Below are 57,671 nucleotides of genomic sequence, written 5' to 3'. Positions count from 1 at the left end.
GTGACGGCAGCAGGTCTCTTGTAGGCGGTGAAGTCGTAGATATGAATCGCTCGGGCCAGAAGGGATTGCGAATTGAAGTCGATTCATTCAGCGTGTTCACAATGGTTCAAGTACAAGGCTGGCAAGAGGTAGAGGTTGCAGCTGTTCCAAAGTATATGCATGGCTATGAAGACGGAACCTTCCGACCGAATAACCCTGTCACGCGTGCGGAAGTCGCAGCCATGCTCTCGCGCATTGCCGGCAGTGATACAGATGCTGGAAGCAGTCCATCTGAAGACAGAGTATTCTTCGACGATGTTCCACGAAGTCACTGGGCGCATTCATCCGTGCTGCAGACGATTCAATTGCAATGGATGAAGGGATATCCCGATGGAGGCTTCAAGCCGGACAGGGCGATAACGCGCGCAGAAATGGCAACCGTGCTGCTGCAGCTGATTGAAAGCGCGGAGCAAGAGAGCAGAGCAGCCATCAATGGAGTTGCTGTAGCCGGTGTACTTGAGTCAAGCGCGAATAGCTCTTCCGCGGCATTCTCTGATATGGATGGTCACTGGTCGGAGGAGACGGTTGCGAAGCTGCAGGCTCTTGGTGTCATAAGCGGCTATATGGACGGCACATTCCGTCCCGATCAGTCCTTGACAAGAGCCGAAGCCGTCAAGATGATGAATGAGCTGCTGGGTATTGAACCTGATGCAGATGGGGCACCGATATGGAATGATGTACCTTCCAATCATTGGGCTTATGGGGCCATACAAGCGGTGTCTGTAAAAGAATGATGTTCAAATAATATTTAACAAACAGGAAAAAAACCGCTTCCGATGCAATGAAGTTGAGCAATCTTCAATGCAGCCGCCGGAAGCGGTTTTTCTTGTTTTACTCCTTAATCGCCCCCAGCACCATACCTTTTACAAAGTACTTTTGCAGGAACGGGTAGACGGCCAGAATCGGCAAGGCTCCGATAAAAATTTGCGCAGCTTTCACTGTTTTGTTCGAGATGTTCTCCAGATCCCGGCTCGCAGTGCCGAGCTGGGAGGTGTCAATCTGGACCAGAATAGTCTGGAGAAAAGTGGATAGCGGGTATTTCTCCGCTCTCGTCATGTAGATGAGGCCGTCGAACCAGGAATTCCAATGGAAGACCATCGTGAAGAGCGACAAGGTGGCAACGGCCGGCATCGAGATCGGCAGGAATATGGTCAGCAGAATTCGGAATTGTCCCGCTCCGTCGATGAGCGCGGCTTCTTCCAGTTCCCGCGGTACGCCGCGAAAGAAGCTCATCATCAGAATGAGTAGCCAGACGTTGACTGTGGAAGGCAGGATGAGCGCCCATAGGGAGTTCATGAGTCCCAGCTTCTGCACGACGATATAGGTGGGTACCAGTCCTCCGTTGAACAGCAGAATAATAATGAAAAACCAGGAGTAGAACGATCTAGTGCGGAATGCGCCTTTCGTCTTCGACAGCGGATAAGCGGCCAGGAAGATAACGATCATGCCGAATAGCGTACCGACGATCGTTCGTTGAAACGCGATGCCGAGCGACTGCAGAAAGTCGGGATTGGCCAATGTCTTCCGATAAGCGTCCAAAGTGATGTCTATCGGCAGCAGTGTGACGAGATTAGCGTTGGCCGGCGCTCTTCCGCTTAAGGATACGGCCAGCGTGTGCCACAGCGGCAGCATGCACAGGACGGCAATGAACAGAAGCATGAAGTAGTTCAATACGCTGAACAGGCGGTAGGGCTTTGTTTTATAGTACATAGCTTGCCTCCTAGAAAATTCGGTAATTAGCGGCACGGTAAGCGATAGAATAGACGGCTACGACGAGAATGAGACTGACCACGGACTTGAACAGTCCGACAGCTGCAGAGAAGCTCATCTGCTGGTCTAGTATGCCGACCCGATAGACGAATGTATCGATAATATCCCCCTTGCTGTATACCATGGGATTGTACAGGTTGAATATCTGATCAAAGCCGGCGCTTAGTATGTTGCTCAGCTCCAGCGTCGTGCACACCATAATGATCGGCACCAGGGCAGGCAGGGTTACGAAGAGCGTCTGCTGCCAGCGGCTTGCCCCGTCAACCTCAGCCGCCTCATACAGATTGGGATTGATGCTGCCGAGAGCCGCAAGATAGATAATGGTGCCGTAGCCGAATTCCTTCCATATATGACTGACTACAGCCGTGAATCGGAACCAGTCGCCGTCCCCCAGGAAGAAGATGGGTTCAAGCCCGAACCAGCCCTGCAATATGCGGTTAACGAGTCCGGACTGCGGGGACAGCAGATCGACTAGAATGCCGCCTAGAATAACCCAAGACAGGAAGTGAGGCAAGTAGACGAGTGTCTGCACTGTGCGTTTGAAAGCCAGCTTGCGCACTTCATTCAGAAGTAGTGCGAACGTGACGGGCACGACAATAATGAACACTATTTTCAGGGAAGCGATAATGAAGGTATTCCAGATGACTTGCCTGCTGTCATCCCGTTCGAAGATCGCCTGAAAGTGTTCAAGTCCGGCCCATTCGGAGTGCAAGAAGCCCGTCCACGGCTTGAAGTGCTGGAAGGACATGACGACGCCGAACATGGGAAGATAATTGAACAGAATAGCAAGAATGATTGCGGGCAAGAGCATGGCATGGAACGGCCAGGCGATTCGCGGCAACCTTCGTTTGATGCTTGATTTGACATGCGGGTCCATAGGCAATCCATCCTTTTCATCGATTTCCTCTCCATTGTAGCAGGTTGGTTTTTTCCTCTATATAACTCATCGTTAACATGGAATACCGTTTTATTAACCCCGTAATGTCATGTTAAGTTCCTGTGAAGAAGTGAAGTCAATCTTAATAAAAGCGTATTTCGTAGTTAATAATCTGTTATTTCTCTCCGAACAAAACACGGGTAGGATTAATAGTGAAGTTGGATGATACTCAGTCGATTGGAGGAAGGGAAATGACGCGCACTACTCGCAGAAGCTTATTGTTGGCGCTTGCAATGGTTACAGTGGCCGCAACGCTGGTGGGTTGTACAGGCAAGAATGAAAATGGAAAAGGGGACCCGCCGCCATCCAAGACGGCAGGCGCAGATTCGGGCCAACCCGAATCCGGGAATACGAATGAGTTACCTATGAAGGACGGAAAATACGATCCTCCTGTCACGATTACGACAGTAAAACGTCTTGCAGGAGCGGTTGAATTCAAAAACGGCGAGACGGCGGACGACAACGTCCACTACCGCTGGGCCAAAGAGAAACTTGGAATTGAAATAAAAAATCTGTGGTCGGTGAAGGATACGAACGGCGCATATGCGACGAAGCTGAAGCTGGCGCTGTCCTCAAACGAGAAAATGCCGGATGTGCTGTTCGCTAGCGGAGCGGAAGCACAACTGCTGATCGACTCCGGCAAGTTCATGGAAGTAGGCGAACTGTTCGACAAGTATGCCAGCGATACATGGAAGAAAGCGATGAATGAAGACCCCACTGTCTGGTACGAATTCACGAGAGACGGTAAGCGGTACGGCATACCGAATCTGGACTACGATTACAACAACGACCCCGTCCTGTGGGTGCGAGGCGATTGGATGACGAAGCTGAATTTGGAACCACCTACGAATCTCGAGGAATATGAAAAGATGCTGGACGCCTTCACGAACGACGATCCCGACGGTGACGGACAGAACAATACGTACGGCGTGTCCACGGGCTTGAAGAGTTCTTATGGCGATTCCTTCGGATTAGGCTGGGTCTTCGGCGCATATGGCTCCATGCCAAGCTTCTGGCTGAAGCAGGAGGATGGCAGCTTGGCTTATGGCTCCGTGCTTCCGCAGATTAAGGAAGGACTGCAGAAGCTGAAGGATTGGGTACAGAAGGGATATATTCCATTGGAGGCGAGCATCTGGGACGCATCCAAAGCGGGCTCGTTCATGTCGGCAGGCAGCGCGGGCAGCTTCGCTGGGCCATATTGGTCTGAAGCATGGCCGATGGGCGATCTGAACAAGAACAATCCCGATGCGGAGCTGACCACATTCACGCTGCCGGTTGGGCCGGACGGCACGAGCATGCACTACGGCAGACACCCTTACAACGGTGGATTATTCATTAACAAGGACATGAAGAATCCGGAGATTTTCTTCACGTATGCCAATTACATGTTCGACCATGTCGCCGATCCGAAAGCGGGAGGCGAATTCGAGAACGGCTGGGCGAAGGGATATGACTGGGATATCGTGGACGGTGAAGTCACGTACGATCTGAGCAAAATTCCGGGAGGCGGCGTACGCGTATTTTTCTACGGATTGCTGGATCAAGGACCGCGCATTCCTTCCCAGAACGTGCAGGCGCTTGTGAAGATTGCGGAGTCCGGCAAGCCGGAAACGCCGTACGAGAAAATCTGGGGCGGCTTCGTACCGCCGATCGAGCTGCAATCCGCAACGGACGTCTGGAATTCACGCCAATTCTCCGTCAAAAACGCTTTTACCGGCGGAGCTACCGCTACGATGGAGAGCAAGTGGGATTATCTGAAAAAGCTTGAAATGGAGACGTACAGTAAAATTATATTCGGCAATGAGCCCGTTGAAGCGTTCGATGCATTCGTGGAAAAGTGGCAAGCGCAAGGCGGAGAGCAGATTACGAAGGAAGTCAACGAATGGTATAAGAGCGTGACGCAGTAGGAGGTTTATTGGCACATTTCCTGGGGGCGCGCACTGTAGCCATAGTGCAAAATGGCGGGCTATGTTACGATCAATCACGTAAACACAACTCCAATGCAGGGCGCGTGATAACTCTATGAAAGCTATGGACCTGAAGCTGAACAGCTTCTCAAAAGTGCTTATTCTCGTTATTGGCTTGCTGGTGCTGATGATGCTGTTCTTCTCTATCTATAATCGAATTACAGTGGACGTCATCAAGCGCGAGATTGAGGCGGCCAATCTGAACAAGCTCATGTTCCTGAAAAACCAGCTGGAGGAGAAGTTCAATGGCATCTCCATTAATTCCATTATGCTGGCTAATGATCCCGAAATACGGGAACTGGAGTACAAGCAGTTGTCAGGAGACCCCTACGATCGACAGAAGCTGAAGCGAAGCATTCTGGAGCAGATCTCCCTGCAGTCGGGCATTACAGGCTGGTGGACGGACATTACGGTGTATTCCAGATTGACGCACGAAGTCATCTCTACGACCAGTAATACGTTCGACTTCGAGGATGCGGAGCTAATCGGCGGGATCAAGAAGGGGTGGCAATACGATGCAGGCGCATCGGAGGATCAGGGCACCTTCGTCTGGCATGCCGTCGCACCGAGCGATGCCTATGAAGATCTGGCTTCCGCGCGCCTCATTATCAAGACGGCTATGGGGACGGAAGATCTGCGGAGCATGCTGGATCAATATAAGGCCGATGGGCACGGAGATCCGATGCTTTACAGCCCGCAATTCGGTCTAATTAGTAACCATACAATTGATGCGAGCTACGCATCGGACGTACGGGCTTACCTGGACTCCATCGATCTGGAGGAGGGACAGAGCAACTTGTCCTTACAGCTGTCCGATCAGCATTATGTCGCCACCTATCAGCGGTTGTACGGCCTCGATTGGTATCTTGTCGATTCCATTCCGGTCGATCAAATGTTATCTCCCGTGACGAAGGCACGTCATCTATTCTATACGTTCACAGCGGCCTTACTGCTTCTGAGCATAGCTGCCGCCAATATATTATATCGTCAGCTTCAGGTGCCCATCCGTGAATTAATCAAGAACATACAAGGAATCAAGCGGGGCAATTACGCCTCGCGTATCCGGATGGAGGGCTCCGGTGAGTTCGTCTTCCTGTTCCGCCGATTCAATGAGATGGCCGAGGAGATCCAGACCTTGCTGGAGAGGGTGTACGAGGAGCGCATTCGTTCCAGGGAGGCGCTGTTGAAGCAACTGCAGTCGCAGATTAATCCCCACTTCCTGTACAACTGCTTGTTCTTCATCAAAAATCAGGCCCGTCTCGGAGAAGAGGAAGCCGTGGTTGCCATGGCGCTGAATCTTGGCGAATACTTCCGGTATACGACTCGTCTCGGCAAGGGAACGACAAAGCTGCAGGATGAGCTGGATGTCATCGTCAACTATTTAGAAATTCAAAACCTGCGGACCAATCGTTTCTCCTACCGAATGGATATTCCAGAATCCATGAAGGGATTGGAAATTCCACGGCTGATCCTGCAGCCTGTGATCGAGAATTCAGTCATTCACGGCATAGAACCGAGGGATGGGCACGCTCATATTTCCATCGTCGGGGAGCAAGACGCACCTGTCTGCCGAATTATTGTCTCAGATGACGGCGTAGGAATCGGGGAACGTGAGCTCCAGGAGCTGCAGACCCGTCTGGACAGCGCGGATAATCCCGATAACGTATCGTTCGGACTGTGGAATGTCAATCAGCGGATTAAGCTGATGTTCGGAGGGGAATCGGGCCTCAGTGTGGCGCGGAACCCCGACGGAGGCACGGTCGTGACGCTAACATTTCTCGTGAAGGAGGATACCGCATGTTCCGAATTCTAATCGTGGATGATGAACCGTCGGTCGTCAATGCCATCTTCCAGACGATGCCATGGGGCGAGCTGGATATCGAGGAGGCGTTGTGCGCTTATTCTGCCAGGGAAGCGCTGGCGATCGTGGAGCAACAGTATGTGGACATCGTGCTGACGGATATTCGCATGCCGGGGATGGATGGTATCCAGCTCATGCAGGCGATACGGACGTATTCCAGCCGCGTGAAGTTCATCCTGCTTACCGGTCATGCCGAATTCGAATATGCGCAACAAGCGTTGAAGCTGGATGCGGCAGATTATTTGCTGAAGCCGGTTCGCGACGAGACGTTGATGCAGTCGATCCGCCAACTGACGGAGGCGATGCGGAAGGAATGGACGGATATCTCCTCTCAGCAATCCACGAAGCAATATATTCGCCAGCATCTGCCGACGCTTCGTTCCGATCTGCTACGCAACTTGCTGGAAGGCCGCATATCCACCAAGGATGCGGCGGGCAAGCTGCAGCTGCTGGAGTTGCCCTACCATGAGGGGGATAACGCCTACCCTGCGGTGGTGAGAATGGAGCGTCCGGCTTATTCCGGTCATCATCTGTCGTTAATGGAATATTCAGTTATCAATATCGCGGAAGAGGTAATGGGTCCTATCTGCGAGCTATGGAGCTGCAAGGATGTTCATGGCTATCAAGTGATTATCATAAAACCGAGAAACCCCGGGGATGGGGCGAGTCATGCGGATTCCGTCTCCCGGCTGCTGAGCCAATGGCAGCATCTGGTCCATCATTACTTGCATGTGAATATATCCGTCGTATATGGGATATGTCAATCCTTCCCCTATGACTTGCCTGACGTATACGAGCGGGCCGTTCAGACATTGAGAAGAAGAGTTGGATCGGATGCCGGTCTGCTGCTAACGGCAGGAGCAGAAGCAGTATCCGTCGTAAGGGCGGCTTCCGTCTTGCATTCTCCTCCCTCTATTTCTCATCTTTTCTCAGCGGGCTTGTGGGAGGATGCGAGAGAGAAGCTGCGGGGCATCTTTGCGGATGCGGAGTCTGCTCATAATAACGGCGGGCTTCATGCAGATTTTTTGTCCGAAATCTATCATACGCTGCTATCGGCTTGCTATCATTATGCTCATGCGAACGGACAGACGGTCGCTCAGGCGCTGCAGTGCGAGGGAGATATCTCGTTCTATCAATCGGCGGAGCTTGTACAATCGGTGCCTATGCTCAAAAACTGGGCGTTCGAGGTATGTCGTAGGCTTTCGGTTGCGAATAGCGATGAAATCCAGGATGCCAGGGAGTCGCTTATTGAACAAATTCAAGAGTATATTCATGTGCATCTGGCGGAGGATGTGTCGCTCCAGACACTTGCGGATCATGTCGGCATGCATCCCGTCTATCTCTCCAAAATATATAAGATGATTACCGGTGAAGGGCTGAAGGATTATCTGTCTCGCTTGCGCATGGAGCGGGCTGTTCAGTTGCTAGACAACAAGGATTACAGAGTGTATGAGATTGCCGGTCAGATCGGTTATCTGAACACGGCGTATTTCATCAAGGTATTCAAGAAGACATACGGCGTTACGCCGCAGGAATATCGGGACAAGCAAGGAAAAGGTTAATCAGACAATGGAGGAGTGCTGAGAATGGAAGTGACTATTCATGCCGATCAAGGGATCGGTCTCTTCAAGCCGGTTCACGGTGTCAATAACGGTCCCGTTACTTACGGCTCGTTAGTAGATGTGACAGACTATTATGTCGATATGGGAGTGCCGCTCGTTCGGCTCCATGATCCGAACTGGCCTCATCCGCGAGAAGTGGATATGCATATCATCTTCCCGGATTTCGACAAGGATCCCGCCGATCCTGCAAGCTACAACTTCACCCAGACCGACGAATATATGCGCACGGTTGCGGCAACGGGAGCGAAGATACTGTACCGGCTCGGGGAGAGCATCGAGCATACGGAGAAGAAGTACTTCGTCCATCCGCCTTCTGATTATGCGAAGTGGGCCCAGATCTGTATCGGCATTATTCGTCATTACAACTACGGCTGGGCAGACGGCTTCCATTACGGTATTGATTACTGGGAGATCTGGAACGAGCCGGACTATAGTGTGCGCATGTGGTCGGGCACCCATGAGCAGTATTACGAGCTTTATGAGACGGCAGCCAAGGCGATCAAGGCGTTCGATCCCAAGCTGAAGGTGGGCGGACCTGCTGTAGCCGGGCCGGCTAGAGAGTTCGTGCCGGAGTTCCTGGACTACTGCAGGCGTGCGGAAGCGCCGCTGGACTTCTTCTCTTGGCATACGTACACGGCAGATCCGCAGGTGATTGCACGTCACGCTCGGCATGTGCGTGGGCTGCTGGATCAATACGGCTATACCGAGGCGGAAAGCCACTTCAACGAATGGAACTACTTCACCGGAGATTTCGCAACGATCTGGAAGAAAGGGAATGAAAGGCTGCGCAAGGATGTGTTCGACAGGCAGAAGAGCGAGGAAGGGGCTTCCTTCGCTGCGCATGTGCTGTCCCTGCTTCAAGATCTGCCGGTCGACTATGCCAATTATTACGACGCGCAGCCGACGGCATTATTTTGCGGCCTGTTCGACTATTACGGCGTACCGCAGAAGAGCTTCTACGCCTTCCATGCTTTCGATAAGCTGCTAAGACATGACGCCAGGCTGGCGTGTACGATTGGGGAGGCGAGCGACGGGGTATCCTGTCTGGCCGGCAGAGGCGGCAATGGCGATATCGCTGTACTGATCAGCCACTTCCGCGAGGAGGAAGAGGAGTATAAGTTGCGTATCGCAGGAGAGGGCATCGTGCCGGAGGACCGGTTCACGGTCTATCGAATCGATGCCGAGAGAAGCTTCGAGGCGGAGGAGAGCGGAACGGTCGGATCGGGGGAGCTGGTGCTGCGCGCACCGAAGCATTCCATTCTCTATGTGAGCATAGAGAAGCGTTAGTCACTAAGATACAGAGTCGGAATATTACGGCGATTGTCTATGCAACCACCTAATTCAAGAGGAGGTTATTCAGCATGCAATACGACGAATATAGAGGGAAAAAGTGGGGAGTAGTTATCTTGCTCTCCGTTGCAGTCGCGCTACTGATGGCAGTAATGCTTGCGACTGCGGCTGCGGCGACTACTGGAGCGGAGGCGGGCGTTACGAGCGAGGACCCCGGCTTCACTTACGGTCCGGCGGCGCGGGATTGGGTAGAGGCAACCGACTATTATTATTTGGAGAATGAACATGTGAAGATGACGGTGGGCACGGTTCGGCTGAGCACGTTCGACGAGACGGATTACGGTCCGGACGCTTCCGGCAACGATCGATGGGGTTCGTTGACGAAGGGCAGTCTGATGGATGCGGCGCCGAAGCCCGGGATGCGCGATAACTTGGATTATACAGAATTCGTGCTGCGAAGCGAGCCTGCCCGGACTTGGTGGTATCCCGCCGAGAAGCTGGAGCATGATGCGATTGGCATTGCAGGAGACACGATAGCGGCAAGCGGCGATTGGGACGCCAATCCGGACATAAAGTCCTCGATTATCTACTCTCTTGTGGAAGGCACGCCTCTCATTAAGATGCAGCTAACATTGACGAATGAAGGAGGGGCGCCATTCCAGGGGCATCTTGGCTATATTATCGACTCGGACGAACAACTGGAGCAGCAGAGCTATGTGCCCGGCTGGGGGTGGCGAGGAGGGCAAGTCAGCCAGTACATCACATCCGGCTGGAATCGCAATTATCTGTTCAACGGAAGCCAGGACAAGTACACGGGCCATACGGCGCATGCAATCATCTGGCCGGAATACCAGCAACCGTCAGCTCTTATTCCGGAAGGCTATATTACCGGTGCATGGTTCGAAGTGTCGCTTGCGGCGAACGGTTCGCAGGAGCTGATCATCTATCATCTTCCGCACCGGCCCTCCTCGGCTTACGAGCCTTATGTGACGGCGCAATTCTGGGCCGATGCCGTCCGGGACGGCACATCTGCGGACAATATCGGAGAAGTGTCGGGCATGGTCGCCGACGCATCGGGAGAACCCTCCCCTCATGTGGAGCTGGATCTGTACACCATGGGTGGCGAGCTGATGGGATCGGCGACGACGGATGAGGAGGGAGCGTACCACATTTTCGCCCTGAAGGGACAAGAGTACTTGATCCGAGCCGATAACGAGACAGAGCAAGAGGAACGGACGCTCACTGCTCTGATCGCCGGCGACGCTGCGATAGCGGACTTCACGATGGCAGCGCGGAACATGGAAGTGTTAAGTGGCGTCACGAAGGGAGACCCTGGCTTCACCTATGCGGGCACGTCCAGAGACTGGTGGCCCAATAACGAATACTACTATCTGGAGAGCCCGGAGGTGAAGCTTACGATCGGCACCGTCAGAACTGCAGGCATGGACCCTGTCGATTGGAGCAATAACGCCTCCGGCAACAACAAGTGGGGCTCCCTGACGCCCGGCCATATGATGGACGCGGTGCCAAAGCTGACGGGAGCGGAGAATCTGGACTTTACCGAATTCGTCCTCAGCTCCGACCTTGGCGTTACGCCGGAGGACGAAGCTGACGGCAAGCATATGGAATGGTCGTGGTTCCATCCTCTGGATAAGCTGGAGCTGCCCACTATCAGCCGCAGCAGAGATGCCATTACGGCGCAAGGAGACTGGGACCGGGACGCAGGCATGAAGTCTTCTGTGCGCTATTCTATTGTGGAAGGCACGCCGCTCATTAAGATGGAGATTACGCTCGACAATGAGACGGGAGCCGACTTCGAGGGGCACTTCGGCTATATTATCGATCCCGATCAGCCGGGCGAGCAGCACAGCTATCTGCCCGGCGTGAACTGGGTGTACAATCAGGAGAAGCAGGCGATCAGGGACGGGTGGACGGATAACTATCTGTTCAGCGGCATTCATAATGCATTCTCCGGCAACACCGCCCATGCGATCATCTGGCCGGTGGAGCAGCAGCCGGATATTGTCATGCACGAGGGCATATTCAACGGAGTCTGGTTCAATGCTAGGGTAGCAGACGGAGAACGACAGGAATATGTCGTCTATCATCTGCCCCACGTTCCCGGCCCTGCGGAGAAGCCTTACAACGTAGCGGAATTCTGGTCATCATTCATTCGGGAGCATGGCATTCCGGAGTCGGTTGCCAACGTGACCGGCGAAGTCGCCGATACGGAAGGTAATCCCGTATCCGGAGTGCGAATAACAGCCGTCGACGATAGCGGGACGGCCGTGATGGAAGCGATGACGAACGACAAGGGCAAGTATCAACTGTTCCTCAGGGAAGGTCTCTATACGTTGTCGGCGCAGCACGAGGCGTATGGCGGAGATAGCCTGAGCATCGATCTTACAGAGGTTAGAAGGGGACAAGCGGACTTCGTGATGGATCAGTATGCCGATGTAGCGATAGTCGTTCCGGATCATGTGGCGGCCGGAGAGTTGTTCAATATCGATATTGTCATATCGAATCTGACGAATCAGCCGTTGACGAATGTCTTACTTGATCTTCAGTCACCGTACTTCGTCTACCTGCTGGATGACGATTCGGTAGAGCTGCCTGTACTGGCTGCAGGCGGGCAAGTCTCCATTCAAGTGGAAGCATTGGCGCTGGAAGGCGGCAGGGGACTCGTGCAGGCCACCTCCTATTCCGACAGCTTTGCCATGAAGGGCAAAGCAAGCCTGGATGTAGTCGGAGAAGGCTACTTCGGAGGAGACACTCATTCTCATACCGAGCATAGCGACGGCGTGCATTCGGTAGCCGAGAATGCATCCGGCATGTACGATAGAAGACAGCTATCTTGGATATGGAATACTGATCATAATACGGATTCGCAACGGCAGGATGCGTTAGACGCTACCGGCAGCTACGGAGGAAGGTTCCTGAGCCTGAGCGGCACGGAGATTACGACGGATGAAGGTCACGCGCTGGCGCTTGGATATAGCGGCGTGCCGAGAGCGGATGTCGGCGATCCGGCATCGGGTTATTCGTGGCAGGACAGCATGGACGATGTGACTGGGGAGGGTGCTCTATTCTACATGGCACACCCGTTCGAGCAGACCTTCGCATTCACCGAGCCTTACAGCTGGAGCGGGTTCACCGGCGTGGAGGTGTGGAATGGCACCTGGCATGCGCTCGACGGCGGCGTGAACGAACAGGCCTTCCGCTATTGGGACGAGCTTAACATTCACGGCGATGGCAAGTACTACGGTATCTCGGGCTCGGACGGCCATACGAAGAGCAAGGTCGGAGATCCTTATTCGAAGGGGCGCTTAGCGGAGCTTGCGGAAGAAGACGTGCTGAACATGCTGCGGACAGGGGGCTACTTCGGCTCTAACGGACCCGAGATCCGATTCGAAGCCGACGGCATCGATATGGGCGGCACATTGCGGCTGGAGGAAGCGGGTATCGCTAGCTTTCGAATTCAGGCTTACGATCCGAACAGCGATCTGACGCATATTCGTATCGTGAAGCATAATGTGACCGGGAACATCTCGGATTATGACGGCGGAGAGGTTGTATTCGAAGAAAACCTGACCGGCATGGGCAGGAATACATTCGTGGAGACGGTGCGCTTGCCTGTAGCGAATGATGCGTTCTACCGTCTCGAAGTGCGCAGCGAGAAGGCGCAACCCAACAGCTCGGGAATCGGTCCGCTGACCGGTACGGGATTCGCCTATTCCAATCCGATATGGACCGAGATAATCGGTTCAGTCGCAGCTTCCAATGCGAAGGGCATTGAGAGCATCGTCTATAAGAACAAGAACAAGTATCTCATTGAAGAGCGGTTCGGCATCTTCTCCCTGTTCGTGAAGGATAAGGCGTTCGATCCCAAGAAGCTGAAGGTGTCGGTTAGCGAAGGAGCGAGTGTGCAATCCGTCGTATACACCGAGCTGAAGGGCGGAGAGTCTCCGTTAGGCATGGCCGAGATAACCGTCATGGCTGATGATGGCAGCAGCAACGTGTACCGCTGCTTGATTCAATTGATGGGAGGCGGCGCTTGATCGTGTGCTTGCAGGTTACTGCTTAGGTCGATTCGGTACGAGGTGCGCTTGACAGGGCTAAGTGAGCAAAATGAGCGATAAGCCCCTACTTGCTTTGTCGCTAAGTAGTAACGCTTGCAGCTTCACACCCGCTCATAACCGCTCAATAAGCTCAATCACACCCGTTAACGAAAAAAATCCCAAGCGACACTGGGCAACCAGTCACCGCTTGGGATTTTTTCGTCAGGAGAGTTGACCTCCGGGAAGATTCGGTCGTTGCGGCTCGGTAAGCAATGGCATTGACGGCAACGGCTTGACGGAGCAGCTTGACTTAAGCCTGCTGGCCAGCATCATATCTCCGGAGCATGAAGCTTATTTGCGCTGGCTGCGAGAGCTTTATGCAAGCGGAGGAATCGATCCGTCATTCGCGGTATTGCAGCCTACCGAAGTGTGAGAGCGTTTCAAGGAAGGTTGATGATAGGCGGTCTGGAGACCGTAGACATTGTAGTTACAGCTGCGGATCAGCGGGAGCCGACGGATATTATCATACCAATCAGCTCGTATTATAAGTGAAATAGAAAGCTAAGCTAGTGCACAGGAAATCCCGTCTTTACTGGTAAAGACGACAGTTTGTCGAGGAACCTCAGGACGCCCCCGGGCGTCCTTTCTTCGTATAGCCGCTCTATCCACATTCACCCTACTCCGTGCAACGCATTCCGCATCCACCGCTTATGCTGTTTAGACGTTTCGATGAGAACAGAAGTTACTGTTATTTATAATTACTCGGATATGAAGGCCTTATTTATGTTATTTTGGGAGAAAAGGAACTTTCATAACCCCTTCATGGTCTTATTATATAGAGGTGAAATAGGGTGGAGAAGCATTATTTGCAGTTTTTGGCCTCGGGCTACGATCGTGGGGCGGTGCTGGAGGAACTGATGTCGGAGTACGGCAATGACGTGTGGAGCTTCGCGTATTTCCTGACGAAGCGTCGCGATGCGGCGGACGATATTGCACAGGAAGTATTCCTGGCCGTCTATAAAAGGATGTACACATTCCGAGGTGAGTCCAGCTTGAAGGGCTGGATTCTGACGATTACACGCAACAAGGCGCTCAATTACTTGAAGGGATCCTTCATTCGCAAGGTTGTGCTGGGCACTGACTGGCAGAAGAAGAAAGAAATGGAGCCTTCCTCCGCTTCAGCAGAGCAGGTCGCACTAGACCGCGAAACCTCTCGACATGTATGGGAACAAGTGATGAGACTCCCGCTGAAGCATCGGGAGGTGGTCGTGCTTGCGTTCCACTACGAGCTGTCGATGGCCGAGATTGCGGCTTCACTGCAGGTGTCGGAGGGGACGGTGAAGTCCAGACTACACCGCGCCAAGCGGAAGATGGAAGCGCTGCTGAAGCAATCAGAGAAGGAGGGGATTTAAGCGATGAACAGGAATAAGCCGGATTGGACGGAGGAGCTTCGGAAGTCCCCTTTCGGAAGCTCGCATTTCACCGAGGAGATGAGGATGAATATTAGACAGCGCGCCGACGAGGGCATGTCGGAGTCTAGACGCTGTATAGGTGCAATCACTGTGGCGGCAGGCGCTTTGTTTTTTGCTGTGCTGCTGTTTTTCGCGGTGGAGGGAGCTTGGCTCAGAGGGAATGAGGGAATGCCGGCATCTATGCCAGAGGAGCAGCGTCAAGCCTATGACGCATGGAATGAGCTGCTGCTGGAGGTGTTCCCTGATCCTGAATTGAAGGCCGGTACAAGCTACGGATATATATTCAGCTTTAAGGCGCCTTTCGAAGAGCTGAAGGGGAAAGAACTGTCCATCGACGTCGTTCATCTGGAGACGGGACTGAGAGATCGCGCCGTGAAGCCACATCTCATTGATGCTCCAAGCTCCGGGTATGAGGGGCTGGAGCGATACACGGCTTTTATCACTTTGCCGCTGCCGGGATTGTGGCGCTATGACGTAAGTCTGGACGGGAAGAAGTATGCGGCTATGGTGCTTCATGTGGGAGAGCCATCTTGGGAACCGAGCACCGCTTTCGTATCCGGAAGTTACGAGATGACGGGTATAGAGGGAGCTGTGGGATTTATCGATGCTGGATTCATAGCGGGTCAGGCTAATAAATATATGTGGCACTTCTGGGGTGAGGATGCGCTGCTGGACGGAAAGGTTGTTGTGAAAGCGGTCAAGCAGGGGGAGGAGGAGCTCATCGAGGTGTTCCGTGCCGAAAGCCTGGGCGGGGCTAACAACGGGGCTGACAGACATATGCCTAGCTCCATGTCGCTTCCCGAACCAGGGATTTGGCGGCTGCTCCCTTACATTGACGGAAAACTGATCGACACTATTGTTATTGAGGTGAAGGCGAAGTAGAGGAATCTGAAGGAAGTTGGCTGGAGTGCCGAAAAGGTGCGTGCGAGCCGAATTAGTGTAGGTAGCCTAAATTGGAGTGCCGAAAAGGTGCGTGCGAGCTGGACTAGTGTAGGTAGCCTACATTGGAGTGCCGAAAAGGTGCGTGCGAGCCGGACTAGTGTAGGTAGCCTACATTGGAGCGCCGAAAAGGGGGATTGTGCATGCGGTTAAGCGGAAGAAATGTGATAGCGCTATTCCTTCTCGTTGTTGTTGCAGCAACAATAGCTTATCTGTTTTTAACTGGGGAGCAGATGCAAGAGTATGAAATTTTATATGCGTCGAATCAAGAGGTTTTTTTGAAAAAAGTAGGCAACGACGACGATTCCGAAGAATCGTATGCAAGATACACTGTCTCGGAGGACACCATTTTGAAGGATAAAAGGGGGGACGCTTTAGCCTTTCGTGATTTGGAAATCGGACAAGTTGTCATTGTTTATCCCGATGAACAATCTTTTGTTTTGTTATCCGGGCCTCCTGTATTGAGGGCGAAGGAGATTATTGTGCTGCGTTAATCCTGTTGTAAAGGATTGCTAAGGTCACAAAAGCACACCAAAATGTAAAATCTCCCTCATTCATAGCGCTTACATTGTTGTGTACAATGAATACTGTGAAAGACAAAAAGGGGGATTGTGCAGCATGAGAAAATGGTCAGTTGCTTCATTGGTTGTCGTCCTGATGCTTGGCGTTATGCTGACAGGATGCGGAGGAAATAACGGCGGGGACGAAGGCGAAAAGCCGAAAGACGGAGCCGCCGATAGCAAGAAAAGCATTACGCTGAATATTGCCGCTTGGGGTGACCGTTATCGCGGGGTGCTTGAGCAGAGCATCGAGCGCTTCAATGAGAAGCACGAGCATGTTACCGTGAACATTACGTTTACGCCATTCAAGGACTATTGGACGAAAATGCAGACAAGCATTGCCGGCAACAATGGACCAGATATCTTATGGATGAACGGACCGAACTTCATGAATTTCGCGTCGCTCGGTCTGGTGGAGAACTTGCAGCCGTATATTGAAAAGGACAGCTTCGATATGAATGCTTATCCTGAAGGCATCGTGAATCTGTACAGCTACAACGATCAACAGTACGGACTGCCCTATTTCCTTGGACCGATGGGGCTATATTACAATAAAGAAATACTCGACAAGCACAATGTGCCATACCCCGACGAAACATGGACATGGGAAACTGTGGAGGAGTATGGGGAACAGCTAACGGATAAAGAAAACCAAGTATACGGTTATATCGTCGCCAATTCCGGTCAGGCCGGCTACTATCCGCTTATTCACCAAGCCGGTGGCTTCGTCATCAATCCGGAGCGTACGCAATCCGGCATAGCTTCGGCGGAGACGCAGAAGGCATTGACGTGGATGAAGACGTTGATGGACAAAGGAATAAGTCCGGACGCTCAATCACAATTGGAGAACAACATGAGTCAGATGTTCGGCTCGGGCCATTCGGCGATGCTCGTGGACGGATCATTCGCTTACACTACGCTAAGCAAGATGCTTGGCGACAAGCTGGGTGTGGCGGTATTGCCGCATGATGTCAACAAAGGATATATGATTCATGGAACAAGCTGGGTAATCAACAGCCGCTCCGAGCATAAGGACGAGGCATGGGAGCTGCTGAAGATCCTGGCTGGTCAGGAAGGAGCAGAGATCTCTGCCCGCTCCGGTATCAACTATCCTGCTTACAACGATGCGGTTGATATATGGGCCGGCACGATGCCGAAGGATCATGTGGAAGCGTTCAAGCAAGGGCTGGAGGAAGCTGTGCCGTATCCGATTTCTGTGAAATCGTCCGAATGGGAGAAGGTGCTCGATCAAGAAATAACCGATGCGCTGTTAGGCAAAAAGTCGGTCCAAGAAGCAGCCGAGTCCGCTGGACAACGAATGGATGAAATTATTTCCAAGGAAAAAAGGAACTAAGTGCCATATAATGAAAGCCAAAGACATTTTGTCTTTGGCTATCTCCATTATATAAAATCGAAAGGATCTACATGAGAAACTGGCCCTTGTCTGTGAAGCTGTTTGCCGTATTTTGCGCGGTTAGCTTTATCCCGCTATTTTATATGGCTTCCATTTACTATAAATATTCGATCAACATGCTTGAAACTGAAATTGGCAAGGAAGCGATCGAACAATCGAGCCAGGCGAAGAACAGGCTGGATAGCTACGTATCGGAACTGATCAGAACGTCGAATATGATCCGCTATGACAGCAATATCAAGCAATTACTGACCCGGATGCCAGGCGATTATGACCCGGAGACTGTGCAGTCGGTGCTGGAGACGAAGCAGCTATTCTCGTTGCTCGGCAACATTCGCGACGATCTGGAAGGCATTTTCTTTGTCAATGACAACGAATTTGTCGTCTATGGCGCCACCCGCTCAGTGGCGAATACGTCTTATCCGTTCTATGAACAGGACTGGCTACAAAACTTGATGTACTACTATAAACCTGCCTTCTCGCCTATTCATCCGCAGGATTATGTCGACGGTCGCCCAGTGTTAAGCTTTGCGAGCAATGTAAAGGAGCTCGGAGGACTGCGCAATAACGGAATGCTCATACTGGACTTTTCCCCGGATACGCTTTACAGCAAAATCGTTCCGAACGGGGATGCGCGAGAATTCCTCATTTTGACCAATTACGATGAATGGCTGGGGCGTAAGGAGCCGGGCGCGGGCTTTCTGCACGACCCGGCATTGCATCATCGTATTCGCAGCACGTCTTCCGGTTATTTTCCCCATCCAACCGAAGGCGGCAATCGCCTGATCGGCTTCCATACATCAGAATCGACAGGGTGGAAAGTGCTCTATGTGCTGGACTTCGGTCTGCTCATCGAACGATATAACCAAATCCGCTTTCAGCTGTTCGGATTTGTTCTCGTCGCCACAGGATTTATTGTGCTGGCCGCATTAGGGTTCAGCAAAAGTCTGACGAAGCCGTTGCGCCGCATGGAACGAATGATGAAGGAAGTGGAAAAAGGCGATTTAACGGTACGCTTCCGTGAAAACCGTTCGGATGAGATCGGGAGATTAGGAAAGCGGTTCAATCAGATGCTGGTGCAGCTGAAATTGTTCCAGGAACAGGTGTATGCAGCCAGCGAGAAGGAATATAAGCTGAAGATGCTGCATCAAAACGCGCAGATGCAAGCGCTGCAAGCGCAGATCAATCCTCATTTCTTGTATAATAGTCTGAATACGATCACAGTCATTGGAGAGATTTATCACGCCCGAGAAATTGTAACTGTAAGCAATGCGTTGTCCGATATGTTCCGCTATAGCATGACGGGGGAACGTACGGTCATGCTGAAGCAGGAGTTGCAGCATGTGCAAGCTTACTTGTCCATTTTGCAGGTGCGATATATTGACCGTTTCCAATGCGACATTGATGTGGCGCCTTCTTATAGGTCATGCATAATGTTAAAGCTGATCTTGCAGCCCATTGTGGAGAACTGCATGGTGCACGGATTTCATAATAAGCGGGAGCAAGGCAAGATTGTTATCCGAGCCGATCGATCCGGCGACCGGATGCATATTCGGATTCAAGACAACGGCAGCGGGATGTCGGAGGAGGAGCTGGATCGTGTAAGAGCGAGCTTGAGGCCGAATCTTGATCATCGCGTAGAGGAAGGGGAACTTCGTCAAGGCATCGGGCTGCGCAATGTGTCCCAGCGGCTTCATCTGCATTATGGCCAAGGAGGCGGGCTGCATATCGACAGCAAGGTGAATGAGGGGACGACTGTGCATATTGTGTTCCCACTCATCAAGGAAAATACGGAATGAAGGAACGTGATGACATGTTCAAGACGCTCATTGTCGATGATGAGAAGTGGATGTGCGAGGGTCTGAAAAATATGATTCATGAAGTATCGGAGCATTTCTATGTATCTAGCCTTGCATACAACGGTCATCAAGCGCTGCAGCGGCTTGATTCGGAGCGCTTTGATTTGATCATTACGGATCTAATGATGCCCTTGCAGACGGGGATTGAATTGCTTCATGAGATTAGAGCTGCAGGATCGCCAATCGAGGCAGTCATTATTTCCGGATATAGTGAATTCGAATATGCGAAGAAGGCTTTGCAATACGACGTGTCGGATTATTTGCTCAAGCCGATTAACCGTTCGGAGCTTGCCGCTGTGTTGTCCAAGCTGCAGCGGAAATTGAATCAGTCGAGCGTGACAGATAAGCAGCGAGCATTGCTTGATGAGGGGGAAGCCTCAGGTCAAAAAGGGAGCTATATCATAAAAAAAATTATGAACGAGCTGCAGACAGCAGACTTGTCGAATATAACGGTAGGGTTGTTAGCTGAGCAATATGGCTTCAATCCATCGTATTTCAGCCGCCTCTTCAAGGCGGAAACGGGAAAAGGGTTTTCCCGCTATTTGACAGAGGTTCGCATAAGAAAATCGCAAATATTGCTGAGATTTACAGGGTTAAATATTAGCGAGATAGCGGCGAGAATAGGTTACACAGACGAAAAGCACTTCAGCAAAATGTTCAAGGGAGTGATCAGCATGACTCCGACGGAATATCGCAGGCTGCATCAACAAGAGGAAGAGAGTGCTGAGCATGTCGGGATTCTTTTGGATTAAGCCGTTATTTCTCTTTATCATGCTTTCATTTGTTTTAGGCTGCTTTGATAGCAATAAACAGCCCCCAGTGAATGAGAGCGCCTCACAACGAGATCTGATTACCGTGACCATATGGACCGCAAGCGATCTGTTCGAGGGGGAAGACAGTCCCGGCATGGCGTCTGTGCGTCAAGTCAATCAACGGTTCCTCGGTCAGATAGAGGTACAAGTTCGTTACTTTCATTGGGATGAGTATGATATCGCCATTCGCGAGGCAGTTAGTTCACTCAGCTTACCGGATATTTTCGTGGCGCCTAAGGGACATCATTTTCAGTCTTTCTTGCCGCAATCTCTACTGTATCCCGTCAATGAGATCGTGTCGGAGCGGTGGATCTCCCAATTCGATGACAGCGAGTTCGCGGTAAGATTCAACATCGTAGATGGCAAGTTGTATGCGTGGCCTGGCATCGGTCCGGAACTTGGGGTCGTATTGTACGTTAACAAGACCGTGTTGCAAGAGGCTGGCATGGATTCGGAGCGAGTTCCCGGCACATGGGAGGAGCTTGTGCAGATCAGTGAAACCATACGTCAGGGAAGCGACGGGACGAAGTATGGCTTGCTCATAGGCGGTGGAGAACCGGGGCAAGTAAGACAGATGCTGCAAGGCATCGTTGCGGGCATCGAGCCTGCTGTCGCCTCAGGCTTCGATTATCGCAGTGGCGCTTATGCTTTTGAAGGTGCCGCCTGGAAGCAAGCGCTACGCATCGTTGCCGAGTTGTCCGAGCGCAGCGTGTTGCACCCGTCGTCCTATACCATTTCGGAAGATGAGGCGCGTTCCTTGTTCATGATGAACCACAGCGCATTTCTACTTGCAGATGCGAGGATGGCGTGGAAGCTGGAGCTTGAGGGAGGCGCAGCGACAACAGGCATTGGTCCTATGCCGACAAGCGACGGCAGTAAACCTGTGTTCGCCTATAGTCCGGCCTATTCAACGAACGACTACATGGTATCGGCGATGACCCGGCATCCCCAGCAAGTAGGGCTAGTCATTGAGGAGTTGTTCTCACAAGAGCTATATTATGAGTCCTTGCTTCGTCATGGGGCCGCGTTGACGCCGTTCCAAGCATTAAATGATCGTACAGAGCTGTATCCCAGTGACATGTTCACAGAGTTGGCCGAGTTCCATAACCATTTGCTACGCAGAAGACCAGAGCCGGCAATCGTCAATGCCGAGCTTGTCCAGCTGTTCAAGCATATTTCCAGCCTTGATGAACCATCCTTCATACAGCCCGGCATTGCTCATGTGTTGCAGAAGTTGTTTAACCGGACGGAGAACGACGTGGATTTCACCTTGCGCAGCTTGAATGAGAAATTAAATGAGCAGCTTGGGGTTTATGTCACTCGTCTACGCAATCAGGGTGAAGATATCTCAATGGAGGATCTGCGGTTCCCGTACTGGAACCCGCATGAAGATTATGCCGATGCGGAGTATGAGAATCGAAGAAAGGGAATAAAAAACCACTAAAAAGTAAAAACAGCCTCATTGGAAACGCTTAACCCCAGTTCTATACTGGAGTTAAGCGTTTTTCACATCTAAAGAGGGGGATCTACATGATGCTTGCGAATCGAAAAAAATGGATGCAAGCAAAGCGAAAAGAAGCCATAGCGGCTTACTTGTTCACTTTGCCTGCTTTCCTCATTTTGTTCGGGTTTCATATTATGCCGGCTTTCGTATCCTTATGGCTGTCATTATTCGAATGGAACGGGCTTACGGACAAATGGTTTATCGGGATAGATAACTTTATCCAGGCAGTGCAGGACAAGGCATTTTTAAAATCGATCGTGAATACTTTCTTGCTGGCTGCAATCAGCATACCCTTATCGCTATCGTTGGCTACGGTTACGGCAGTGTTATTAAATCAGAAAATCCGAGGATTAGCCATGTACCGTACGATCTACTTCATCCCTGTCGTTACCATGATGATTGCCGTTGGAGTCATCTGGAAGTGGATGTACAATTCAGATTTTGGCCTGATCAATATCTTGCTCGGCTACGCGCAGCTTCCACAACCGAACTGGCTGACAGATCCGGCGTTTATTATGCTGTCTATCGCACTTGTCGCTGTCTGGTCCAATATCGGCTATAACGTCGTCATTTTGTTAGCTGGTCTCCAAGGAATATCAGGGTCGTATTATGAGGCGGCGGAAATCGATGGGGCTTCCCCCGTGCATAAGTTTTTCCGCATTACCCTTCCGTTGTTAACGCCAAGTCTGTTCTTTTTGCTCGTCATTTCACTTATTTCAACGTTGCAAGTTTTTGATCTGATCTTCGTCATGACGAACGGGAATTCGACGCTGCTGGAAACTGCTCGAACGATGGTATACGGCATTTACGAGCAAGGATTTATTAATTTCAATATGGGCTATGCTTCCGCACAGGCCGTGTTGTTGTTTGTTATCATTATGATTATTACTCTGATTCAGATGCGATGGCAAAAGCGGTGGGTACATTATTAAACAGGAGGTATGACTTATGGCTGTAAAATCTAACAAGCGGTTTATTCATCTAGTATTGATAGCGGGCTCCATCGTCATGCTTCTGCCCTTCGCATGGATGCTTCTCACTTCGTTCAAAACGATGGCGGAATCGATGGCGTTTCCGCCGACGATTTTACCAGATAGATGGATGTTTACCAACTATGTCGACGTTATGTTTAATGAGAATACATTCTTTGCGTTAAATTATCTCAATACGATCATTGTCACTGTATGTCGTACTGTCGGTCAATTGCTTCTATGCTCGTTGGCGGCATATGCTATCGCGACGCTGTACTTCCCAGGGAAGAACGTCATCTTCTTGCTCATCTTGTCTGTCATGATGATCCCGAATCAGATTGTCATTATTCCTACTTATATTCTCATGAGGGACTTGGATTGGCTGGATACGTACCAAGCGCTTATCATACCGGGCATCGCAAGCGCATTTGGTGTTTTTCTGCTGAGACAGTTTTTCATGTCCGTTCCTCATGAAATTAATGAAGCTGCGAGAATGGACGGCTGCTCGCTATTCCGCATTTACTGGAAGATTTACATTCCACTCTCGGGGCCTGCACTCGTATCGTTGTCCATCTTCGTCATTATGGCGGCATGGAACGACTTCCTAGCGCCTCTCGTACTGACGAACTCATCGGAAATGTACGTGTTGTCGATCGCGATTGCCAATTTCGTCGGCGAATACGAGACCAATTATCCGCAGATGATGGCGGCGGCAACGCTGTCGGTTATTCCGCTTATTGCCGCTTTTGTTATCCTGCAGCGATACTTCGTTGAAGGGATTTCTATGACTGGTGTCAAAGGTTAACAGATGAAAGTTGGACAATAGACTTGCTAGCGGGAGGCTGAAAAAAGATGCGTAATAAAAGACCCAATATTGTGCTGATTATGACGGACCAACAGCGATGGGATACGCTGGGGTGTTATGGGAACGATTGTATTGAAACGGCCAATCTCGATTGGCTGGCTTCGCAAGGCACGGTATTCAAGCATGCTTACACCCCGAGTCCATCTTGTGTTCCGGCCAGAGCATGTCTGATGACAGGCATGAATACGTGGCAGACAGGCATTCTTGGCATGGGAGCGGGACAAGGCGGGATGGGTACAGGCTTTCCCCACACATTGCCAGGCGAACTGGCCAAAGCCGGCTATCATACGCAGGGAATTGGAAAGATGCACTTTCATCCGCAGAGATCGCTTAATGGTTTCCATCATACGGTACTGGATGAATCGGGACGTGTGGAGGATCCTGGATTCGTATCCGATTATAAAAGATGGTTCGATCAGCACAAGACAGGCGATTACGGCATAACGGATCACGGCATCGATTGGAATTCATGGATGGCCAGACCGTATCATGCTCCTGAGTTTCTGCATCCAAGCAATTGGACGGTGAATGAATCGATCGCATTTTTGGAGCGGCGCGATCCCAATCAACCGTTCTTTCTGAAGACATCATTCGCCAGACCGCATTCGCCTTATGATGCGCCGGAATTTTACTTCAATCTGTACTTGAACAAGCAGCTTCCGATGCCGGCAGTGGGCGACTGGGCGGAGCGGCACGACGATCCGGTAGAATCAAGGAAGCCGTTCGCTTGGCGGGGCAAGCGCAGTGAAAAAGAAATTCATCGGGCCCGTGCGGGGTATTACGGCTTGATTCATCATATCGATCATCAAATCGGAAGGCTGCTCATGTACTTGAACAAAAATGGTCTGATGGACAATACGATGATCATGTTCATGTCTGACCACGGGGACATGCTCGGCGATCACCATCTATGGCGGAAAACTTATGCGTATGAAGGATCTGCCCATATCCCGATGATCGTCAAGCTGCCAGCCTCCTTCGGCCGGCAGGAGCAGATCGTCGAAGAGCCAGTAACGCTGCAGGATATTATGCCGACGGTGCTGGAGGCGGCGGGAGTGTCCGTTCCGGATTGTGTTGACGGCAGCAGCATGGTGAATTTGATGCTTGGCAAGAGCGATGGCTGGCGTTCGTATGTGCACGGCGAGCACAGCACATGCTATGCGGAGGAGCAGGAAATGCAATATTTGACCGATGGGAAGATGAAATATGTATGGCTGCCTCGTCTGCATGAGGAGCAGCTGTTTGATCTGGAGAGCGATCCGATGGAGCTGTGCGATTTGAAGGCGCATCCAGACAAGCAGCAGGAGCTGCTGAAGTGGCGACAGCGTCTGATCGATGAGCTTGCTCCACGGAACGCTGGTTTGACGGATGAGGCGGGTCTGGTCAGTCAAGCAGGTAAGCCATACTTGATATCTCCGTATTACAAGCTGCGCACCGAAGCGAAAGTAGGTCGATAAACAAATAATGCAAGATAATCATTTGTTCCTGCATAAGACATTTTCATAATACAGTTAATGGGCTATTCAGGCGGTAAATTTAAAACAAGTGGAGAAATCAATATGATTGATCTCCACTTGTTTTATAAATGCCATGATTAAATAAATCGTAGAAACGCAGGATTGTTGATTTGTTTTTTTCAATCGTATCTTCTACGCATATTCAGATGTGCACTGACTCAAGATTAAATGAGAAGTGCTTATCTTCATGTACTAATCATCACTTTCATTTTCTTCATCATCATCGTCGTCGTCGTCGTCCTCGTCCTCGTCATCATGTTCGTCGTCGTTTTCATCATCATCATCGTCCTCGTCATCCGTCGGGAACCCACTATTTGCGGCTATAACGCTCACCTCATAGATGGAAGTGTATGCACTCTTAGTATTACCATTGCCGCGAATCCGGATGTATTGTGCAGGCTCATCGATGATGTCGTACACTTCTTCAGTGGGCAGCGTGCCGCTGCTAGGTCCGCTCCATACCTGATTCCATGTTTGTCCATCTATAGACAAGTCGATATTGAAGTTGTATTGTCTTTGGTCTCCCAAATACCAGTCGATTGCCACGCGATCAATGAGTCGAACCTCACCAAGGTTGAATATAATGTCCGTGCTATCGCCACCGTTTAACCCAGACCATGCGGTATCGGGATTACTGTCGTACAAATTTAAAAGCGGAAAAGCAGACGATCCTGTTGCGGTTACCGAGGCGAAGCTGAGTAGATTTGTTTCTTCAATATTGATGATGTAATTTTTAGTAGTGGTTCCATCTGCCGATATAACATTAATCTGATATTGCTCTGCTATACCGTTGACAGGAGCAACCGAGATATTGGCACCAAGGTCTTGCGGAATGGCAAGTAAGTTTGCTTCAGGCGTTTTCCAAGTGCGTGGAATATTGTACGATAACGTCTCTGATTGGAAGCTTGTAATGGGTTTACCATTCAGTAAAATGTTGCTTAAGCTGGCATTAGAGCTAGGCGGATACGAGCTTGAATCCAGCATACTTGCTTGAACTTCATTGGTAACTAGATTAAGTGTAATTTCATAGTCTCCAGCTTCAAATATCCATTCATCACCATTATTTGTCCAAGTAACGGGAGCAGGGGCGTACTGCATGTCAGAGTATGTGAAGGCAATGGCGTTCTTCCAACTACTTTGTCCCTTATTCTTTACTTGAATGGCAAGCTTATCCTCTGCCGTATTACTTCTATTGTAGGAAGGTGCATACACGGCTGCCGTATCGCTGACAGTTTCAGTGAGCGGCGTTACACGCAGTTTAGTCTGCTGTCCTGGAATATATATGGATCCGTCCAGCATTGAAAAAGCATTTTGTGATGCAGGATGGAAGCGAAGCTCCAGCTCGCGCGGCTCTGTAGTTTCAATATCGTCTACGACGATAAGTATATCTGGCTTCACATATAGCAGGTGTCGTTTATATTTAGTTAACCCTTTGCTCGTTGGATAAGCTTCGGAAGCCTCACCGATAATATGGTCTACGATAGGGCCGTACTCAGCCTTCAAAATGGTAGGTTTGGCTTTACGCTGCTGTAACTCCCTTGCAGTAAATCCTATCTTTCCTTCGCCAAATTGACCCTGTCCATCGATAAGCAGCGTATTATGATTGCTCGTATGCTTGTAGGCATAACCGTCATCGCGCAGCAACCACTCTCCATTGCCATGGAAAACAAAATGATTGGCGTCCGGATGCACATGCCATGAGCCCCAGTCCTTCAGCGGATCACTTATATCCATCGCTTTATGCCCTAATGGAGGGCCGCTTTTGAAGGCAATAAGTGATTCGTCTCCCGACCAATCTGAACGTGCAGAGACAATGCCGATATCATCGAAGTGATGCAATGTAGGTTGAATGCTGGCAGGCTCTTCCTGTAAGGAGGGATCATACCAAAGTAAGCCCATCCAGAGAGATGAAGGAGCGGACATAGTTGACACCTCTCGAGCCATACGCTGCGCGTGACCATCATTGTATTCTGCAGCGAGCACGTGAAGTAAATAATCAGGGCCATACCAATTGACGCGTACGTCATCGGCTATATCGATATGATTCTCTGGAAAAACCCAACTATTTTTTGGCGTTGCCATATAAATTTGATATTTTACAGCATTTTTAAACCAAGTGTTACGGAACAGATCAATATTCATCATTTTTCTTGAAAGGTCCATAAATTTCAGCAAGTATTCCAAACCGTACTGCTGGTAGCTGTACCCCTCATGCGTGGCACCATCCTCGCCTAGCACATCCATCGTCTTTAGTATTTTATCCAAAGAAATATCGATCCATGGAAGCACGCTGGTGTCTTCGTCATATAGGGCAAGTGCTGCTGCTGTTAATCCCGTTGTCGCAACCCACATATGGTTTTGTAAATAATGCTCGGTCCACTTCCATCCATCATCACGTATGGCTGCTTGGTACATGATATTACCTCGCTCCAGCAGCACATTCTTTACAGTTGTTCGTGTCTGTGCATCTAAGTCATCATAGAGCCAATCGTAGAAGGTGGCCAGTCCATAAAGTAAATGCCCGGCGGCGAGATCTGCATTCTCTGCATATCCGCGTCCCCAAGTAGGATATTGACTGGCAGTGACGGCCCAATCTTTAGCTGCGTTCAGGTAAACAGGGTCATCTGTTAGCAAGTACGCAAAAGAAATTAACGTAATCGTCTCTCCTACTGCGCGTTGCCATCCTTCTTCATCAGAGCTGCTGACATAATACGCTGGAGGTGGTGAGCTTATACGCTGGTCCACTTCACCCTTTAAAGTAATCCAGAGGCTGTTATGTGAACCCCCCGGCGCGATGGCCTGCTTTAATGCTGCTATGCGTGCTGTATTTAGATGTAATCTGGCATGCATACTACTGAAGTCATTCAGAAGATAAGCAGGTGGCTGAACATCGACGACTATTTTTGCTGCATCGTAGTTGTTACCATCAGTTGCGTATACGAGGAAGTGATCGCTTCCCTGGAAGCTGAAGGGAGGTGTGTACTGCCATGTTCCGTCTTCAAGCACTTCAGCTGTTCCTGATGCAGGAGGCGATAATAAATAATAGCTTAATGGATTGCCTTGATTAGCTGTACCGCTGAGTATGCCTTCAGCAGGGGTGGTGAATGGTGTCTGTACTTGAACATCGTTCAGTGTAACGTTGGAGTTAGAACCAACAATGAGCGCAGCAGTATCCGATACACCACTATCTTCGCTCACTGCTCGAATGGCTGTTATTCCGGGCTGAAGCGCAGTAATGACACCGTCGTGATCGACTTCAGCCACTGTCGGATCAGTGCTATACCAGCGAACCCTCGAATCGGTAGCGGATGATGGGGATATTGTCGCACTTGCAATTATATTATGCCCGACCTGCAAGCTTGTGGCTGGCATGTGGAGCAGCATACTTTCAACAGATGTCCATGGCATAAGCCGAATATCGTCGAACCATGCAGAGCCTGTAGCATTGTCGAATAATAGCTCGATGTTTATACGCGCGGCGGATGCCGGTGCCTGCACCATGTCTTCAACTTTTACCCAGTCTGTCGTGTCCGTCCAATGGCCGATGGAAGAGCTATCTACCAATTGATTATTTGAATCCATAAAGTTGATTCGAATAAATGCCCCGTTTAATGCCCCGTTTACGGATTGCAGGTTGGTCGTCTTTATCCAACCGCTGAGCTTTAACCACTGTCCAGGCGTGAAATTGGTTACATTTTGATAAACTGCAACTCTTGAGGTGGTAGCTGCATCGATATGCAGTGCACTTCCGCTCTCATAGTAAACGGTATCGCTCACAGTCATAAGAGGTGTACTATTATTCCAAGCGTAGCGGTTCCAGCCGACTGGCGAAGCAGTGGTCCATCCTTCTGTAGGAGGAGCCGTTGCCTGGAAGGTGCCGTTTGTTAGCAAATTTTCAACAACTTGAACATGGGTAGAGGCACTATGCCCGCCATTCACCGTTTCAGCGGTGATAACGGCAGATCCGGGGGTGACACCAGACACCGTTCCGTCTGCTACCGAAGCAACTGTAGCATCAGAGGATAACCAATTCAATCGCTGGTCTGTTGCCTGAGGAGGCGTGAAAAGAGCGTCCAGCGTAAAGGAACTACCTGTAGGGAGTAGCAGCCTTTTAGGCTCAAGCTCTACTCCATCCGTAGGAACGACGGGACTGTCTACAGAGACAAGCGCAGTTCGACTATGTCCACCGTCTGCTGATTGGGCTGTAATAATAGCTTGACCGGACGAGTGTGCGGTTACGACACCGTTCAGTACAGTTGCGATGGAGGGATCGGAGGTAGACCATGAAATCGTATGATCAGTCGCATGGCTTGGGATAACTTCAGCTTGCAAAACGGTAGACGTTCCTGTACTCATCTCTATTAGAGTGGAGGAAAGGGAAATATCCTGAACGGGTGTCCAAGCGATGAAATTGACATCATCGAACCAGGCCTGTCCTGTGCCACTATCGAACATAGCCTCCAAGCGAACTCGGACGGTTTGATCGGGAAGCTGTACGATCCCCTCTTCATAGGTCCAATCGTTTGTACCTGTTAGCCTACCATATACAGGCTGATCGCCTAGTATTTGATTGTTCGCATCAAAAAAAGCAAGCCTTATAAATGCTCCGTTCACGGATTGAATGTCAGCCGTCTTTAACCAGCTACTCACTTTATACAATTGTCCTGGCGTGAGTCCAGTAATATCCTGAAAGACTGCAGCTCTGCCTGTAACAGCTGAAGACACATGCAATGCGTGAGTACCGGAATGGTACACAGCATTTGAAACCGTTATTTCTGGCGTGCCATGGAAGACAAATGCATTCCAATGCTCAGCTTGTGCAATATGCCAGTAGCTTCCTAGAGTATTTGTTACAACGCTTTCAAAACTGCCATTTGAAATAGAACTAGCTGTTTCAGCGCGTACAACTGGTTGAGACAAAAAGTTCATTTGAAATGATAAAAGTAATGTGGCCGCAAGCAGGATTAAAATCTTTTTTTTAATCTTTCTTTGCTGCTGAGAAAATTGATTCACTATAAATAACCTCCTTTTGAAATAAAATCATATATACTGTACAAGTTGTTTCTCTGTAAAGTAAATCTTCAATATGGTACCTGGATACTCCATTTTGTATTTGATGCATGCAAACATATGATTTGAAGATGGAAGTCATATATCGATGGTTTACTCGGAAATTTGTCATACGCTAATATGAAATATAGACGCCGGCGTAATTCTGTTTGTAAAAGGAGAGTGTTGAAATTGAAAAGGGTTACATTCAAATCTAGTTTGTTAGGGATGCTTATCTTATTGCTACTAATTTTAACTGCTTGCTCGAATTCGAGTTCAAATGGAGGTAATCAATCGCCTAACGATAACATCTCCAATGAGATTAACGATAACAAAGGAGAGGATCCTTCATTACCACAAGAGGCAATGACATTTAGTGTTTGGTCATGGATTAACGGGGCACTTAGCTCGGCTGTTAAGGATTACAATGATATTATTCCTCATCAGGTCCTTCAAGAGAAGACGGGTGTCGAACTGGAGTGGGTTCATCCTGCTGTTGGTACCGAACAAGAAAACTTCAATTTAATGGTGTCAGGCAATGAACTCACAGATGTTATTTTGTGGGGAGGTTTGTATAAAGGGGGACCTGAGGCAGCGATTAAAGATAAAGTGATTCTTCCATTAAATGATCTAATTGATCAACATGCACCCAACTTCAAAAAGCTAATGGAGCAATACCCTGAAATTCGAAAGCAAATTTCTACAGATGACGGGGAAATTTATATACTACCTACCGTTACGCCGGATAATTCTATTCGTAGCCCGCACGGGGCGATGATACGAGCTGATTGGCTAGAAAAGGTTGGTATGTCTACACCAGAAACAGTTGACGATTGGTATGCTGTTTTAAAAGCGTTTAAGGAGAGTGACCCTAACGGCAATGGTGAAGCAGATGAGCTGCCGTTCGTGGCGCATAAACGATATCAGCCAGGAGCGTTATCAGGCCTAGAATTTCCTGGATTTATTGTGGGAGCATGGGGGATTACGACAGATTTTTATCAGGTGGACGGTAAAGTGAAATATGGACCGATGGAGCCAGAGTATAAGGAATACCTAGAAACCTTGCATATATGGTACAAAGAAGGATTGATCGATCCTGAGTTTGCAACGACTGACAAAAAAAGTTTGGATGCAAAAGTAACTGGTGAGCAAGCAGGTGCGTTTCTTGGATGGGCTTCCTCCGGTTTAGGGGCGTACTTAGAAGCTATGAAAGAGCGTAATCCTGCTTTTAAACTTGTACCTGTTACTACTCCAGTGTTAAAGAGTGGCGACAAACCGTTGCTTGGTTATCAATCGCCAGTGTTTGGTGGTTTGGGCTATGTCATTACGACAAACGCTAAGGATCCCGCAGCAATTGTGCGTTGGATCGACTATAGATTTAGTGAGGAAGGACACTTACTTGCTAACTTCGGTGTAGAGGGAGAAAGTTATGAGATAAAGGATGGCAATCCAGTATATACCGATAAGATTACAAATAATCCGGACTACTCTATATCACAAGCACTTGGGCTTTATACGCTGCGGATGACGCAATCTCCATTCATCAATGACAAGGACGCTTACATGCAGACACTTATTTTCCCTGAACAAAAAGAAGCGCTCACTGAATGGTCTAAGCCTAGTAATGAAAGACAAATACCGAGTGTTCATCCATCTACGGAGGAATCGAAGCAATATGGGACAATTATGTCGAATGTTTACACCTATATGGATGAGATGTTTATTAAATTCGTAATGGGTACAGAAAGCTTCAGTAACTATGATGCATTCGTTACCAACTTGGAGAAGTTGGGCATACAAGAGGCGATCGACATTAAACAAAGCGCATTGGATAGGTACAATGCCCGAAATTAGGGGTGGAAGATAAAGATGGTCAATCGCAGCAAGCTTATCACTGATGACTTTCGGAAGCATAAAATAATTTATTTTATGGCAGTACCTGTTCTTCTGTACTATATTATTTTTCATTATATACCTATTTATGGAGTAGTCATTGCATTCAAGGATTTTTCTCCGATGAGAGGTGTATTAGGCAGCTCGTGGGTAGGCTTTGAGCATTTTCAGGATTTCATCAATGGTATTTACTTTTGGAGACTTATTCGCAATACGTTACTTATAAGCTTGTACTCTATTGTATTTGGGTTCCCCGCGCCTATTTTGCTGGCACTTATGCTCAACGAGCTACGGCAGAAATTTTTTAAGAGAGTCGTGCAATCAGTGTCCTATGTGCCGCATTTCATATCGTTGATGATCGTATGCGGCATGATGCTGGAGTTTACGACATTGAATGGCATAGTTAACGATATCGTCTCATTTTTTGGAGGAGAAAGAATCGCCTTTATGCAGGATCCGAACTGGTTCCGAACAATCTTTGTAAGCTCTGGTATTTGGCAGGAGGTAGGATGGGGTTCTATTATTTATTTAGCTGCTCTGTCAGGAATTAATCCGCAATTGTATGAAGCAGCAAAGGTAGACGGCGCAGGAAGAATACGCCGCATTTGGAGCATCACAATTCCGGGTATACTGCCAACAATCATTATTATGTTGATTTTGCGCATTGGTAACGTAATGGAGGTAGGCTTCGAAAAAATCATTCTACTTTATAACGGCAGTATTTATGAGACGGCTGATGTTATAGGCACCTATGTGTACCGTAGAGGTATATTAGAAATGGATTTTAGCTTTAGTGCAGCGGTAGGTTTGTTTAACTCTGTCATTAATTTTATGCTTTTGATTTTAGCAAATTGGTTAAGCCGTCGATCAAGCGGTAGCAGTCTATGGTAGGTGAGAGCGATGAAATCAAATCAAGTTGAAGTAACCATTCGCGATAAAGGATTTGGCAATGCTTTGTTTGATGTTATAAATATAACAGGTATGTGCCTACTAGTCGCACTAACAGCATACCCTTTCATTTACATTCTGTTCGCTTCGTTAAGCGAACCAAATGCGTTGATGGGCCATTCAGGTTTGCTCTTTAAGCCACTAGGTTTTAATCCCGAGTCTTATAAACGAGTGTTGGAGAATCCTATTATATTATCTGGTTACGCCAACACAATCTTTGTACTTGTGATAGGTCTTGCAGTGAATTTATCTTTGACCATTGTCGGGGCATACGTGCTTAGCAGAAGAGGGTTGTATTGGCGTAATGCCATTATGTTCTTTGTCGTATTTACGATGTTTTTCACAGGAGGACTCATTCCGATCTATTTAACGGTAAAGGGTATTGGATTACTTGATTCGCGTTTTGCCTTAATATTGCCTGTTGCGATTAATACCTTCCATTTGATTATTATGCGAACATCTTTCCAAAGCATTCCTCATGAATTGGAGGAATCTGCACGTATGGATGGCGCAGGTGATTTAAGACTGCTGTTTCGTATCATTGTGCCATTATCTATGCCAGTCATATCGGTCATGATTTTGTTTTATGGGGTGCAGCACTGGAATTCTTGGTTTAATGCTATGATATATTTGCGTGATCGTGATCTCTTTCCTTTGCAGCTTGTGCTTAGGGAAATATTAATAGCGAATGATGCTAGTCGAATGATAGGTTCCGTTCCGCAAGGAGATGAAGCTAGTGTAGCAGCTACTATTAAATATGCGGCTATCATCATTACAACTGTACCAATTCTGTTTATCTATCCTTTTCTACAACGATATTTCGTTAGCGGAGTAATGATAGGAGCACTGAAGGAGTAAACTATGCTATACTGGCTTCATTTACATTAAATGTTAAGGGGAGTGGGGATACTATGAGGATAGTTATGGAAGGAAGAAGCATCTTTGTGAAGTGGCTGCTTTCCTACCTTCTTATTCTCCTTATTCCCATTTCCGTCAGTGTGGTCGTTATGACACAGGCGGAGAAAATTGTAGATAATGAAGTGAAACGAACCAATAGCGCCTTGATCGAACAGACCCGGCAAGTAGCGGATGCTCAGCTTAAGGATTGGGCTGTACTTCACCAATTGTTGGTGCTGGATTCCAAGGTGAATGGTTTTCTAGGAGCTACCAATCCGTTGACGGAATTCGAACGCTATAATGTTGTACAGCTTTCAAAGCAATTGAAAACGCTTTATTCAGCCCATCTGTCATTATACGACATTTATTTGTATTTTCATGAAAGTGAAATGATCATTTCACCGAGCGGTACTTATAAGGCGCAAGTATTATATGAGCAAATACATAGATATGAAGGAATGTCCTTCTCCGAATGGAAACAACAAGTGCTAATTCAAGCACATCATCAACAAGTTGTTCCTATGACCGTGCATTTAGGAGGAAGCAGGGAGAAGGCACTCCTGTTATCCCGATCAGTACCCTCTCGTCTCGATGCAGGTGCTACACTGGTGTTGGTAGTAGCTGAGAGTAAGCTTCAGGAGTTATTAAACTTAGATGTGTATGGGGGGGAAATGCTAATTATAGATTCCTCAAACCAGCTAATTGCTTCATCCGGACATACAAAAAAATTGAAATATGATGACATACCGAAGGACGGGTGGATCGTGCGTTCGATTCAAGGCAAGAAATTTGTTCTATCGTCTAGACTTTCGGAGCGAGGAGATTGGAAATATGTATCACTTGTTCCGAGAGATGTATTTTTGGAAAAAGTAATGACGGTGAAGCGTTTATTATTAGCCAGTATTTTTATTTGCATGATACTCGGGTTGCCTTTGTCTTATAAGCTTGTTCGTCGTCAATATTTGCCGGTGAGCCGAATTATTGGCATGCTAGATAGACAGGATCGTAAAGAACGGAGGAGAGTTGATGAGTTCGCATACATTGAAGAAGCTATCTCTGGAGTGAGACTGGAAAATAATGATTTGCGACTGAAAATGGAGGGACAAAGACCTTTGCTTCAAATTGGTATGATTCACAAGTTATTAAAGGGCAACTGGGAGGTGGGAAGCTCGGAACTACAATCCATTGTGGAATGGAACAAGATAGCGGGAGGTATTGTGGAGTTTTGCTCCGAGCAATTTGCCGTTATGTTGTTTAGAATAGAGGCTTCTAGTTCCGAACATACTGCTCACCAACCACGCTTGCAGGTGGCGACTACATTTATTGTGACTAATGTATTGGAGGAACTAATTAAGTCCGAGCATCAAGGACATATCGTTGATTTGGACGAACATGTAGTGTGCCTGGTGAATTTCACTAACATAAAGGATGAAGAAGCAGCGGAAGCATTCATGCTGCAGGTAGCGGAACACGCCAACACATTTTTGATGGAACGATATAATATTTCCTTCATAGCAGGTGTTAGTGACTTGCATCATGGAATTTCGGAAATTTCTGTCGCTTATGAAGAGGCTCAGCATGCTATTGAGTCTGCTCTGCTAGTTGCCAATGCTGGATATGTCTTGACTTATTCCCGTTTGCCGAGTAGGGCGAGCTCTTATCATTATTCGTTGGCTATTGAACAGAAGCTGATGAATTGTGTAAAGTCGGGTGATAACGAAAAAGTACAGCTGATTATTAAAGAGATGATTGGAGAAACGTTCGTTGAGGAAGGGCTGCCGCTCCCATTAGCCAAGTGTCTTTTCTTCGATATGATGAGTACAGCGCTCAAGCTTAGCGATGAACTGTCATATATGGGGAATGATGAGTGGACGCGCACGAAGGATGAGGCACTGAGCAACCTGCTGGCATCCACAACCGTGCCTGATATGATGCATCAGCTGCTGGAAGTATTTACTCGGATGTGTATTGTGGTGCAAAAACATCGTAACACGGAAAGTGGCATTCAGGATGAAATAGCGACATATGTAAATCAGAATTATACCGACCCTAATTTGTCTATTTCATCAATTGCAGAGCATTTCGGTATGAATGGAGCTTATTTGTCCAGAATTTTCAAAGAGCGTTTAGGTATTAGTCTGCATGACTACATTACGAAGTTGAGAATAAGCTGTGTGAAAAAGCTGCTACAGACTGCTGAGCTGACGCTTAATGATATTGCAGAACAAACAGGATATACCAATGCCAATACACTCATACGATCGTTTAAAAAATACGAAGGCATTACGCCAGGGCAATATAAATTAACAATAAAGTAAATGAATGTATCTATAACTGAATCTATGGATGTGCCAGTCCGTACAGAATAAGTAATTTCATTAATATAAACCTGAATCCGTGATATAAGTTCCTTATTTTATAGAGAATCATCAAACCCGTCCGCATGGTCTACCAAGTAACAGAACGACCGACCGAGCCATACTTGCTGCGATTCGTTAGTCAGGCTGCACTGACCGATTATGATGCGCCATTCAGAAAGAAAAACGTATTTAGGCAGCGCATTCGAACCGTTATTCAAGATCTTATGCTCATATCTGCTCGTTTCGTCAAGCATGCCTGTGTTGGTAATTCATCCATCCTGGAAATGGGCTTGGTCAGAGCTATGTCACGGATTTTGATGAATAATAGAAAGGTTAGCGGGAGGCATAAAAAAGATGCGTAATAAAAGACCCAATGCGTATGAAGGATCTGCCCATATTCCAATGATCGTCAAGCTGCCAGCTTCCTTCGGCCGGCAGAAGCAAACCGTCGATGAACCGGTAACGCTTCAGGATATTATGCCGACGGTGCTGGAGGCGGCGGGAGTGCCTGTGCCTCATAGTGTTGACGGCAGCAGCATGGTGAATTTGATGCTGGGAAAAAGCGATGGCTGGCGTTCGTATGTGCACGGCGAACACAGCACATGCTATGCGGAGGAGCAGGAAATGCAATATTTGACCGACGGACAGATGAAATATGTATGGCTGCCTCGTCTGCATGAGGAGCAGCTGTTCGATCTGGAGAGCGATCCGATGGAGCTGTGCGATTTGAAGGCGCATCCAGACAAGCAGCAGGAGCTGCTGAAGTGGCGACAGCGTCTGATCGATGAGCTTGCTCCACGGAACGCAGGATTGACCGACGAGATGGGTTTGGTCAGTCAAGCAGGCAAGCCATACATGACATCCCCCAATTATAAGAAGCGTATTGAAGCGGTTAGCGGCTGATTCGGTGAGGAGTGAGCCTTGCCGCAGCTTTCACTGATTCGCGATAGAGCTGGCTGACTGTCAATGACGGTCAGCCGGCTTTGCTTATAATTATGAAGCAAGCGTTTTGAAATAACGATAAATTTTATCCAGTTTCTCGGCTTGCTTCCCGTTCTTCTTCTCCATGCTTCCGAACTCGAAAAATTTCACCTTCTTCATGCCTACGAACTGGAACAGCGCTTTTCGCATAAGCACTTTATGTGAATTGTACAACCAGTATAACGTGTATAGAGGGGGTCCTTGCATCGTGGAGATGCAGACGACGGATTTGCCCTTCAGCAGACCTTCCGGCATCGTCCCTCCCGTATATCGGTAAGCGAAGTTCGTGGCGAACAGCCGATCGATATAACCGAGCAGCATAGCGGGAGGGCGTCCCCACCAGATGGGGTAGATGAAGACCAGCTTATCCGCCCATGTAATTTGCTCGCGATACTTCTCCAGCTCTGGCTCCAGATGCAGATCGCGCCGCTTCTTCTCTTTGTTGAAGACAAGGGAAGGGTTGAATTGTTCCGCATAGAGATCCAGCACTTTTACTTCTTGAATATAAGGATTCTCTTTCATGCCTTGTAGCGTTTTCTGGAGGAAAGCGTAGTTCAAGCTCTCGTGATTGGGATGTGTATAAATAACCAGGGTTTTCATAGGACACCTTCTTTGTTATCATTTGATAATGAAATAGTAGCACGCCCGTTAATTTGTTGTCAAATGATAATTATCTTTAGATAACTAAATGAACATACTATGCGATAGGGAGGTGGATATCATGCATCAGGAGAATGACAAGGGCCTGATCATTACGGCTGGCCGCATCGAAGCGAGTTCCCAAGACGCTCTATTCAAGGAGCTGTTTTCGTTCATCAACGCTTTTCATACGATAATGCATGAAGTGAAGAAAGGGCACCCGATGCTGCGGGAGGTCACGGGCCTTCAATACGACATATTGGAATATATGGCTGTCGAGCAGCCTTTAACGATGAGCCAGATTAGCAGTTGCATGGGTCTGTCGATGCCCAATGCCAGCCGCGAGCTGAGGAAGCTGACGGACAAAGGGTTGTGCGAACGAGTGGATGATCCTGCTGACGGGAGGAAGCAGTATATTACGTTGTCGCCGCTTGGACTGGAACGGATGAGCGAGGCTTTTGCCTATATGAGAGAGCAGTTCATGAGTCGGGTAGAGGGTATATCCGAGGAGAAGCGGGAGGAGTTGACGGAGGCGCTGAAGCTGCTGCAAGCGACTTTCTTTCGTCTTTAAGCTTAAGGAGCGGTAATGGATGGAATACGTACAAATTGGCAATTTAAAAAGTTTAGTTTTTTTGAAAAATAAGGTTTACCTTCGAGCGGGAATTTGTTAAGATAATCATCAACGAAATGCGATGACGAGAGAAGTAGGTAGATGGATTCTTTCACAGAGAGCTCCGGCAGCTGGGAAGGGGCAAAGAATAATTTACTGAAGAAAGACTCTGAGCAGCACATCGGAACCTGTCGCCAATCGATAGCGGCGGGGGGTGGTGTGCCAGGAGCTCCTGTTACAGAGCTAGAGTATACGCGCATTGGAAGCGCCGTACTCGAAGAGGCGTATATGGCGACATATGCGTGAATCTGGGGTGGTACCACGAGAACAATATCTCGTCCCTGAGGCTGTTGGCAGTCTTAGGGGTGGGATTTTTTTTGTATCAGGAGCAGGATAATGCACATGTAATAAGGGTAAAGACGATGCAGAGACGACTACGAATTAGGAGGAGATGAATGTTATGTCACAATTATTGAGAGCAGGCATAGTCGGAGGAACTGGAATGGTCGGGCAGCGATTCGTGCAGCTGCTGGATGGACATCCATGGTTCAAGGTGACAGCGATTGCGGCAAGCGCAAGCTCGGCCGGCAAGACGTACGAGCAATCCGTGCAGGGCAGATGGAAGCTGGATACGCCTATCCCGGAGGATGTGAAATCGATCGTCGTGCAGGATGCTTCCAAGGTGGAGGAAGTGGCGGCGGGCGTGGACTTCATCTTCTGCGCAGTGGATATGAAGAAGGATGAGATCAAGGCGCTGGAAGAAGCGTATGCGAAGACGGGAACGCCTGTCGTCTCCAATAATTCGGCGCATCGCTGGACGCCGGACGTGCCGATGGTTATCCCGGAGATCAACCCGGAGCATCTGGATGTGATCGAAGCACAGCGCAAGCGTCTAGGTACGTCCACCGGATTCATCGCGGTTAAGCCGAACTGCTCCATTCAGAGCTATGTGCCGATGCTGAACGCGCTCCAGGAATTCAAGCCGAAGACGGTTGTTGCATCCACCTATCAAGCAATATCTGGCGCAGGCAAGAACTTTACCGACTGGCCGGAGATGCTGGACAACGTCATTCCATATATTGGCGGCGAGGAAGAGAAGAGCGAGCAGGAGCCGCTACGCATCTGGGGCAGCATCGAAGAAGGCGCTATTGTGAAGGCGAGCGCTCCGCTCATTACGACGCAATGTATCCGCGTTCCAGTGCTGGACGGCCATTTGGCTACCGTATTCGTCTCGTTCGAGAACAAGCCTTCGAAGGAAGAAATATTGGACCGCTGGAGAAGCTTTGCGGGGCGGCCACAGGAGCTTGGCTTGCCAAGCGCGCCGAAGCAGTTCATCACTTACTTCGAAGAGGAGAACAGGCCCCAGACGAATCTGGACCGCGATGTAGAGCGCGGCATGGGCGTATCCGCAGGCAGACTGCGCGAGGACTCCCTGCACGACTACAAGTTCGTCGGCCTCTCGCACAATACGCTTCGCGGCGCGGCTGGCGGGGCGGTGCTGATTGCCGAGCTGTTGAAGGCGGAAGGTTACATTGGGCCGAAACAAGCATAGTAGCAAGCATTTATAATAAGCATCAGTTTAGGCAAGGTCGGTCAGTCTCTCTTACACGGAGAGGCTTGGCCGGCTTTTTTTGCTGCAGGAAAGTGCGCGTGGCTGTGGCTGTGGCTGTAGTGGATGTGGCAGCGGTTGGGGCTCGGAAAGTAGCTAGATGGTTGTCTGCAAGGCATGTGGCATCGGTTGGAGCGTGGAAAGTAGCTAGATGAGTGTCTGTAGTGCATGTGGCATCGGTTGGAGCGTGGAAAGTAGCTAGATGAGTGTCTGTAGTGCATGTGGCATCGGTTGGAGCGTGAAAAGTAGCTAGATGGTTGTCTGTAGTGCATGTGGCATCGGTTGGAGCGAGGAAAGTAGCTAGATGGTTGTCTGTAGTGCATGTGGCATCGGTTGGAGCGAGGAAAGTAGCTAGATGGTTGTCTGCAAGGCATGTGGCAAACGCTGATAATCATAATATATGTTTATTTCGGATCAGTATCGACCGTGCTATTATGCTTCCAGGTGAATATACTTATACTACTAGCCGATACTAGCCGCTAATCGTTCGGGAGGAATGGAAGATGAAAATGAAAGCTGTAAGCATGTTCATGTTAGCATTGTTGCTGTGCGCAGTTATTGCACCGTTATCAGCACTGGCTATCAGTGATCCGGACAACGGGGATTGGGATCTGGAGTCGGTAACGCTTCGCAATACCAGCGAAGCCGAGTTAATGGTGCGATCCGGTTCAATCAATAATGTAGGCTTCGGTTTCTACGAAGATGAGAATCCGTTCACGGCGGAGCACACGTGGTCTCATCCTTATCCGTGGGAGCCGCGTGAAGGCGCAGCTGACGGAACGGACAGAATTATGCTTGGCACAGCTTATAAAGGAGAGTCGTTGGACGGTTACTCCTATCAGTGGGAGCAGGACGCCGCAGGAGCCACGACCAGAGCGGTCAAACTGAATTACGATATGTCGGGAATTGCAGTGGAAAATGCGATGCTGCAAATATGCGTGGATGATTTCCAGGCGATTAACTGGGGGACAGATTTTACCGTGACCTTGAACGGCAAGGAGGCGCCGTTTATTTCAGAGGTACTGAACCATATTGACCAGACAGGGCCGGTCGTACAGATTATTTCAATTGAAGTTCCGCAAAGGTTCTATTCGGAAATTGCTTCGGGTTCGCTATCAATCTCTATCAATGAAACAACCGGACTGGGTGACGGTTTTGCCATCGATTTTATCAAATTGCTGGTGAACTATAGCCGCTCGACCTATATTAGTACAGTGGAAGGTGTAGTTAGGGATGAGTCGGGGAACCCGATGGCCGGTGCTACTGTTCGTGTGCTGGGAACGAAGAATACCGTGAAGACGGGGCCGAATGGCCAATTTACAGCTGAAGTCGTATCCGGATTGAATGCATTTCGGGCGTCGAAGGACGGCTATGTGGAGAGCTACGACTTTGTTATCGCCCCAGCGGGACAGACCGTTTCAATGAAGGATTTATGGCTGCTTCCAGGGAAAGGGCAGCCCGATACGAACTACAGCTATTTTGCGGATGGCGATGCCTGGTCCGATGCTTCCGTGTGGGCGACGAAGGAACTGGAGAAAGCGGACAGCATGGGGATCATTCCGGACTCCTTGTATGGCGAGGACTTGACGAAGCCGATCACTCGGGCCGAATTCGCGGCAGTGGCTGTGAAAGTATATGAAAGTCTTTCTGGTAGTACGGCTTTGCCGGTCGTGAACAATCCATTCAACGATACAAAAGATATCGAGGTATTAAAGGCATATAACGTCAACCTCGTTGCTGGCCTCTCGGCTGACCGGTTCGCGCCCAATGCGCTGCTTAATCGCGAGCAAGCTGCGACCATGCTTACGCGGGCATTCAAGAAAGCGACGATAACCGGGTGGTCATTGGCTAACGACGGTCAATTCAAGCTGTCCTATACGAAGCCTGCGGCCTTTGCCGATGATGCGAAAATCTCTTCATGGGCGAAGGAAAGCGTGTATTTCATGGCCGCCAACGGAATTATTGCAGGCACAGGCAACAACAACTTCAGTCCACGTGCCACGACCCCTGCGGAAGAAGCGAAAAATTATGCGAGCGCTACTCGTGAACAGGCGCTGGTCATAGCTGTGAGAATGATTGAAAACCTGAAATAGCCAGCACTTGGCTCACGAGGAGAAGCTGATCAGGTCATTGCGGTCGTATGATACTGCTGGAACAATAGGAAGCTGTTACGTGCAGTCGCTTGTTGCAGGAACAAGAGGTTTGTGCGGGGAATTGCAGACAAGTTTAGAGTATATCGCTTATTTGGCGATGTACTTTTTTTGTCTCTCCACTGGCCCGAACGACAAAATTATAGGTCGGAACGGGAAAATAGAATAGATGCAATACGTGGAATACCTTAATATTGGAAAGAGGGGGCGAGAATAATTGAGTACGACTTTTGAGGTATATCCCGTGACATCGAATGTACCGACGATTGTAAACGTGTTGGAGGCCGCCAATCGGAAGCTGCAACATTTCTTATCGCCATTTGCTTTGAAGGAAATGCCGATCATATATGTGAGAATGGGTGAGGAGATCTTATCACAGCATGACAAGAACGATAAAGGCATGGCCTGGGGAGAAGGGGGGGCGTGGTTCTATGTTGACCCTGGTTCCGGAGGCGGAACGGATGCCCATTATGAGATAGTTGATGCGGCTACGATCGAGATCTGGGAAGAATACAGCGAGTATGGAGTGGCTTATCTGGAAGTGAAGAGGTCTCTGTCTGTCGGTCATTATTGGGTCTTTCGAAGATCGGCGGGGCAGCCGGCGATCATTAATCTGGTCTATGGCATTCTTGCTTCGGCATTGGCCGAGTTGACAGAAGGGTATATCCATTCTGACGATGGCGCTTGGAGCGGAAAGCCTGTCCGTTCCGATGCGTTCGATAGGCATTATTTTATCCCGGGTGCGGCAAGCACTTGTAGCAATGCTGTCTGGTACGAACAATGTCTGCAAGGCATTAGCAGCCAGTATGGCGGTATTCCTTACGAGCTCGAATATCAAGCACTGCATAGAAATGATTTATCTTGTGAGCAGCGATTGTTGTATTACCCTTCCTTAAGAACGTTTCGTGAAGGGGCGGCAGCTGAGGATCGTTTATTCCTCATAATAAGTCAATATGCGAATATTCCTTACGTCATTGTAGATAGATTAAGGATAATCGCATCGGAACGGTCGCTGATCAGGCAATTGCAGCTGCTTGATATTAGAGTCGGCTTCGGGATGCTTAATCATCCGATTGATAAAATGCAAAGCTTGGAAGATGATATTGCGGAGCAATTGCGTAGTGATAGCACGTCATTCTGGACTAATCCTTTGTGCATGTCGGATAAGGATACTGAGAAGCTCAAACAACAGATTATGCCAGATTACTTTTAACTAGTTAACCGAAGCCGACCGTCTTTGAAGCGGTCTATTGTGCCAAGGAGTCGTGTTAGCCGCACGGTTCCTTCTTTGGTTTTATTAGAACGGTGTGAGTTTATACTTTCTATCAGTAATTAACATGGGTAAATAGGTCTGACATTCAACATCACTATTTATTTCGCTATTTTTCATTAGCCAAGGGCGTTTCGCACCTATTACGAGAGGCAGGGTTATGCTGTTCATATGACCAATTTTTGTGATTTAATGAGAGTATGTAAAAAAGAAGCTGTGAAAGTGGGATAGGATGAAGCGATTAACGATTGGCTTGTTTGCCCATGTGGATGCGGGCAAGACGACTTTTGCCGAACAACTGCTGTACCATACGAACAGTATCCGCTCGCGCGGACGGGTGGATCATAAGGATGCTTACCTGGACAGCCACGACATTGAACGGGCAAGGGGTATTACGGTATTCGCCGATCAGGCGATGATGGATTATAAAGGCGACAGATATTACTTGATTGACACGCCCGGTCACGTCGATTTCTCCCCCGAGATGGAGCGGGCAATTCAGATTATCGATTATGCTATCGTCATTGTCAGCGCGGTGGAAGGTGTGCAGGGCCATACCGAGACCGTCTGGCAGCTGCTGCGCAAGCATCGGATACCGACATTTTTCTTCATTAACAAGACGGATCGGGTCGGTGCGGATGCAGAGAGAACGGAGGAGGAGATCCGCCGGCAGTTGACGGACGATGCCTGCTCCATTACGGAAAGCTTCATTGGCGGTATCGTCGGAGAATCGCTGCGAGAGGCGATGGCTGAGCGGGACGAGGGCTTGTTGGAAGCGTTCCTGGAAGGACGAGATGCCTCCGACTTCTGGCTGCAAGCCTTGCAGCAGATGGTGCAAGAGCGGCGGCTGTTCCCTTGTGCTCAGGGGTCCGCATTGCAGGATAGGGGTATCCTTGCTTTCCTGGATCAGCTGCATCTGCTGACGACAGCGTCTTATGATGGGGCAGCTCCGTTCGGGGCGCGAATTTATAAGATCCGGCATGACGTTAACGGTGTGAGACTGACGTTCATGAAGGCGATGAGCGGCAAACTGAAGGTGCGGGAGCAGCTCGGCTATGAGAGCAACGGAGTTTCCTACGATGAGAAAATTACGCGCATCTTTACGTTTAACGGTAGCAAATCGCAGTCGTCGGATCATGTGGAAGCGGGCGATTTATTCGCGGTCGTCGGCTTATCAGCAGCCGAGGCTGGACAAGGCTTGGGGCTGATTCAGGATCGAGTGACTTACGAATCGGAGCCGGCCTTGCAGTCGAAAGTGCTATTCGACGATTCTCTCTCCATTCATGAAGTGCTCGGTACGTTCCGCATCTTGCATGCGGAGGATCCGTCGCTGAATGTCGTGTGGGACGAGCATCTGCAGGAGATCCACATTCGCGTCATGGGCCTGATTCAGTTAGAGGTGCTGGAGCAGCTCGTGAAGGAGAGATTCGGTCAAGTCATCTCTTTCGGTCAGCCGGAGATTTTGTATAAAGAAACGATTCAGTCCGCTGTGACGGGGTACGGTCACTTCGAGCCGCTCAGGCATTATGCGGAAGTGCACCTGCTGCTTGAGCCGGGAGTGCGAGGGTGCGGGATTCAATTCACCAGCACGTGCCATCCTGATGATCTCCACTACAGCTATCAGAATCTGGTCGGGACGCATCTCTACGAACGGGAGCATAACGGACTGCTGACAGGCATGCCGATTACGGACATGAAAATCACGCTGATCAAAGGCGCTGCGCATAACGAGCATACGCATGGCGGCGACTTCCGCGAAGCTGCCTTCCGCGCTCTACGGCAAGGGCTGGAGAAAGCGAACAATCTGCTGCTGGAGCCCTATTACGATTTTAAAATAAAAGTAGGAATCGATGAGATGGGGAGGGTGATGTCGGATATACAACGGGCATCGGGAACGTTCGATCCGCCGCAGACGCAGGGGGCCCATGCGGTCATTACTGGGAGGGTGCCCGTATCGACCTTTATGAACTACAGCACGGAGTTCGCATCCTTCACGCATGGACGAGGCAGCATTCGCTGTGTGTTCAGCGGCTATGACACATGCCATAATGCAGAGGAAGTGATTCAGCGAATAGACTATCGGAAAGATGCCGATCCTCTGTATACCTCCTCGTCCATCTTCTGTGCCAAAGGGGCGGGTTATTCGGTGCCTTGGGATGAAGCGGAAGCCAAGATGCATCTTCTATAAACGAAAGGGGATTGGAAATGAGCCAACTGCACGAGGAAGTAAAGACGGCGGAGGGAATGCGCGGCGAGCTGACCGGATACTGCTACAGAATGATGGGGTCATACTCCGAGGCGGAGGATGCCGTTCAGGATACCATGCTGCGTGTGTGGCAGGCCAAGGGGGAGCTTCAGAACAGCGCTTCATTACGGTCCTGGATATATCGTATTGCCACGAATGTCTGCTTGGACAAGCTCCGTCATGCCAAGCGTCGGGCGCTTCCTATGGATTTGACCGACCCAGCCGTTATGATTGCGGAGCCAAGGGAGAATCTGACTGTAGAGGAATGGATCTGGCCGATTCCCGATTCCTCGACCGACCCGGCCGCCATCACAGTTGGCAAGGAATCCATTCGCCTATCGTTCATTGCCCTGCTGCAAACTTTGCCGCCTCGACAGCGCGCAGTGCTGCTATTGAACGACGTGTTCCGATGGTCGGCCAAGGAGACGGCCGAAGCGCTGGAGATGACTGCAGCCGCTGTCAACAGCGCCTTGCAGCGGGCACGCTCAACGATTAGACAGGTTCAGCTTCGTTCCGAGACGCTGAGGGAGATTGACGCCGATGTCGATCAGCGTCTGCTTGACAGTTACATAGAAGCGTTCGAGCATTACGACGTCGACAGACTGCTGGCGTTGTTCCACGAAAGCGCAAGCTTGTCCATGCCGCCTTATGTCATGTGGGTGCGAGGCAGCATGGACATTGCGGCATTCTATCACGCGACGCGCGCACATTGTACGGGTTCGCGTCTGATGCCGTTGCGCGCTAACGGCAATTGCCCGGCATATGCGCAGTATGTGCCTGCGGGAGACGACGGGGTATGTATGCCTTGGGGCATACATATTCTTGAGATCCAGGAGGGGAGAATCGCGCATATCCATCACTTTATCGATAGCGATTTATTTACGCGATTTGGCCTGCCCTTATTTTTGAAGCGGGATTGATGATTTATGCGCCAGATAGGCGTCTCAACTAGGGTAAGCAACGAAAAAATTACGCAGGCAGGAACGATTCCGCCTATAAACGAGGAAAACCGGCACATCATTGTGCCGGTTCATCTACATGTCAGAAAAGATGAGGCCTAAAAAGTCATGGATACATAATAGTGTATAAAAAAATTCAACATAAGTCTATTCCTTTTTTCGTATAAATTGTATGTTATAGAAGCGACCGCGGCGCATATTCAATGAATGGAAGGGAGCTTCTCTACATGATTACGCTCAGAAAAATTACACTGAAAAACCGGCGTGACCTATTCAGGCTGGAGGTCTCGGAAGACCAGCGCCGCTTCGTTGCATCCAATCTGTCCAGCGTCGCTTCGTGTTATGTGCTGGCAACCAATGGCGGACATCCTTTCCGTTTATGATCTACGCAGATGAGCAGCCGGTCGGGTTTGTCATGTTGACTTACAACATTACCGGGTATGATCTCCCGATAATCGCAGATGAGAGCTATTGTATATTGCGGCTGATGATTGACCGGCAATATCAGAACAAGGGATACGGCAGGGAAGCAATGAAGAAAATAATGGCATTTATTCGCACCTTCCCTACAGGGCCGGCTCAGTATTGCTGGCTCTCTTATTCGGCTGAAAATGCGGTCGCCAAAAAGCTGTATGAAAGCTTCGGCTTTCGTGACAATGGGGAGATTATCCACGACGAACGAATAACGGTGCTGCGACTATAGTGAGGCATTGAACTCGGGAAAGGGCGGATAAGATGAGAAAAATAGTGTTAATGATCGGTTTGGGATGTGCAATTCTCTTGGCGGGCGCCTGTATGCTGGCTTTTCAACCGAAAGAAATCAAGGCGGATAAAGTTTACGGCAAAGGAAAAAGCGACAACCAATATAGCCTTTCTGTCAGTCTGGGCGGTGAAAACAAGATTCCAAGCACGCTTGGGCAATACAACGAGGTAAGTGATAGTTCCGCTGTTAATATTGTGTATACGGTCGTCTATGAGCAAAACAAATGGTTCAAAAACGATCAGCGCATTATTAAACTGCTGCGATTCGAGAGGCCGTTCCCCGAAGATAAAAATGAGGACGTAAAAGACTTTTATTACAGACTGGTGGATGAATCGCTTGATGTACTCGATGATCAGACTTCTGTGTTCACACGACTGTATGAAAAACGTGTTTCCTACAACAATTTATTCGATCTCATTCCGCAGTCTATTGTTGTCCCCGGGTATTCTGACATTAAGGAAGCAAGACAATGGATATCTCAGAATCATCCTCAGCATCTGGAATTAATGGATAGAACTATTGTTAACGCCTCCGTGCTTGAGCGCTGGGAACAAGATGGCTACATGCAAAGGTACAGCGAAGCATCTCCTGAGGGGCTTACGCTGGACAATATTATCAAGCAAGCGCCGTAACGAATGCATTGCAACCTGTAAATAGCAGGCAGACCATGAGACCATATGAGGAGCGTATTGTTTCGATACAATTGGTCGAAGCTCTACGTGCTGATGGAGCAAAGTACTAACATTTGCCCAGGAGAAACGTTGTAGGATGAGGTAGAAATAACTAGTATGGACTGGAGAGCAATTGTTCCACAATACATCCTGTGAATTACGGGTAATTAGTGGGATGCTCGAGACTGGGCACAAGAAGCTTCGATCAAATGGATCGAGGCTCTTCGTGCTTTATATAGCCCCATCAATCGCACCCCGCCCGCCCAAAAGTAACTGCCTATCGCTCAGAAGGGTCACGTAGCACCGGAAATGAGCTGGAAATGTGTGTTATTGCTCAAAATGCTCACATAGCCCTCAACAGTGCCCCGTTCCTCTATAGGCTTGCCAAAAAGTAACCTTCTATCACTCCTTATCGCCATATAGGCCCATTCGGAGTGCCTCGTCCACTAGTGGTTTGTACGAAAAATCGTACAAACCGGAGCAGAAGAGGCCGTCCGCAGCGGAGTTTGTACGAAAAATCGTACAAACCGGAGCAGAAGGGGCCGCCCGCACCGCAGTTTGTACGAAAAATCGTACAAGTCGGAGCAGAAGGGGCCGCCCGCAGCGAAGTTTGTACGAAAAATCGTACAAATCGGAGCAGCCAAGGCCGAACGCAGCGGAGTTTGGAGGCAGCGGAGTTTGTTCATTGCGTTATCGTCGCAGACTGCCCTTTTCTTTCCAGTGGAATCAACAAAACCTTAACATGGCGTTGATGCCGAATTAACATACGGCGATTACGATAAGGACATGTTCATAGACGTCGTCGCCCAATTGTTAAACCGGTTTAATGATTGCGCTGCGGCTCCCTACATTTACAGCATATTGGAGGATTCAACTGTGAAAAAGAAAGCTCTACAAACAGTCGCGGCAAGTATGGTCATTGCGAGTCTTGCACTCACGGCATGCGGCAGCAACGGCAACGGCAGTGATTCGAATCAAGCGTCCAACGGCAAAGGTACTTCACAGCAGAAAGAAGCTTCAGTGAAAGAGCTGCGCATTATGGCGGGTGTCGTAGGCGGCAAGACGCCGGAGGAGACCGACCTGTTCGAACAGGAGATTGAGCGTCTGACCGGTATTAAAGCCGACATTACGAAGCCGGCATCCGATTACAATACAAAGCTGACAACAGCCATCTCTTCCGGAGAGAAGTATGATTTGCTGCAGATTAGCAAGGAAACGATGAATACATTTATCGATCAAGGCATCTTAACGCCGATAACAGATTTCGTGGAGGGCTCCGACGTCTTGTCCGACTCCAGCGTCATTCCTTCCGGCGAGTGGGCGCAAGTGAAGACGGAGGACGGCCAGATCTATGGCGTATTCAGCAAGTTCCAAGGCGGCACCATGCCGATCGTCAGACAGGATTGGCTGGACAAGCTTGGTCTGGACACGCCGGAGACGCTGGATGAGTTCTATCAAGTGCTGAAGGCGTTCAAGGAGCAGGACCCTGACGGCAACGGGAAAGAGGATACTTACGGTTTATCAACTGCGGGATTGTATGAGATTCAAGGCTTTATGAGCGCAGCGGGCGTGAAGCAGAGATATGTCATGGAAGACGGCAAGCGCGTCATTCCATATGCGACTGAAGCGGCAATTCCGGTATACGAATGGTTCGCCAAGCTGTACAAGGAAGGCATCATGGATCCCAACTTCGCCACGAACGATACTGGAAAGATGCGCAACTTGTTCCTGACCGACCGCGTCGGCATGGTTACGTATTGGGATGCATGGGTCGGCTTGTTCAATAATGCAAGGCTGCAAGAAGACCCGGATACGGCATTCCAAGCGAAGGGCATACCAGGGCCGGCAGGACCGGATGGTGAGATCTTGCTGCGCCGCGGCGATCCTGACGTATGGGTCATTCCGGTCAATGCGGAGCATCCGGAGACGGCTATGGAGTTTATCGAGTGGTGGCATACGGAGCCGGGAATCATCCTCGGCAGTCTCGGCATTGAAGGCGAGGACTATGTGAAGAAGGACGGTCAATATGAGCTGACCGAGCTGGGCAAGGAGCATGGCATGGACCACGGCGTGCCGTTCTGGTACAACGACAATGTCAAGCCGCCGTTCGGCAAGCTTCCGGGAGTAGAAGAAGCGCAGCAGATCGTGATGGAGCATGCTTCGCTGGAGCTGACACTGCCGAATTGGACGGATGCCGAGAAGATTATTAACAATTATGCGATTCGGGCGATGACGGGCGAGATGCCTGCCGCTGAAGCCGTAGCCAAAATGCAAGGCGAGCTGAAGCGCGCGGATCTGATCGACTAAATATAGCGTTTCGGATGTTCGGAGAGTATGGCGATCCGCCATACTCTTCTTTCCTCCATGACATACAGAAGGCGGTGCAGCAACTTGAACTGGATGAAGCGTTACTCCTCTCTCTATTTGATGATGATACCGATTATGCTCTATTTCCTCATTTTTTCATATTATCCCCTTATCCGGGGCTTTATCATGAGCCTGCAGCAGTTTCGATTAATCGGAGATACGCCGTTCGTCGGCTTGGACAACTATATGAGGGTACTCAAGGACCCTGTGTTCTACGATGTATTCCTCAATACGATTACCATTGGCGGCGGCATTCTCATTGCCGGATTTATCGCTCCGATTATTATTGCGCTGCTGTTGAATGAGATCGCTCAGAAGGCGTTGAAGAAGTGGATTCAAATGGTTATCTACTTGCCGCATCTATTCTCGTGGGTGGTCATTGGCGGCATCTGGATATTCATGCTATCCCCGGACGGCGGTCTCGTCAATGAAGTGCTGATGGCTCTTGGCAAAGAAAGCCCGATTCCGTTCCTCTCCTCGGAGACGTATGCGAAAGGGGTTATGATCGCATCGGCGACATGGAAGGAGATGGGGTATACGTGCATCCTGTTCCTGGCTGCCATCGTTGCTATCAATCCGTCACTGTATGAGGCGGCTCGCATGGATGGAGCCAATCGTTGGCAGCTTGTTCGCTTTGTTACGCTGCCTGGCCTCTATTCCACGATGAAGGTCGTTCTGCTGCTCAATATGATGAGTGTACTGCGCATGTTCGACCAGATTTTTATTATGAAAAATCCCGCTATCGCCAAATATGTCGATGTCATTATGGTGTATACGTACGAGAAAGGCATTATGGAATTTAATATGGGCGTGGCTACTGCCGCCAGCTTTGTTGTGATTGCTCTGACGTTCATTCTGACGATGATCACGCGGCTGGTTGTCCGATACGACAATTAAAGGGGGGCATAGTGATGATGAAGAAAAGCTTATCCGGCAAACTGTTCGATGTTCTTAATATTGCAATCCTGCTAGGCATTGTAGCGACGATGATTATTCCTTTTCTCAACGTATTGGCGCTATCTTTCTCTTCCAATCTGGCCTCTATGTCCCCTTCCATTGTGCTATGGCCGAAGGAATTCAGCGTAGAAGGCTTTCAAACCGTATGGAACCGATTGGATCTGTGGCTTCCCTTCATGAACAGTAGTATTGTGACGGTGAGCGGGACTTTCATGCATGTGATGCTCAGTGCGATGGCCGGTTACGTGCTCATACAACCGTACTTGCCTGGCAAGAAATTTATCGTTTCTTCGATATTGCTTACGATGATGATCCCGAATGAAGCGATTATGATTCCCCTTTATGTTGTCAATAAGGACCTGGGCTTGATTAATTCACTGTATGCGCTCATTATTTCCGGTATTGTGTCGGGCTTCAGCATATTGCTCATGCGGAACTTCTTCACGATGGTGCCTTACGAGATGTGCGAATCCGCGCGCATTGACGGTGCGGGAGACTTCCGAATCTTCCTGACGATGTATATGCCGCTGGCCAAGGCGGGACTGGCGACCATTACGCTGTTCGAATTCGTCAGCCGTTGGAATCAGTTCACGGCACCGCTGCTGTTCATTAACGACCAGAGCAAATATACGCTGCAGCTGGCTCTCAAGGCGCTCATTATCGATACAGACGCCACCTCCAGCAACTTCTTGATGACGACGAATGTGAGAATGGCGGGAGTCGTGATTGCGCTTGTTCCGCTATTGCTCATCTATCCGTATGTGCAGAAGTATTTCGTCAAGGGCATTATGGTCGGGGCGAATAAAGAATAGCGAAAGAGGTGTCGATCGTGTCACTTGAGAAAGAGTACGTGATAGAGCAGGTGTTCAGCCGTTATATCGCTAAAAGCGAGGAAAAGGGATACATTGAAATTCCCTTCGAGCTGCCCGAGCATACGGAGAAAATCCAGGTTCAAATGGATGGAGAGAGCTTGAAGGGCACGGGTGCCACCATTGATCTGGGAATAAAAGGGCCGGGGAGAATGCGGGGCTGGAGCGGCGGAGCGCGAACGGAATTTACAATCGGGTGGGAGAAGGCGACGCCCGGCTACCTTCCGGGAGAGCTGGATGCCGGCCCATGGGCTGTCCTGCTCGGTGCTTACCGCGTTCCCCAGGAAGGCTGCGAGGTGAAGCTGACAGTGACGGTAATGCTGGAGCAGCCCCGTTGGCTGAAGGGAGATCTGCATACCCATACCGTTCACAGTGATGGCGCCTATACCCTTCGGGAAGCCGTCGGCATCATGGAGGACAACGACTGCGATTTCCTCGCGACGACAGATCACAACACGGTGAGCCAGAATAACGCTCATCCTGCTGATACGGATGTTATCCTTATCCCAGGCGTGGAGTTGACAACGAATTACGGCCATGCCAACTTCCTTGGAGCAGCCGATCCTGTGCTGGACTACAGGGCGACGAAGATGGATGATGTGCACAGGCTGCTGCAGGAAGCAAGAGAAGCGGGGGCGAGGATTGTACTGAACCACCCGCATTGCGACTATTGTCCTTGGGAATGGGACTTCGAGGTAGATTACGACTGGGTGGAAGTGTGGAACGGCCCATGGTCTGAGCGCAATCAACGGGCAGTAGACTGGTGGCACAGCCAGCTTGCAGCGGGCAAGCGGATTGCCGCCGTCGGCGGCAGCGATGTGCATCGGCCCGATCCGTGGGTGAAGCATGCGATGCCGACGACACATGTGTTCGCGGCTTCCCGAACGGTGAAAGGGATATTGGACGGTCTTCATACAGGACGCGTCTTTATGAGCTACGGTCCGGAAGGACCCGAGATCGACGTTCACATCGGAACTGCGCTGATGGGAGATGCCATTCAGTTGCACGAAGGAGTGGTCCTGCACGGGGAATGTTCTGTTCAGCATGTGCGGCAAGGAGATGTAGTGGAAGTTATTTCCGAGATCGGCCCAGAGCACGAGGCTTCTGCAGAAGAAGATGGGAGCTTGACGCTGACCTGGCCTGTTGCGGATAGGCTTTTCTATCGCGTTGAAGTGTGGCGTTACTTTCCGGAAGTGGATCGAACATTGATGGCGGCTCTCGGCAATCCGATCTACTTGAAGAAAGGGAACGACGATGAGCAAAATTGATGATGTGGCAAAGCTGGCCAATGTGTCCAAAGGGACAGTGTCCAATGTATTCAGCCGCAAGCGCCCGATAAGCGCAGAGGTGGCCAGACGAGTGCTGGAAGCATCTAAACAGTTGAATTACGTCCCGAATCATATTGCCCGCAGCTTGGCGACGAAGCAGACGATGACGATCGGATTGAATATTCCGTTCGTCAACCACATTTATTTCAACAGCTTCCAAACACATCTCATTAACGGTATCGTTGCCCGTGCGGCGACGAAGAAATATCGCGTATTGCTGGACACTCTCTCCCAAGGCGAGCTGGATCTGCCCAATCTGTCCAGCCTGCCCATGGACGGCGTCATCTTGATCGATCCTGCCGAAGAAGACGAACGAATTGAATTGCTGCATCAATTCAGCATTCCTTATGTCGTGATAGGAAGACCGGCGAACTCTGATATAGACCACATTAGTTACGTAGACAGCGACAATGTGCAGATTGGCTACGATACAGGCCGCTATCTGCTTGAACTTGGACACGAGCATATCGTATTCCTCAACGTTCCTGAGAAGATGACCGTCGCGGTCGATCGGAAGAAGGGCTTCGAGCTTGCGATGCAGGAGCAAGGGATTCCCAAGCCCAATTATTCGCATCATTTCCGCCCGGAGCTGAAGCTCGAACCGTCTGCATTCGGTTATATGAAAACGATGGAGCTGTTAGGGGAGACGGGAACGAAGGTGACCGCCATAATTGCTGATGACGAAAGCTTGGCAATGGGCGTTCTGCGGGCATTGACGGTATTAAAGTTGTCCGTTCCGGAAGATATCTCTCTCATCGTAATTAGCGGTGATCCGTCGCTGGCGCAGAAGACGGAGCCGCTATTAACGACAGTCGACTTGTGCGCCTCGCGATTAGGCGAAGCGGCGGTCGATACGTTGTTCAAGAAAATGAAGATCGTACAAGGGGATACAGAGCCGAACGGCATGATACAGGCGAAAATCATTGAGAAAAACTCATGCCGTCGGATAGAATAAGGGATAGAGTATGCTACCCTGTCCGCCCGCTGAAGGGGGGACTAGCAAGGAGGGCACCTATCGTCTATGAAAACCATACTAGTAACCGGCTTCGATCCATTCGGCGGAGACACCGTCAATCCCGCATGGGAAGCCGTGCGAACGCTTGCGGAGCACAAGCATGCTGATTACCGAATTGTAGCCAGACTGCTGCCGACGGTGTTCGATAAGTCCATTAGGCTGTTAAAGCAATACATGGAGGAGATCGATCCCGATGTGATCCTGTGCGTAGGTCAGGCAGGGGGACGAGCGACCTTCTCTGTTGAGCGAATTGCCGTTAATGTGAACGATGCCCGCATTCCCGATAATGAAGGAAAGCAGCCGATTGACACGCCTGTTGTGGAAGACGGGCCAACCGGCTATTGGACGACGCTGCCGATTAAAGCGATCATCAGCAGGCTGAAGGAGAAGGGAATTCCTGCATCCATCTCTCATACAGCGGGAACGTTCGTCTGCAACCATGTCTTCTATGGCTTGATGCACGAGATTGCCGTTGCGAAGCCCGGCGTGAAAGGGGGATTCATTCATATCCCTTATCTCCCGGAGCAAGCGGCGCAGCATCCGGGCCAGCCCAGCATGGCGTTGGACACCATTGTGAACGGGCTGGTTGTAACGATTGAGACGGCCTTAGCCACCTCTGCAGATCTTGTAGAGGTGGGCGGGAACATTAGCTAAGGCCGTCTGGCGATATTGTGCCGATTGCATAGTTAATGAACGAGAAAAACCACTTCTTCAGGGTGAGAGCCATCAGACAGCTAGTGCGGGACGAAGCGACTGACCTGCTAAGCAAGCGAGTGCTGCCAGCATGAGCGCTCACCCTCTCGGCCACCGATAAGGGGCGACATGCCGCAGCATGGCAAGGAAGAGTGCCGCCCATTGCTCCAGCGATAGTGAAGCGACAGTCTGTTCGCGATCGACTCCTGTATGCTGCAATACAGCTCTCAGCTGGGCCGGCGTGAATATTCCCTTCAGCGCATGGGCGGCCGCCAGCTTCGGTTCATGCAGCATATACACAGCGAAGGCTGTGAATCGCCTTCCTTCCTTGAAGGGCACCAGAGGGTGCCCTCTTCGGGCAATTCGGACGATAGCGGCGTCGACGCTCGGCGGCGGGGCGAAATGCGTTCGGGGAACGATTGTTTTCATCTCGAACAGATAGTGCATTCTCCACATTAACAACCGCGGATCAAGCTGGGCCCTTTGCGTGAATCTTCGGGCCGCTCCCCTCTCCAGAATCAATGCTGCCCGTTGAAAGCTCTTCCCTTCAACCCCTAGCAATTTGTCTAGAATTGCGGTGGTGATGGAGAAGGGAATATTAGCGATGACGCAGAACGGTTCCGACGGCAATCGCAATCCCCTTATATCGCCTTGCATAATTGTCACGTGAGGATAGGCTTCCGCCTTGATACGGAGCGACTTGACGAACTCCTCATCGATCTCGATTGCGATCACCTTCCCGGCTCTCTCGGCAATCGGGAACGTGAGTCTTCCCGTACCCGCCCCGATCTCCAGCACAGTAACGTCCGGCTGCACATGAATCGTGCCTATGAGCTGCTTGATTGTTCGCGGGTGATGCAGCAGATGCTGCCCGGTGAAATTCGGCTTTGATTTAGGCTGAGGTGTCGCTTTATTGTACTTGTTCTTCTTGCGCATAGTTATGGTCCTCCCGAATTCGTTGATTTCCGTAGACAAACGAAAAAAACGCAGACCTATGCCTGCGCCGGATCAACGGAAATGGGAATGGAAAGGGGGAGTACGCCAATGCGCGTATTGAAATAAACGGTTGCCGATAGGACAACAGTGATTAGGAGTTGCTGATGCACCAATGTACAGGTGTCAAGCTTCCCCTTTCACCGGAGTGAGGGGAGAATGCTTGTGCGCACGCCAAAAAGAGACAGATGCGCTGTCCCGGTATTCATCGAATAAGCAGCAGATGACCTGAAATGGGCAGACCGATTCCGTTTGCTCCGCATGCAGGCAGAGCCTTTGTTCACTATGAAATTAGCGGGACAAAGTGACAAAACGCAATCTTCCGTAATTAATTGCACCCATCGTCAGGACAACCCTCCGTTCCTTGAATTGTCGTTATTGTAGCACATGGAAGCGCGGATAACGTCGCGAAAAACGATTTAAGCTGTTTTTTACCGGAATTAAGCAGCAGTGGCTGGTACAATCAAGAGTAGATTGGGGAGCTACCCGAAGTTCAAGGCGGGGACGGACGTGCAGCCGCTCAAGTCGAGCGCTTCACCGATCTGGACCACGACGGCGAGTTGATCGTCTATTGCAGCCACTGGCGACGAAGAGAAGGCTTAAGCAATCAGAATAATAGATTTTCATCATTCCGCCTCTTACAAATTATGCTATAATTAGACAAGCACTTGGAACGGCTTGCAAGGGTGGTCGGCTACCTCTCGTCGAAGGGAGGGATGCCCATGGAGGTTAAAGACGCTTTGACGTTGATGATCGGTTTTGGTGCGCTTATTGTAGCGCTGCTTACGCTGGTTGTTGCCATAGTCGTAGCGTTTAACCAAAAGAAATAGACCACCCTCCCTAAAGTGCTCCCTGTCAAGTAGACAGTGAAAAAAACAAAAAAACGGTTAGGCCTATCCCTCAGTTCAAGACAGAGAACTGGGGGATTATTTCATTACGCAGCTCGAC

The 57,671-nt window shown here is 49.7% G+C and carries 41 protein-coding genes, 1 pseudogene and 1 other annotated feature (1 of these 43 running past the window's edge); of the genes and pseudogenes, 37 read left to right on the top strand and 5 right to left on the bottom strand.

Annotated elements, in window-relative coordinates; translation table 11 throughout:
- Nucleotides 1–773 carry the 3' portion of an S-layer homology domain-containing protein gene (locus ACFQ2I_RS09925; RefSeq protein ID WP_377563940.1) on the top strand. 4,492 nt of this gene lie to the left of the window's left edge, so 773 of the gene's 5,265 nt are visible here — the last part of the coding sequence; the start codon falls outside the window, past its left edge; the stop codon is at nucleotides 771–773.
- 97 nt (nucleotides 774–870) lie between these two features.
- Here ACFQ2I_RS09925 and ACFQ2I_RS09920 read toward each other — a convergent pair whose 3' ends face one another.
- Together ACFQ2I_RS09920 and ACFQ2I_RS09915 are read right to left on the bottom strand one after the other, a co-directional pair.
- On the bottom strand, nucleotides 871–1,749 hold the full coding sequence (locus ACFQ2I_RS09920) for a carbohydrate ABC transporter permease (RefSeq protein ID WP_377563939.1): 879 nt from the start codon (nucleotides 1,747–1,749) through the stop codon (nucleotides 871–873).
- Between the two features lie 10 nt (nucleotides 1,750–1,759).
- Complete coding sequence (locus tag ACFQ2I_RS09915) at nucleotides 1,760–2,686, bottom strand: ABC transporter permease (RefSeq protein ID WP_377563938.1); 927 nt, start codon at nucleotides 2,684–2,686, stop codon at nucleotides 1,760–1,762.
- Nucleotides 2,687–2,937: 251 nt separating this feature from the next.
- Here ACFQ2I_RS09915 and ACFQ2I_RS09910 point away from each other — a divergent pair, with 251 nt between their 5' ends.
- From ACFQ2I_RS09910 to ACFQ2I_RS09835, 16 genes are all read left to right on the top strand, one after another.
- Nucleotides 2,938–4,653 (top strand): extracellular solute-binding protein, encoded by a 1,716-nt coding sequence (locus ACFQ2I_RS09910; RefSeq protein WP_377563937.1) that lies wholly within the window; start codon nucleotides 2,938–2,940, stop codon nucleotides 4,651–4,653.
- Nucleotides 4,654–4,768: 115 nt separating this feature from the next.
- Entirely contained in the window at nucleotides 4,769–6,526 is a 1,758-nt protein-coding gene (locus tag ACFQ2I_RS09905; protein ID WP_377563936.1) for a sensor histidine kinase, read from the top strand.
- On the top strand, nucleotides 6,511–8,136 hold the full coding sequence (locus ACFQ2I_RS09900) for a response regulator (protein WP_377563935.1): 1,626 nt from the start codon (nucleotides 6,511–6,513) through the stop codon (nucleotides 8,134–8,136). The genes ACFQ2I_RS09905 and ACFQ2I_RS09900 overlap by 16 nt, the downstream gene beginning before the upstream one ends.
- Before the next feature lie 24 nt (nucleotides 8,137–8,160).
- Nucleotides 8,161–9,483, top strand: coding sequence for a GH39 family glycosyl hydrolase (locus ACFQ2I_RS09895; RefSeq protein ID WP_377563934.1), 1,323 nt, complete (start codon nucleotides 8,161–8,163; stop codon nucleotides 9,481–9,483).
- A 74-nt stretch (nucleotides 9,484–9,557) separates the two neighbouring features.
- The gene (locus ACFQ2I_RS09890; protein ID WP_377563933.1) at nucleotides 9,558–13,544 is read left to right on the top strand and encodes a CehA/McbA family metallohydrolase; all 3,987 of its coding nucleotides are present in this window, start codon (nucleotides 9,558–9,560) and stop codon (nucleotides 13,542–13,544) included.
- A 292-nt stretch (nucleotides 13,545–13,836) separates the two neighbouring features.
- Nucleotides 13,837–13,977, top strand: coding sequence for a hypothetical protein (locus ACFQ2I_RS09885; RefSeq protein WP_377563932.1), 141 nt, complete (start codon nucleotides 13,837–13,839; stop codon nucleotides 13,975–13,977).
- A gap of 418 nt (nucleotides 13,978–14,395) precedes the next feature.
- Nucleotides 14,396–14,956, top strand: a complete 561-nt coding sequence (locus tag ACFQ2I_RS09880; protein WP_377563931.1) for an RNA polymerase sigma factor — start codon at nucleotides 14,396–14,398, stop codon at nucleotides 14,954–14,956.
- Between the two features lie 3 nt (nucleotides 14,957–14,959).
- The gene (locus ACFQ2I_RS09875) at nucleotides 14,960–15,898 is read left to right on the top strand and encodes a DUF4871 domain-containing protein (RefSeq protein ID WP_377563930.1); all 939 of its coding nucleotides are present in this window, start codon (nucleotides 14,960–14,962) and stop codon (nucleotides 15,896–15,898) included.
- Nucleotides 15,899–16,098: 200 nt separating this feature from the next.
- Nucleotides 16,099–16,449 carry a hypothetical protein gene (locus tag ACFQ2I_RS09870; RefSeq protein WP_377563929.1) on the top strand — a complete coding sequence of 117 codons (351 nt, stop codon included), beginning with the start codon at nucleotides 16,099–16,101 and terminating at the stop codon, nucleotides 16,447–16,449.
- A 124-nt stretch (nucleotides 16,450–16,573) separates the two neighbouring features.
- A complete protein-coding gene (locus ACFQ2I_RS09865) occupies nucleotides 16,574–17,869 on the top strand; it encodes an ABC transporter substrate-binding protein (RefSeq protein WP_377563928.1) in 1,296 nt (431 codons plus the stop codon).
- A gap of 92 nt (nucleotides 17,870–17,961) precedes the next feature.
- Complete coding sequence (locus tag ACFQ2I_RS09860; protein ID WP_377564246.1) at nucleotides 17,962–19,728, top strand: cache domain-containing sensor histidine kinase; 1,767 nt, start codon at nucleotides 17,962–17,964, stop codon at nucleotides 19,726–19,728.
- Nucleotides 19,725–20,540, top strand: coding sequence for a response regulator transcription factor (locus ACFQ2I_RS09855; RefSeq protein WP_377563926.1), 816 nt, complete (start codon nucleotides 19,725–19,727; stop codon nucleotides 20,538–20,540). Before ACFQ2I_RS09860 ends, ACFQ2I_RS09855 begins: the two co-directional genes overlap by 4 nt.
- Before the next feature lie 103 nt (nucleotides 20,541–20,643).
- Nucleotides 20,644–22,044 carry an ABC transporter substrate-binding protein gene (locus ACFQ2I_RS09850; protein ID WP_377563925.1) on the top strand — a complete coding sequence of 467 codons (1,401 nt, stop codon included), beginning with the start codon at nucleotides 20,644–20,646 and terminating at the stop codon, nucleotides 22,042–22,044.
- A gap of 86 nt (nucleotides 22,045–22,130) precedes the next feature.
- Nucleotides 22,131–23,036: a carbohydrate ABC transporter permease gene (locus ACFQ2I_RS09845; RefSeq protein WP_377563924.1), complete on the top strand. Its 906-nt coding sequence runs from the start codon at nucleotides 22,131–22,133 to the stop codon at nucleotides 23,034–23,036.
- Nucleotides 23,037–23,052: 16 nt separating this feature from the next.
- A complete protein-coding gene (locus ACFQ2I_RS09840; RefSeq protein ID WP_377563923.1) occupies nucleotides 23,053–23,880 on the top strand; it encodes a carbohydrate ABC transporter permease in 828 nt (275 codons plus the stop codon).
- Between the two features lie 47 nt (nucleotides 23,881–23,927).
- The gene (locus ACFQ2I_RS09835; RefSeq protein WP_377563922.1) at nucleotides 23,928–25,397 is read left to right on the top strand and encodes an arylsulfatase; all 1,470 of its coding nucleotides are present in this window, start codon (nucleotides 23,928–23,930) and stop codon (nucleotides 25,395–25,397) included.
- A 252-nt stretch (nucleotides 25,398–25,649) separates the two neighbouring features.
- Here ACFQ2I_RS09835 and ACFQ2I_RS09830 read toward each other — a convergent pair whose 3' ends face one another.
- Nucleotides 25,650–30,470 carry an Ig-like domain-containing protein gene (locus ACFQ2I_RS09830; RefSeq protein ID WP_377563921.1) on the bottom strand — a complete coding sequence of 1,607 codons (4,821 nt, stop codon included), beginning with the start codon at nucleotides 30,468–30,470 and terminating at the stop codon, nucleotides 25,650–25,652.
- Between the two features lie 228 nt (nucleotides 30,471–30,698).
- On the opposite strand from ACFQ2I_RS09830, the gene ACFQ2I_RS09825 reads away from it, so the two are divergent.
- From ACFQ2I_RS09825 to ACFQ2I_RS09805, 5 genes are all read left to right on the top strand, one after another.
- Nucleotides 30,699–32,360, top strand: a complete 1,662-nt coding sequence (locus ACFQ2I_RS09825; protein WP_377563919.1) for an extracellular solute-binding protein — start codon at nucleotides 30,699–30,701, stop codon at nucleotides 32,358–32,360.
- A gap of 15 nt (nucleotides 32,361–32,375) precedes the next feature.
- On the top strand, nucleotides 32,376–33,290 hold the full coding sequence (locus tag ACFQ2I_RS09820; RefSeq protein WP_377563918.1) for an ABC transporter permease: 915 nt from the start codon (nucleotides 32,376–32,378) through the stop codon (nucleotides 33,288–33,290).
- 9 nt (nucleotides 33,291–33,299) lie between these two features.
- On the top strand, nucleotides 33,300–34,205 hold the full coding sequence (locus ACFQ2I_RS09815) for a carbohydrate ABC transporter permease (RefSeq protein WP_377563917.1): 906 nt from the start codon (nucleotides 33,300–33,302) through the stop codon (nucleotides 34,203–34,205).
- A 65-nt stretch (nucleotides 34,206–34,270) separates the two neighbouring features.
- Nucleotides 34,271–36,562 (top strand): helix-turn-helix domain-containing protein, encoded by a 2,292-nt coding sequence (locus ACFQ2I_RS09810; protein ID WP_377563916.1) that lies wholly within the window; start codon nucleotides 34,271–34,273, stop codon nucleotides 36,560–36,562.
- A gap of 396 nt (nucleotides 36,563–36,958) precedes the next feature.
- On the top strand, nucleotides 36,959–37,507 hold the full coding sequence (locus tag ACFQ2I_RS09805; RefSeq protein WP_377563914.1) for a sulfatase/phosphatase domain-containing protein: 549 nt from the start codon (nucleotides 36,959–36,961) through the stop codon (nucleotides 37,505–37,507).
- 90 nt (nucleotides 37,508–37,597) lie between these two features.
- Here the strand turns inward: ACFQ2I_RS09805 and ACFQ2I_RS09800 are convergent, their stop codons facing one another.
- A complete protein-coding gene (locus tag ACFQ2I_RS09800) occupies nucleotides 37,598–38,185 on the bottom strand; it encodes an NAD(P)H-dependent oxidoreductase (protein ID WP_377563912.1) in 588 nt (195 codons plus the stop codon).
- A gap of 121 nt (nucleotides 38,186–38,306) precedes the next feature.
- On the opposite strand from ACFQ2I_RS09800, the gene ACFQ2I_RS09795 reads away from it, so the two are divergent.
- From ACFQ2I_RS09795 to pcp, 14 genes and pseudogenes are all read left to right on the top strand, one after another.
- Nucleotides 38,307–38,795 (top strand): MarR family winged helix-turn-helix transcriptional regulator, encoded by a 489-nt coding sequence (locus tag ACFQ2I_RS09795; RefSeq protein WP_377563910.1) that lies wholly within the window; start codon nucleotides 38,307–38,309, stop codon nucleotides 38,793–38,795.
- A 112-nt stretch (nucleotides 38,796–38,907) separates the two neighbouring features.
- Nucleotides 38,908–39,180, top strand: a binding site (T-box leader).
- A 114-nt stretch (nucleotides 39,181–39,294) separates the two neighbouring features.
- The gene (asd, locus tag ACFQ2I_RS09790) at nucleotides 39,295–40,386 is read left to right on the top strand and encodes an aspartate-semialdehyde dehydrogenase (RefSeq protein WP_377563908.1); all 1,092 of its coding nucleotides are present in this window, start codon (nucleotides 39,295–39,297) and stop codon (nucleotides 40,384–40,386) included.
- 560 nt (nucleotides 40,387–40,946) lie between these two features.
- Nucleotides 40,947–42,536, top strand: a complete 1,590-nt coding sequence (locus ACFQ2I_RS09785) for an S-layer homology domain-containing protein (protein ID WP_377563907.1) — start codon at nucleotides 40,947–40,949, stop codon at nucleotides 42,534–42,536.
- A 274-nt stretch (nucleotides 42,537–42,810) separates the two neighbouring features.
- Nucleotides 42,811–43,806, top strand: a complete 996-nt coding sequence (locus ACFQ2I_RS09780; protein ID WP_377563906.1) for a hypothetical protein — start codon at nucleotides 42,811–42,813, stop codon at nucleotides 43,804–43,806.
- Nucleotides 43,807–44,095: 289 nt separating this feature from the next.
- On the top strand, nucleotides 44,096–46,051 hold the full coding sequence (locus tag ACFQ2I_RS09775; protein ID WP_377563905.1) for a GTP-binding protein: 1,956 nt from the start codon (nucleotides 44,096–44,098) through the stop codon (nucleotides 46,049–46,051).
- A 17-nt stretch (nucleotides 46,052–46,068) separates the two neighbouring features.
- Entirely contained in the window at nucleotides 46,069–47,028 is a 960-nt protein-coding gene (locus tag ACFQ2I_RS09770) for a sigma-70 family RNA polymerase sigma factor (protein WP_377563904.1), read from the top strand.
- Nucleotides 47,029–47,294: 266 nt separating this feature from the next.
- Nucleotides 47,295–47,770 (top strand): annotated as a pseudogene (locus ACFQ2I_RS09765) (GNAT family N-acetyltransferase).
- Nucleotides 47,771–47,814: 44 nt separating this feature from the next.
- Nucleotides 47,815–48,462 carry a hypothetical protein gene (locus ACFQ2I_RS09760; protein WP_377563903.1) on the top strand — a complete coding sequence of 216 codons (648 nt, stop codon included), beginning with the start codon at nucleotides 47,815–47,817 and terminating at the stop codon, nucleotides 48,460–48,462.
- 915 nt (nucleotides 48,463–49,377) lie between these two features.
- Nucleotides 49,378–50,808 carry an extracellular solute-binding protein gene (locus ACFQ2I_RS09755; RefSeq protein WP_377563902.1) on the top strand — a complete coding sequence of 477 codons (1,431 nt, stop codon included), beginning with the start codon at nucleotides 49,378–49,380 and terminating at the stop codon, nucleotides 50,806–50,808.
- A 93-nt stretch (nucleotides 50,809–50,901) separates the two neighbouring features.
- Entirely contained in the window at nucleotides 50,902–51,765 is an 864-nt protein-coding gene (locus ACFQ2I_RS09750; RefSeq protein WP_377564245.1) for an ABC transporter permease subunit, read from the top strand.
- Between the two features lie 14 nt (nucleotides 51,766–51,779).
- Nucleotides 51,780–52,637, top strand: a complete 858-nt coding sequence (locus tag ACFQ2I_RS09745) for a carbohydrate ABC transporter permease (protein WP_377563901.1) — start codon at nucleotides 51,780–51,782, stop codon at nucleotides 52,635–52,637.
- 17 nt (nucleotides 52,638–52,654) lie between these two features.
- Nucleotides 52,655–53,962, top strand: coding sequence for a CehA/McbA family metallohydrolase (locus tag ACFQ2I_RS09740; protein WP_377563899.1), 1,308 nt, complete (start codon nucleotides 52,655–52,657; stop codon nucleotides 53,960–53,962).
- Nucleotides 53,949–54,977, top strand: coding sequence for a LacI family DNA-binding transcriptional regulator (locus ACFQ2I_RS09735; RefSeq protein ID WP_377563898.1), 1,029 nt, complete (start codon nucleotides 53,949–53,951; stop codon nucleotides 54,975–54,977). Before ACFQ2I_RS09740 ends, ACFQ2I_RS09735 begins: the two co-directional genes overlap by 14 nt.
- A 66-nt stretch (nucleotides 54,978–55,043) precedes the next feature.
- Nucleotides 55,044–55,691 carry a pyroglutamyl-peptidase I gene (pcp, locus tag ACFQ2I_RS09730; RefSeq protein WP_377563897.1) on the top strand — a complete coding sequence of 216 codons (648 nt, stop codon included), beginning with the start codon at nucleotides 55,044–55,046 and terminating at the stop codon, nucleotides 55,689–55,691.
- Between the two features lie 138 nt (nucleotides 55,692–55,829).
- Here the strand turns inward: pcp and erm are convergent, their stop codons facing one another.
- Complete coding sequence (gene erm / locus ACFQ2I_RS09725; RefSeq protein ID WP_377563896.1) at nucleotides 55,830–56,666, bottom strand: 23S ribosomal RNA methyltransferase Erm; 837 nt, start codon at nucleotides 56,664–56,666, stop codon at nucleotides 55,830–55,832.
- Nucleotides 56,667–57,445: 779 nt separating this feature from the next.
- Here erm and ACFQ2I_RS09720 point away from each other — a divergent pair.
- Nucleotides 57,446–57,553, top strand: coding sequence for a putative holin-like toxin (locus ACFQ2I_RS09720; protein ID WP_257449097.1), 108 nt, complete (start codon nucleotides 57,446–57,448; stop codon nucleotides 57,551–57,553).
- The last annotated feature ends 118 nt before the right edge of the window (nucleotides 57,554–57,671 follow it).

It is taken from the genome of Paenibacillus chungangensis (genome assembly GCF_042675905.1).
GTDB classification, from domain to species: Bacteria; Bacillota; Bacilli; order Paenibacillales; family Paenibacillaceae; genus Pristimantibacillus; species Pristimantibacillus chungangensis.
This window is presented reverse-complemented; position numbering and strand designations above follow the sequence as displayed.

Excerpts from the sequence above, each read along its gene's own strand:
- erm (WP_377563896.1), bottom strand. The coding sequence starts at position 56,666 with ATGCGCAAGAAGAACAAGTACAATAAAGCGACACCTCAGCCTAAATCA.
- pcp (WP_377563897.1), top strand. The coding sequence starts at position 55,044 with ATGAAAACCATACTAGTAACCGGCTTCGATCCATTCGGCGGAGACACC.
- ACFQ2I_RS09720 (WP_257449097.1), top strand. The coding sequence starts at position 57,446 with ATGGAGGTTAAAGACGCTTTGACGTTGATGATCGGTTTTGGTGCGCTT.
- ACFQ2I_RS09870 (WP_377563929.1), top strand. The coding sequence starts at position 16,099 with ATGCGGTTAAGCGGAAGAAATGTGATAGCGCTATTCCTTCTCGTTGTT.
- ACFQ2I_RS09745 (WP_377563901.1), top strand. The coding sequence starts at position 51,780 with ATGATGAAGAAAAGCTTATCCGGCAAACTGTTCGATGTTCTTAATATT.
- ACFQ2I_RS09895 (WP_377563934.1), top strand. The coding sequence starts at position 8,161 with ATGGAAGTGACTATTCATGCCGATCAAGGGATCGGTCTCTTCAAGCCG.
- ACFQ2I_RS09735 (WP_377563898.1), top strand. The coding sequence starts at position 53,949 with ATGAGCAAAATTGATGATGTGGCAAAGCTGGCCAATGTGTCCAAAGGG.
- ACFQ2I_RS09835 (WP_377563922.1), top strand. The coding sequence starts at position 23,928 with ATGCGTAATAAAAGACCCAATATTGTGCTGATTATGACGGACCAACAG.
- ACFQ2I_RS09855 (WP_377563926.1), top strand. The coding sequence starts at position 19,725 with ATGAAGGAACGTGATGACATGTTCAAGACGCTCATTGTCGATGATGAG.
- ACFQ2I_RS09770 (WP_377563904.1), top strand. The coding sequence starts at position 46,069 with ATGAGCCAACTGCACGAGGAAGTAAAGACGGCGGAGGGAATGCGCGGC.
- ACFQ2I_RS09815 (WP_377563917.1), top strand. The coding sequence starts at position 33,300 with ATGAAATCAAATCAAGTTGAAGTAACCATTCGCGATAAAGGATTTGGC.
- ACFQ2I_RS09840 (WP_377563923.1), top strand. The coding sequence starts at position 23,053 with ATGGCTGTAAAATCTAACAAGCGGTTTATTCATCTAGTATTGATAGCG.
- ACFQ2I_RS09915 (WP_377563938.1), bottom strand. The coding sequence starts at position 2,686 with ATGGACCCGCATGTCAAATCAAGCATCAAACGAAGGTTGCCGCGAATC.
- ACFQ2I_RS09805 (WP_377563914.1), top strand. The coding sequence starts at position 36,959 with ATGCGTAATAAAAGACCCAATGCGTATGAAGGATCTGCCCATATTCCA.
- ACFQ2I_RS09810 (WP_377563916.1), top strand. The coding sequence starts at position 34,271 with ATGGAAGGAAGAAGCATCTTTGTGAAGTGGCTGCTTTCCTACCTTCTT.
- ACFQ2I_RS09910 (WP_377563937.1), top strand. The coding sequence starts at position 2,938 with ATGACGCGCACTACTCGCAGAAGCTTATTGTTGGCGCTTGCAATGGTT.
- ACFQ2I_RS09795 (WP_377563910.1), top strand. The coding sequence starts at position 38,307 with ATGCATCAGGAGAATGACAAGGGCCTGATCATTACGGCTGGCCGCATC.
- ACFQ2I_RS09775 (WP_377563905.1), top strand. The coding sequence starts at position 44,096 with ATGAAGCGATTAACGATTGGCTTGTTTGCCCATGTGGATGCGGGCAAG.
- ACFQ2I_RS09845 (WP_377563924.1), top strand. The coding sequence starts at position 22,131 with ATGATGCTTGCGAATCGAAAAAAATGGATGCAAGCAAAGCGAAAAGAA.
- ACFQ2I_RS09890 (WP_377563933.1), top strand. The coding sequence starts at position 9,558 with ATGCAATACGACGAATATAGAGGGAAAAAGTGGGGAGTAGTTATCTTG.
- asd (WP_377563908.1), top strand. The coding sequence starts at position 39,295 with ATGTCACAATTATTGAGAGCAGGCATAGTCGGAGGAACTGGAATGGTC.
- ACFQ2I_RS09800 (WP_377563912.1), bottom strand. The coding sequence starts at position 38,185 with ATGAAAACCCTGGTTATTTATACACATCCCAATCACGAGAGCTTGAAC.
- ACFQ2I_RS09905 (WP_377563936.1), top strand. The coding sequence starts at position 4,769 with ATGAAAGCTATGGACCTGAAGCTGAACAGCTTCTCAAAAGTGCTTATT.
- ACFQ2I_RS09750 (WP_377564245.1), top strand. The coding sequence starts at position 50,902 with ATGAAGCGTTACTCCTCTCTCTATTTGATGATGATACCGATTATGCTC.
- ACFQ2I_RS09865 (WP_377563928.1), top strand. The coding sequence starts at position 16,574 with ATGAGAAAATGGTCAGTTGCTTCATTGGTTGTCGTCCTGATGCTTGGC.
- ACFQ2I_RS09875 (WP_377563930.1), top strand. The coding sequence starts at position 14,960 with ATGAACAGGAATAAGCCGGATTGGACGGAGGAGCTTCGGAAGTCCCCT.
- ACFQ2I_RS09920 (WP_377563939.1), bottom strand. The coding sequence starts at position 1,749 with ATGTACTATAAAACAAAGCCCTACCGCCTGTTCAGCGTATTGAACTAC.
- ACFQ2I_RS09820 (WP_377563918.1), top strand. The coding sequence starts at position 32,376 with ATGGTCAATCGCAGCAAGCTTATCACTGATGACTTTCGGAAGCATAAA.
- ACFQ2I_RS09785 (WP_377563907.1), top strand. The coding sequence starts at position 40,947 with ATGAAAATGAAAGCTGTAAGCATGTTCATGTTAGCATTGTTGCTGTGC.
- ACFQ2I_RS09900 (WP_377563935.1), top strand. The coding sequence starts at position 6,511 with ATGTTCCGAATTCTAATCGTGGATGATGAACCGTCGGTCGTCAATGCC.